The sequence below is a fragment of the Chloroflexota bacterium genome (assembly GCA_014360905.1).
Taxonomy (GTDB): domain Bacteria; phylum Chloroflexota; class Anaerolineae; order UBA2200; family UBA2200; genus JACIWX01.
On sequence record JACIWW010000002.1, the window covers coordinates 1 to 57,671 of the forward strand.

49 protein-coding genes and 2 tRNA genes (1 of these 51 running past the window's edge) are annotated in these 57,671 nt (G+C 53.2%); 25 read left to right on the plus strand and 26 right to left on the minus strand.

Translation table 11 applies throughout. The features are described from left to right. The first annotated feature begins 308 nt into the window (after positions 1–308). The 10 genes from H5T67_00990 to H5T67_01035 all read left to right on the plus strand — a co-directional run bounded on the left by H5T67_00990 (position 309) and on the right by H5T67_01035 (position 10,772). Positions 309–1,709: an efflux RND transporter periplasmic adaptor subunit gene (locus H5T67_00990; GenBank protein ID MBC7243895.1), complete on the plus strand. Its 1,401-nt coding sequence runs from the start codon at positions 309–311 to the stop codon at positions 1,707–1,709. Then, a complete protein-coding gene (locus H5T67_00995; GenBank protein MBC7243896.1) occupies positions 1,706–2,431 on the plus strand; it encodes an ABC transporter ATP-binding protein in 726 nt (241 codons plus the stop codon). Before H5T67_00990 ends, H5T67_00995 begins: the two co-directional genes overlap by 4 nt. Before the next feature lie 11 nt (positions 2,432–2,442). After that, a complete protein-coding gene (locus H5T67_01000; GenBank protein MBC7243897.1) occupies positions 2,443–3,675 on the plus strand; it encodes an ABC transporter permease in 1,233 nt (410 codons plus the stop codon). 174 nt (positions 3,676–3,849) lie between these two features. Next, positions 3,850–3,922, plus strand: a tRNA-Ala gene (locus H5T67_01005). A 262-nt stretch (positions 3,923–4,184) separates the two neighbouring features. Next, positions 4,185–4,257 (plus strand) — tRNA-Ala (locus H5T67_01010). A 154-nt stretch (positions 4,258–4,411) separates the two neighbouring features. Next, positions 4,412–6,862 (plus strand): leucine--tRNA ligase, encoded by a 2,451-nt coding sequence (locus H5T67_01015; GenBank protein MBC7243898.1) that lies wholly within the window; start codon positions 4,412–4,414, stop codon positions 6,860–6,862. A gap of 93 nt (positions 6,863–6,955) precedes the next feature. Continuing rightward, positions 6,956–8,143, plus strand: coding sequence for an exodeoxyribonuclease VII large subunit (gene xseA / locus H5T67_01020; protein ID MBC7243899.1), 1,188 nt, complete (start codon positions 6,956–6,958; stop codon positions 8,141–8,143). Between the two features lie 32 nt (positions 8,144–8,175). After that, positions 8,176–8,418 (plus strand): exodeoxyribonuclease VII small subunit, encoded by a 243-nt coding sequence (gene xseB / locus H5T67_01025; protein ID MBC7243900.1) that lies wholly within the window; start codon positions 8,176–8,178, stop codon positions 8,416–8,418. Positions 8,419–8,515: 97 nt separating this feature from the next. Then, positions 8,516–9,505, plus strand: a complete 990-nt coding sequence (locus H5T67_01030) for an L-threonine 3-dehydrogenase (protein MBC7243901.1) — start codon at positions 8,516–8,518, stop codon at positions 9,503–9,505. Between the two features lie 82 nt (positions 9,506–9,587). Further along, positions 9,588–10,772, plus strand: a complete 1,185-nt coding sequence (locus H5T67_01035) for a glycine C-acetyltransferase (protein ID MBC7243902.1) — start codon at positions 9,588–9,590, stop codon at positions 10,770–10,772. A gap of 120 nt (positions 10,773–10,892) precedes the next feature. Here H5T67_01035 and H5T67_01040 read toward each other — a convergent pair whose 3' ends face one another. Next, entirely contained in the window at positions 10,893–12,095 is a 1,203-nt protein-coding gene (locus H5T67_01040; protein MBC7243903.1) for a 6-phosphofructokinase, read from the minus strand. Between the two features lie 299 nt (positions 12,096–12,394). Here H5T67_01040 and H5T67_01045 point away from each other — a divergent pair, with 299 nt between their 5' ends. The 3 genes from H5T67_01045 to H5T67_01055 all read left to right on the plus strand — a co-directional run bounded on the left by H5T67_01045 (position 12,395) and on the right by H5T67_01055 (position 16,552). Then, positions 12,395–12,781 carry a septum formation initiator family protein gene (locus tag H5T67_01045; GenBank protein ID MBC7243904.1) on the plus strand — a complete coding sequence of 129 codons (387 nt, stop codon included), beginning with the start codon at positions 12,395–12,397 and terminating at the stop codon, positions 12,779–12,781. A gap of 103 nt (positions 12,782–12,884) precedes the next feature. Continuing rightward, entirely contained in the window at positions 12,885–13,562 is a 678-nt protein-coding gene (locus tag H5T67_01050) for a hypothetical protein (protein ID MBC7243905.1), read from the plus strand. A 5-nt stretch (positions 13,563–13,567) separates the two neighbouring features. Then, a complete protein-coding gene (locus tag H5T67_01055) occupies positions 13,568–16,552 on the plus strand; it encodes a DUF2723 domain-containing protein (GenBank protein MBC7243906.1) in 2,985 nt (994 codons plus the stop codon). 49 nt (positions 16,553–16,601) lie between these two features. Here the strand turns inward: H5T67_01055 and H5T67_01060 are convergent, their stop codons facing one another. Together H5T67_01060 and H5T67_01065 are read right to left on the minus strand one after the other, a co-directional pair. Next, a complete protein-coding gene (locus H5T67_01060) occupies positions 16,602–20,120 on the minus strand; it encodes a hypothetical protein (protein ID MBC7243907.1) in 3,519 nt (1,172 codons plus the stop codon). Next, complete coding sequence (locus H5T67_01065) at positions 20,117–21,385, minus strand: hypothetical protein (protein MBC7243908.1); 1,269 nt, start codon at positions 21,383–21,385, stop codon at positions 20,117–20,119. Before H5T67_01065 ends, H5T67_01060 begins: the two co-directional genes overlap by 4 nt. A gap of 75 nt (positions 21,386–21,460) precedes the next feature. On the opposite strand from H5T67_01065, the gene H5T67_01070 reads away from it, so the two are divergent. Beyond that, a complete protein-coding gene (locus H5T67_01070) occupies positions 21,461–23,356 on the plus strand; it encodes a glycosyltransferase family 39 protein (protein MBC7243909.1) in 1,896 nt (631 codons plus the stop codon). Here H5T67_01070 and H5T67_01075 read toward each other — a convergent pair. Further along, positions 23,337–25,340 carry a glycosyltransferase family 39 protein gene (locus H5T67_01075; GenBank protein ID MBC7243910.1) on the minus strand — a complete coding sequence of 668 codons (2,004 nt, stop codon included), beginning with the start codon at positions 25,338–25,340 and terminating at the stop codon, positions 23,337–23,339. The two genes, H5T67_01070 and H5T67_01075, sit on opposite strands and share 20 nt — an antisense overlap. 296 nt (positions 25,341–25,636) lie before the next feature. Here H5T67_01075 and H5T67_01080 point away from each other — a divergent pair, with 296 nt between their 5' ends. Beyond that, positions 25,637–26,266, plus strand: a complete 630-nt coding sequence (locus H5T67_01080; protein MBC7243911.1) for a hypothetical protein — start codon at positions 25,637–25,639, stop codon at positions 26,264–26,266. Here H5T67_01080 and H5T67_01085 read toward each other — a convergent pair. Further along, positions 26,263–26,754 (minus strand): hypothetical protein, encoded by a 492-nt coding sequence (locus tag H5T67_01085; protein MBC7243912.1) that lies wholly within the window; start codon positions 26,752–26,754, stop codon positions 26,263–26,265. The two genes, H5T67_01080 and H5T67_01085, sit on opposite strands and share 4 nt — an antisense overlap. Between H5T67_01085 and H5T67_01090 the strand changes: the two genes are divergently transcribed. Beyond that, the gene (locus H5T67_01090; protein MBC7243913.1) at positions 26,735–27,247 is read left to right on the plus strand and encodes a hypothetical protein; all 513 of its coding nucleotides are present in this window, start codon (positions 26,735–26,737) and stop codon (positions 27,245–27,247) included. The genes H5T67_01085 and H5T67_01090 overlap by 20 nt on opposite strands. A gap of 102 nt (positions 27,248–27,349) precedes the next feature. Here the strand turns inward: H5T67_01090 and H5T67_01095 are convergent, their stop codons facing one another. The 14 genes from H5T67_01095 to H5T67_01160 form a co-directional block, all read right to left on the minus strand. Next, positions 27,350–27,694 carry a DUF192 domain-containing protein gene (locus H5T67_01095; protein ID MBC7243914.1) on the minus strand — a complete coding sequence of 115 codons (345 nt, stop codon included), beginning with the start codon at positions 27,692–27,694 and terminating at the stop codon, positions 27,350–27,352. Further along, positions 27,691–29,031 carry a CpaF family protein gene (locus tag H5T67_01100; GenBank protein ID MBC7243915.1) on the minus strand — a complete coding sequence of 447 codons (1,341 nt, stop codon included), beginning with the start codon at positions 29,029–29,031 and terminating at the stop codon, positions 27,691–27,693. The genes H5T67_01095 and H5T67_01100 overlap by 4 nt, the downstream gene beginning before the upstream one ends. Next, complete coding sequence (locus H5T67_01105; protein ID MBC7243916.1) at positions 29,028–30,584, minus strand: tetratricopeptide repeat protein; 1,557 nt, start codon at positions 30,582–30,584, stop codon at positions 29,028–29,030. The genes H5T67_01100 and H5T67_01105 overlap by 4 nt, the downstream gene beginning before the upstream one ends. Before the next feature lie 15 nt (positions 30,585–30,599). Then, a complete protein-coding gene (locus H5T67_01110; GenBank protein ID MBC7243917.1) occupies positions 30,600–31,535 on the minus strand; it encodes a type II secretion system F family protein in 936 nt (311 codons plus the stop codon). 13 nt (positions 31,536–31,548) lie between these two features. Beyond that, on the minus strand, positions 31,549–32,517 hold the full coding sequence (locus H5T67_01115; GenBank protein ID MBC7243918.1) for a type II secretion system F family protein: 969 nt from the start codon (positions 32,515–32,517) through the stop codon (positions 31,549–31,551). A 7-nt stretch (positions 32,518–32,524) separates the two neighbouring features. Beyond that, entirely contained in the window at positions 32,525–33,178 is a 654-nt protein-coding gene (locus tag H5T67_01120) for a prepilin peptidase (GenBank protein ID MBC7243919.1), read from the minus strand. An 80-nt stretch (positions 33,179–33,258) separates the two neighbouring features. Beyond that, complete coding sequence (locus H5T67_01125; GenBank protein MBC7243920.1) at positions 33,259–34,413, minus strand: response regulator; 1,155 nt, start codon at positions 34,411–34,413, stop codon at positions 33,259–33,261. Between the two features lie 9 nt (positions 34,414–34,422). Continuing rightward, positions 34,423–35,205, minus strand: a complete 783-nt coding sequence (gene cpaB / locus H5T67_01130) for a Flp pilus assembly protein CpaB (GenBank protein MBC7243921.1) — start codon at positions 35,203–35,205, stop codon at positions 34,423–34,425. A gap of 14 nt (positions 35,206–35,219) precedes the next feature. Beyond that, positions 35,220–36,116 carry a hypothetical protein gene (locus H5T67_01135; GenBank protein MBC7243922.1) on the minus strand — a complete coding sequence of 299 codons (897 nt, stop codon included), beginning with the start codon at positions 36,114–36,116 and terminating at the stop codon, positions 35,220–35,222. Between the two features lie 38 nt (positions 36,117–36,154). Continuing rightward, positions 36,155–36,622 carry a pilus assembly protein gene (locus H5T67_01140; protein MBC7243923.1) on the minus strand — a complete coding sequence of 156 codons (468 nt, stop codon included), beginning with the start codon at positions 36,620–36,622 and terminating at the stop codon, positions 36,155–36,157. A 1-nt stretch (position 36,623) separates the two neighbouring features. Then, the gene (locus H5T67_01145) at positions 36,624–37,007 is read right to left on the minus strand and encodes a pilus assembly protein (GenBank protein MBC7243924.1); all 384 of its coding nucleotides are present in this window, start codon (positions 37,005–37,007) and stop codon (positions 36,624–36,626) included. Between the two features lie 219 nt (positions 37,008–37,226). After that, the gene (locus H5T67_01150; protein ID MBC7243925.1) at positions 37,227–37,415 is read right to left on the minus strand and encodes a Flp family type IVb pilin; all 189 of its coding nucleotides are present in this window, start codon (positions 37,413–37,415) and stop codon (positions 37,227–37,229) included. 6 nt (positions 37,416–37,421) lie between these two features. Then, on the minus strand, positions 37,422–37,643 hold the full coding sequence (locus tag H5T67_01155; GenBank protein ID MBC7243926.1) for a helix-turn-helix domain-containing protein: 222 nt from the start codon (positions 37,641–37,643) through the stop codon (positions 37,422–37,424). 248 nt (positions 37,644–37,891) lie between these two features. Further along, positions 37,892–38,668: a response regulator transcription factor gene (locus H5T67_01160; GenBank protein ID MBC7243927.1), complete on the minus strand. Its 777-nt coding sequence runs from the start codon at positions 38,666–38,668 to the stop codon at positions 37,892–37,894. A gap of 523 nt (positions 38,669–39,191) precedes the next feature. Between H5T67_01160 and H5T67_01165 the strand changes: the two genes are divergently transcribed. The 5 genes from H5T67_01165 to lysA all read left to right on the plus strand — a co-directional run bounded on the left by H5T67_01165 (position 39,192) and on the right by lysA (position 45,322). After that, the gene (locus tag H5T67_01165; protein MBC7243928.1) at positions 39,192–39,947 is read left to right on the plus strand and encodes a hypothetical protein; all 756 of its coding nucleotides are present in this window, start codon (positions 39,192–39,194) and stop codon (positions 39,945–39,947) included. Between the two features lie 494 nt (positions 39,948–40,441). Next, on the plus strand, positions 40,442–41,263 hold the full coding sequence (locus tag H5T67_01170; protein ID MBC7243929.1) for a DUF2029 domain-containing protein: 822 nt from the start codon (positions 40,442–40,444) through the stop codon (positions 41,261–41,263). Continuing rightward, positions 41,260–42,885 (plus strand): hypothetical protein, encoded by a 1,626-nt coding sequence (locus H5T67_01175; GenBank protein ID MBC7243930.1) that lies wholly within the window; start codon positions 41,260–41,262, stop codon positions 42,883–42,885. Before H5T67_01170 ends, H5T67_01175 begins: the two co-directional genes overlap by 4 nt. A 55-nt stretch (positions 42,886–42,940) precedes the next feature. After that, complete coding sequence (locus tag H5T67_01180; protein ID MBC7243931.1) at positions 42,941–44,080, plus strand: hypothetical protein; 1,140 nt, start codon at positions 42,941–42,943, stop codon at positions 44,078–44,080. 42 nt (positions 44,081–44,122) lie between these two features. Next, positions 44,123–45,322 (plus strand): diaminopimelate decarboxylase, encoded by a 1,200-nt coding sequence (gene lysA, locus H5T67_01185; protein MBC7243932.1) that lies wholly within the window; start codon positions 44,123–44,125, stop codon positions 45,320–45,322. 62 nt (positions 45,323–45,384) lie between these two features. Here the strand turns inward: lysA and rbsK are convergent, their stop codons facing one another. Further along, positions 45,385–46,314: a ribokinase gene (rbsK, locus tag H5T67_01190; protein MBC7243933.1), complete on the minus strand. Its 930-nt coding sequence runs from the start codon at positions 46,312–46,314 to the stop codon at positions 45,385–45,387. A 105-nt stretch (positions 46,315–46,419) separates the two neighbouring features. On the opposite strand from rbsK, the gene bcp reads away from it, so the two are divergent. Continuing rightward, positions 46,420–46,878, plus strand: a complete 459-nt coding sequence (gene bcp, locus H5T67_01195) for a thioredoxin-dependent thiol peroxidase (protein ID MBC7243934.1) — start codon at positions 46,420–46,422, stop codon at positions 46,876–46,878. A 110-nt stretch (positions 46,879–46,988) separates the two neighbouring features. Here bcp and H5T67_01200 read toward each other — a convergent pair whose 3' ends face one another. Then, the gene (locus H5T67_01200; GenBank protein ID MBC7243935.1) at positions 46,989–48,293 is read right to left on the minus strand and encodes a hypothetical protein; all 1,305 of its coding nucleotides are present in this window, start codon (positions 48,291–48,293) and stop codon (positions 46,989–46,991) included. A 112-nt stretch (positions 48,294–48,405) separates the two neighbouring features. Further along, positions 48,406–49,026, minus strand: a complete 621-nt coding sequence (locus tag H5T67_01205; protein MBC7243936.1) for a SagB/ThcOx family dehydrogenase — start codon at positions 49,024–49,026, stop codon at positions 48,406–48,408. A gap of 610 nt (positions 49,027–49,636) precedes the next feature. Between H5T67_01205 and amrS the strand changes: the two genes are divergently transcribed. After that, entirely contained in the window at positions 49,637–50,815 is a 1,179-nt protein-coding gene (gene amrS / locus H5T67_01210) for an AmmeMemoRadiSam system radical SAM enzyme (GenBank protein MBC7243937.1), read from the plus strand. A gap of 122 nt (positions 50,816–50,937) precedes the next feature. Here the strand turns inward: amrS and H5T67_01215 are convergent, their stop codons facing one another. The 4 genes from H5T67_01215 to H5T67_01230 all read right to left on the minus strand — a co-directional run bounded on the left by H5T67_01215 (position 50,938) and on the right by H5T67_01230 (position 56,227). Next, the gene (locus H5T67_01215) at positions 50,938–53,232 is read right to left on the minus strand and encodes a hypothetical protein (GenBank protein MBC7243938.1); all 2,295 of its coding nucleotides are present in this window, start codon (positions 53,230–53,232) and stop codon (positions 50,938–50,940) included. A 344-nt stretch (positions 53,233–53,576) separates the two neighbouring features. Further along, on the minus strand, positions 53,577–54,605 hold the full coding sequence (locus H5T67_01220; protein ID MBC7243939.1) for a sugar kinase: 1,029 nt from the start codon (positions 54,603–54,605) through the stop codon (positions 53,577–53,579). Beyond that, positions 54,602–55,255: a bifunctional 4-hydroxy-2-oxoglutarate aldolase/2-dehydro-3-deoxy-phosphogluconate aldolase gene (locus H5T67_01225; GenBank protein MBC7243940.1), complete on the minus strand. Its 654-nt coding sequence runs from the start codon at positions 55,253–55,255 to the stop codon at positions 54,602–54,604. The genes H5T67_01220 and H5T67_01225 overlap by 4 nt, the downstream gene beginning before the upstream one ends. Positions 55,256–55,264: 9 nt before the next feature. Beyond that, on the minus strand, positions 55,265–56,227 hold the full coding sequence (locus H5T67_01230; protein MBC7243941.1) for a dihydrodipicolinate synthase family protein: 963 nt from the start codon (positions 56,225–56,227) through the stop codon (positions 55,265–55,267). Positions 56,228–56,290: 63 nt separating this feature from the next. On the opposite strand from H5T67_01230, the gene H5T67_01235 reads away from it, so the two are divergent. Both H5T67_01235 and H5T67_01240 read left to right on the plus strand, forming a co-directional pair. Then, positions 56,291–57,073 (plus strand): sugar phosphate isomerase/epimerase, encoded by a 783-nt coding sequence (locus H5T67_01235; GenBank protein MBC7243942.1) that lies wholly within the window; start codon positions 56,291–56,293, stop codon positions 57,071–57,073. A gap of 129 nt (positions 57,074–57,202) precedes the next feature. Continuing rightward, positions 57,203–57,671: the start of a PTS ascorbate transporter subunit IIC gene (locus tag H5T67_01240; GenBank protein MBC7243943.1), read on the plus strand. 1,130 nt of this gene lie beyond the right edge of the window; only the first 469 of its 1,599 coding nucleotides appear in the window; its start codon is at positions 57,203–57,205; its stop codon lies beyond the right edge, outside the window.

Consider the following 57,671-nt stretch of genomic DNA (forward strand, 5'->3'; position numbering starts at 1 on the left):
CAGTGGCGCTGATGCTCTTGGTTTCTTGATAGGTCTGCAGCAGCAGTTTTCTTGCCTGAAAGCGGTTCATAGCGTATACTTCCCTGTAGGCCAGATCGGCCATAGGCGGTGCTCCTCCTGGTGCAGTTGTTTCCACAATTCTTTTACCACAGGAGCACCCCCTTTTGTCAAAATCGCCTGTACCACCTGGTAACGATCTGTTGGCGCAAGCGCAGGTCTGTTTGACGATTGCTTGAATTGGAGTATAATTAATATTTAGCGTTGCGAAATATTATGATGCATTGTAGTAGCAGGAGAGGAAACCAACGATGAAAAGAAGAAATATCGGATTGTTGATTACAGTTGTTGTGGTGGCTCTTATTGGTCTTATAGGCTTACGTGTGGCAAGACAAAGAGCCTCCCCAACTATTGAGTATGAAACCGTTCCAGTTCGACGAGATACCATTCTGGCTACCGTCAATGCCTCTGGCAGCGTAAAGCCAAAAAAGAAAGTGACCTTAGTGTTCCCATCTGGGGGCTTGCTGGCAGCAATCAACGTACAGGTTGGGCAGAGGGTCGAAGCAGGCCAGGAACTGGCATGGTTGGACACGCGTCAATTAGAATTGAATGTAGCCCAGGCGGAGGCTACGCTGAAGATCAACCAGGCTCGTTTGGCTCAGGTCAAGGCTGGGCCATCTGCAGCAGATTTGGCTGCTGCAGAAGCAGCGCTGGAGAGTGCGCAAGCGCTATACGAGTCTGCCAAGAAGAAACTGAACCTGAAAGATGAGCAGTTATCCATGGCAGAGGCAGATTTGAAGAGAGCCGAATTGGCTTTGCAGGATGCGCAGGCAGCCTATGACCGCGTAGCATGGCGCCCCGATATCGGGATGCTGCCACAGGCAGCAGCCCTCGAAAGGGCAACTCTTGACTACCAGAGGGCATTAGCGAATTACAAACTGCAGGTAGCGGCGATTGATGACACCGCTTTCAAGAGTGCTGCTGCTCAGCTAGCCCAAGCCAAGGCTCAGTTGGAAAAATTGCGCCGAAATCCAACTCCAGAAGAACTAGCGATTGCTGAAGCACAGGTCGAACAGGCAAAAGCTGCCTTGGAACAAGCAAAACTTCGCCTAACTGACGCCATCCTTGTAGCGCCTTTCTCAGGAACGGTGCTTTCCATAGGAGCAGAGGTGGGTGAGTTAGTGAGCGCGGCAACGCCTGTTATCGTGCTGGCGGATTTAGCCCATTATTATATTGACGCTAGCGTGGATGAGGCCGATATCGGCCTGGTGCAATCGGGACAGGATGCAATAATTACACTGGATGCTTTCCCCGACGCTACACTGACGGGCAGGGTAGCGCGCATTCATCCTCTGGGTACGGTATCACAAGGAGTGGTTAGCTATGCTGTAGAGATCGAGGTCACTTCTGCAGAAGTAGCGATCCAGCCCAACATGACCGCCATAGTGGACATTGTTGTAGCCAGGAAAGAAGGGGTCCTGGTGGTACCTAACCGCGCCGTGAAACGAGACAATGCAGCAAGGTACTCGGTTGAGGTTTTCACAGGAAGTAAAGTGGAGCAGCGCTCGGTGGCGATTGGGTTGAGCAATGAGCTCGTTACAGAAATAGTAAGCGGCTTGCGCGAAGGAGAGGAAGTGGTTGTGTATGCTCCGCGGCGCAATGTCCTGGAGCAATTCGCATCCCCATTCGGATTTGGAGGACGTTCCCAATGATCAAGTTGGAAGGTGTCACCAAAATCTACAGAATGGGTACTGTTGAAGTACCTGCCTTGCGTGGCATAGACCTCGAAGTAGCCCCTGGCGAGTTTATGGCTATCATGGGGCCGTCTGGTTCTGGCAAGAGCACGCTGATGAATATTGTGGGTTGTCTGGACCAGCCCACCAGTGGACAGTACTATCTGGATGGCATACCGGTAAGCCAACTGACGGACAACCAACTGGCTGAGATTCGCAACAAGAAGATTGGCTTCGTCTTTCAGAACTATAACCTGTTGCCAAGGACTAGCGCCATTGCCAATGTGGAGATTCCCATGATCTATGCGGGTATGTCCATGTCCGCAAGACGGGCGAGAGCGATCGAGGCTCTGCAGAGCGTAGGTCTTGGTGATCGCTTGCATCACAAGCCGAACGAGCTGTCGGGAGGTGAGCAGCAACGTGTCGCTATCGCGCGTGCGTTGGTCAATGAGCCTGCGATTATCCTGGCGGACGAGCCAACGGGCAATCTGGACACCAAAACCGGTAGGGAAATCATTAGCATTTTTCAACGGCTTAACCAGGAACGCGGCATCACGATCATCTTTGTGACCCATGACCCAGACGTAGCATCGTGTACAAGGCGCATCGTGCGCTTACGGGATGGCCTGGTCGTGGGCGAGGAAAGAATAGACGTGCCGTGTGCTGATGAAATTGCCCGCACGGAACTCGATAGAGAGTGATGGGAACAACGATGGATATTGTCGAGAGCATCCGCTTAGCCATGCATGGGCTGTCTGCCAACAAGTTGCGCTCTGCATTGACGATGCTGGGCATTATCATTGGCGTTGGTGCTGTGATTGCCCTTTTGTCCATCGGCCAGGGCGCGCAGAAAGCGATAACAGCGCAAATACAGGGCATTGGCTCGAATTTGATTTTCATCATCCCTGGGAGTTTCACACAAAGGGGTGCATCCTTTGGCATGGGCACTCTGGCCAGCTTGACCCTAGAAGATGCCAAAGCCATCGCTGATCCGGCCAATTGCCCGGATGTTGCTGCCGTGGCACCACAGCAAACACGCAATGCTCAGATCATCTTCCGAAACCACAATACTAATGCAAGCGTGGTGGGCACAACTCCTGAATTTGCCTTCATCAGAAGGGTGGAGCTGGAACAGGGATACTTTTTCAATGACCAGGACCTGGCCACGGCGGCACGGGTGGCAGTGCTGGGTGGCCGGTTAGCGTTGGACCTTTTTGAGACAGAAAGCCCAGTGGGTCAGACAATACGCATCAATCGCATACCATTTCGCGTTATTGGTGTTTTGGTGGAACAGGGTGGTGGGGGGTCAATTGACACTTCGGTCTTTGTACCTATCACCTCAGCAAAAACGCGCCTTTTCGGAACAGTTACGGCTAGAGGTGGCGGAAGCGCGGTATCTTTGATCAACGCGTCAGTCGTGAGCGAGGATCGGATAGACGCAGCAATCGAACAGATCACTGAACTGCTCCGTCAAAGGCATCGCATTCGGTATCAGCAAGATGATTTTACCGTCACGAGTCAGAAGGATATCCTGGGCGTGTTAAACCAGGTCACCAATATTCTGACCATTTTCTTGGGCGCCATTGCGGCTATTTCTCTGCTGGTCGGTGGCATCGGGATCATGAATATCATGTTGGTCTCTGTGACGGAGCGGACGCGAGAAATCGGCATCCGCAAGGCTGTGGGTGCCAAACGTCGGGACATCATGGTGCAATTCCTGATCGAAGCTATCGTACTGAGCATTATTGGCGGGATCATTGGCATTGGTTTTGGCGCTTTGGCTGCTGCGGCAGTCAACAATACAGGTGTTTTGGTTACCACAGTTTCTCCGCAAGCAGTTGCCTTGGCTGTGGCCTTTTCCGTGGCGGTAGGATTATTCTTCGGACTCTATCCAGCCGCCCGTGCTGCCAGTCTCAATCCGATAGAAGCCTTGCGTTATGAATGATGATGCGGCAGCAAAAGCAACCGCATCCATATTGCACCGGGGCACTGAATCGGCTTAAAAACAATCGCTATTCCCTATGGAGCTGTAGCATGCGCACGGATAATACGTTGCAAGGCAAAGCGCAACGTGAATTTGACAAGCAGGCTCGATTGCACTATACTTATGATTGCAAATGGGGCTGTAGCTCAGTTGGGAGAGCGCGTCAATCGCACTGATGAGGTCAGGGGTTCGAATCCCCTCAGCTCCACAGACGGCATGTAGTAGATAGCCGCCTGTATAAAGCAAAGGCTGCGAACAGGAGTAGTAGGCTATCCCTCACAGAGAGCCAGGCATCAATGAGGTGGAAGCCTGGCAGCGGTGCCCAGAGGGAGCACAAGAGCTGAACTCGCCTGGGAGCTGCTGCGGTGAGCCCCCTTGATGCTGCCATGATGACGGCAGATCAAAGCGAGGGTTAGCCCCAGACGGATGGTGTCCGTTAACGCGCCCAAAGAGGGTAGAATTCGTATTGTGGGGATGTAGCTCAATTGGGAGAGCGCCTCAATGGCATTGAGGAGGTCAGGGGTTCGAATCCCCTCATCTCCATCTTACCGACACATGGGAACCGGCACAAGGTTGTGGCCTGGCATCCCCAATCCGATTTCTACCAATCAGGGTGGTACCGCGGAGAGCGCTTCGCCCCTGTGCGAAGCGCTCTTTTCTTATAGCATTCATAGCAGCGGTTGAGATGGAGGTTAGCATGAAAAAAGAGAAATATAACCCATTGGTCATTGAACCCAAATGGCAGAAGAGATGGAAAGCCGACAAGTTATATCACGCTCGCGAGGATGACCCTCGACCGAAATTCTATTTTCTGACCATGCTCCCTTATACATCGGGTGATTTGCACATCGGTCACTGGTATGCCATGGCGCCATCGGATGCCAAGGCGCGCTACATCCGCATGAAGGGGTACAACGTCATGTTCCCCATAGGGTTCGATGCTTTTGGCCTGCCTGCAGAAGAGGCAGCGATTAAGCACGGGATCCATCCTTACAAGTGGACGATGGCCAATATCGAACGCATGCGGGGACAACTGAAGAGCATGGGAGCGATGTGGGATTGGGAGCGAGAGGCGATCACCTGCGACCCGAGTTACTACAAATGGACACAGTGGTTCTTCCTCAAGTTCTATGAGCATGGGCTGGCTTACCGCGCCATGGCCCCTGTGGATTGGTGCCCGCATTGCAACACATCGCTGGCTCGTGAGCAGGTATGGGGGGAGGACCGGCACTGTGAGCGTTGCGGCACGCCAGTGATCAAAAAGGATCTGGAGCAGTGGTTCTTTCGCATCACCAAGTATGCTGAAGAGCTCTTGGATTTCAGCAAGATCGACTGGCCCGAACGCGTGGTGACCATGCAGAGAAACTGGATTGGCCGCAGCGAGGGCGTGCGCTTTGAATTGGGCATCGAGGGTTCAGCAAAAAAGATCCCGGTCTTCACGACACGGCCTGATACGGTGTTTGGCATGACTTTTGCCGTGTTGTCACCGGAGCATCCACTGGTGAATGAATTGACCACGCCTGAGCATCGCGCAGAAGTCGAGGCGTATCAGTTCAAAGCACGGCGCATGGCAGAGATCGATCGCTTATCCACAGAGAGGGAGCGCGATGGCGTCTTTATTGGCACATATGCCATCAATCCCATGAACGGTGAAAAGGTCCCCTTGTACGTTGCAGATTACGTGTTGATGACCTACGGCACTGGTGCTATCATGGGCGTTCCGGCCCACGATGAGCGGGACTTTGATTTTGCGCGACGCTATCGCCTGCCTATACCGGTGGTGATTGCACCGCCTGATTGGGATGGAGAACCACTGAAGGCCGCTTATGTAGGTGAGGGGACGATGGTCAATTCCGGGCGCTTCAATGGCATGTCAAGCCGTGAAGGCTGGGAAGCGATCGCAGATGAGATGGAAAAACAGGGCATTGGCTACCGTGATGTACAATACAGGTTGCACGATTGGCTGATCTCGCGACAGCGTTACTGGGGCGCCCCGATTCCCATTGTCTACTGCCCAGACTGCGGCATTGTGCCTGTGCCTGAGGAGCAATTGCCTGTGCTGCTGCCAGAGGATGCCGAATTCCTGCCCACTGGTGAATCGCCGCTGAAGTACCACGAGGGATTCCTACATACGACTTGTCCAAGATGCGGCCGCCCTGCAGAACGTGAGACAGATACGATGGACACTTTTATGTGTTCCTCCTGGTATCACATGCGCTATACCAGCCCAGGGTATGACAAAGGCCCCTTTGATCCAGCGCGCTACAAGTATTGGATGCCGGTAGATCAGTATACCGGTGGTATTGAGCATGCCACGATGCATCTGCTCTACACGCGTTTCTTCACCAAGGCCTGCCGAGACATTGGCATTTTGGATCACGATGAACCCATGTTGCGCTTGTTCAACCAAGGCATCATCTTGGGTGAAGATAATGAGAAGATGAGCAAATCGCGGGGGAATGTCGTAAACCCTGATGATTACGTGAAATCCATGGGCGCTGACACCACACGTGCCTACTTGATGTTTATTGGCCCATGGGAGGCTGGTGGCCCCTGGAGCAGTCGCGGCATCGAGGGAGTATACAGGTTCTTGCACCGGGTTTGGGATGCCGTGGTGAGCCCGCCCAAGCACTTTGACCGACAGGCCAGCTCTGAGGAGGTTGCTGCCCTGCGGCGCATGACGCACAAGACCATTCGCAAAGTAACGGACGACATGGAAGCTTTTCGCTTCAATACCGCTATTGCTGCATTAATGGAATTCAACAACTACTTGCTCAAGGCTAAGAACACGCCTGTTGTCCATTCGGACGCCTGGACTGAGGCAGTGCGCTCCCTCATCCTAATGTTAGCTCCGATTGCTCCACATCTGGCAGAGGAGTTATGGGAGCGTATCGGTGGCTCTTACAGCGTGCATACTCAGTTTTGGCCCGCATGGGATGAAGCAGCAGCGGCGGAGGAAATGGTGACTTTGGTTGTGCAGGTCAATGGCAAAGTGCGCGATCGTCTATCCGTGCCAGTGGGGCTGAGCGAAGAAAGAGCACAGGAATTGGCGCTAGGCAGTGAGAAGGTGCAGCGCTACGTGGCCAACAAGAACGTAGTCAAGGTCGTCTACGTGCGTGACGAGCTTATCAATCTTGTGGTGATGTAACGCTTTTACCGCCAGATAACACCAGATGCTTGCATGTTCCTTGCAGGCATCTGGTGTTTTGTCTATCGCTGCCCCATGTAGTATAGTTAGAGCGTGCAGATTTACACCGTTAGCCAGGTTACCCAATACATTAAAAGCCTGTTCGACATAGACCCCCTGCTCCAGGATTTGTGGGTGGAGGGCGAAATCTCCAATTGCACGCAGTCAACGGCGGGGCATATCTACTTTACACTAAAGGATGCCCATGCGCAACTGCGCTGCGTGCTGTGGCGTTCCCAGGTCCCGCGTTTGGAACATCAACCAGTGAATGGCAATGCAGTCATCGTGCACGGCCGCGCCTCGGTCTATGAGGTACAGGGCAGCTACCAACTCTATGTGGATCAGATACAACCTCTAGGCACAGGTGCATTGTTCCTGCAGTTCCTAGCGCTCAAGGAAAAATTGGAACGGGAGGGACTGTTCGCTCCAGAACGCAAGCGCCTTTTGCCCCGTTTTCCGCGGCGTTTGGGCATTGTTACCTCGCCTGTTGGAGCAGCTATTCGCGATATCCTGCACATTCTGCAAAGACGCTACCCCCTTGCTGAGGTCATTCTCGCGCCGACGTTAGTGCAGGGAGAGGAGGCACCGCCCCAGATTGTTGCGGCGATCGAGGCACTGAATGCCTATGCTGATGTGGATTTGATCATTGTCGCTCGTGGCGGAGGCTCTTTGGAGGAACTTTGGGCTTTCAATGACGAACGAGTCGCGCGTGCTATATTTGCTTCTAAAATCCCGATTATCTCCGGAATAGGGCATGAAACGGATTACACGATTGTAGATTTTGTGGCTGATATGCGAGCCCCCACCCCGTCGGCTGCTGCGGAGCTCGCAGTACCTGATCGGCAGGCATTGCACGCCCAGATTGCGCAGTACCGTGATGCCCTCTATCAGCAGATGAAACGACGCTTTGCGGAGAACCTAAGAGAGGTGGAGCACGCGATGGACGTTCTACGTCGGTTCTCTCCAAAGGCTATGGTGGATAGTTGGCGCCAGAGTCTAGACGAAGAACGCCAAAAAATGTGGAGGGCACAAAAACATCATCTGACTCTGCTGCGACAGCAGGTGACCAGCCTCAGGCTTCGTTTGCAGGCCTTGAGCCCACAATCCATCTTAGATCGTGGCTACGCAGTTGTATCCCGTCGTGATACTGGCGTAGTGGTAAAGAGCACGTCCCAAGTGGCTTCTGGGGATGCGCTGGATGTTCGCATCAGCGATGGTCATTTCACGAGCACTGTGGATTGAGGGGATAGTAGAGAAGCTGAAGGAGAATGCCCATGGAAGGAAAGGAAATAGCCAATCTGACCTTTGAGCAAGCATTTCAACAACTTGAGGAAGTCGTGCGACTCTTGGAAAGCGGCGATTTGCCATTGGAGCAATCCCTGGCTTTGTTCGAAAAAGGTGTGCTGCTGGCCAGGCTATGCGAGAGCAAACTCGATGAAGCGGAACAAAAAGTAAGTCAACTAGTTGGTATAAACAGCGGAAGCCCGGTGCTCAAGCCATTTAGCGTAGCAGAATAAGTCCCCTGAATCTGCATCCACGCGATCTTTGCCAGGTACAGTTACCTGTGTTATACTCAAGGGACAGAGCAATACAAGATTTCTCAAAGGAGAGAACATGGCCAAAAAGACATTTGCAGGCAAAAGTCCCCGTATTCTGGTTACTGGTGCTGTTGGTCAGATAGGCTCTGAATTGACACCGGCACTGCGACAACGATACGGCGCAGAAAATGTCGTAGCCGCTGGCCATAGGAAACCTCCTAGCGCTGAACTTCGTGACGCAGGTCCCTTTGAATTCATTGATGTAACCAGACGGGAAACGATCGAAGCGGTGGTGGACAAGTACAGCATTGACACTATTTATCACCTGGCTGCCATCCTTTCCGCTGCAGGGGAAAAGAACCCCCAACTGGCGTGGGATGTAAACATCAATGGACTGTACAACGTCCTGGAAGTGGCACGCGAGCGCAAACTCGTGCGGGTTTTCTGCCCTAGTTCCATTGCTGCTTTTGGTCCGGAAACTCCGCGAGACAACACACCGCAAGAAACGGTTCTTCGCCCTAGAACCATGTACGGAGTGACCAAGGTCGCTGGCGAACTGTTGTGCGACTATTACTTTTATCGTTTTGGTGTAGATGTGCGTGGCGTCCGTTACCCTGGCATCATCAGCAGCGAGACACCGCCAGGCGGTGGTACTACGGACTATGCGGTGGAGATCTTTTATGAGGCCATCAAATACAAACGCTACAATTGCTTTTTGAGAGAAGACACCGTCTTGCCTATGATGTACATGCCGGACTGCATCAAGGCCACCATACAATTGATGGAAGCGGATCTCTCCCAGTTGACCCGGCATTCCGACTACAACCTGGCTGCGTTCAACTTCTCGCCGGCAGAGTTGGTGGCCGAAATCAAGAAGCACATTCCTGACCTGACTTGCACCTACAATCCTGACTTTCGTCAGCAAATTGCAGATTCTTGGCCACGGAGCATTGACGACAGTGCTGCGCGCAGGGATTGGGGCTGGAAACCGGATTATGACTTGGCAACAATGGTAGCGGATATGCTGGAGAAGTTGGGGAAGAAGCACGCGGAAGGGAAGTTATAGAAACAGGTAGCAAGGTAAGGAGTGCAATGGACCGCGAGATGCTCGTGGTGTGGTCCATAACTTGATCTAGGAGGGGAAAGGAATGGAAAAGGATAAGCTGGCTTTCATTGACGAAGATGTTGCCAGCCTGAAGGAGCAAGGGCTGTTTATCCGTATCCCAACAATTGAGAGCGCCCAAGGCCCCTGGCTCATCGTGGACGGCAAACAAGTGCTCAATTTTTGCTCCAATAATTATCTGGGCCTGGCCAATCACCCTCGCATGAAAGAGGCGGCCAAAAAGGCGATTGACCAATTCGGCGTAGGCCCTGCCGCCGTGCGTTCCATTGCGGGTACGATTAGCCTGCACCTGGAATTTGAGCGGCGTATTGCGGCGTTCAAAGGAGTGGAGGATGCGCTTTATGTGCAGTCAGGTTTCTGCGCCAACCAGGCGGCAATTCCGCCCTTGGTGGGCAAGGAAGATGTCGTTTTCTCCGACCGACTGAACCACGCTTCGATCATCGATGGCTGTCGGTTATCCGGTGCAAAGATCATTGTCTACGAGCACTGCGATGCAGCCGATGCAGAGCGCGTTATCAGGGAGAACTTGCCCAATTACCGGCGGGGTATGCTGATCACGGATGGCGTGTTCAGCATGGATGGCGATATTGCCCCATTGGACAAATTGTACGAAATTGCCGAACGTTATGGTGTGTTGACCATGGTGGATGATGCCCATGGCGAAGGGGTGCTGGGCCGGGGCGGTCGAGGCATCGTGGACCACTTTGGACTGCACGGCAAATTTGATGTGGAAATTGGCACGCTTTCCAAGGCTTTCGGCGTGGTTGGCGGCGTTATCGCAGGGAAGCGCAAAATTGTGGACTATTTGCGGCAGAAAGCGCGGCCTTTTCTCTTCTCTAGTGCTGTAACTGCTGCCGATACTGCCGCCTGCCTGGCTGCAGTGGACATCCTGGAATCCTCAACCGAATTGGTGGATCGTCTGTGGGAGAACACCCGTTACTTCAAAGCAGAAGTCCAACGCCTAGGTTTTGACACGGGCAATAGCGTAACGCCTATTACCCCTATCATGCTTGGCGAAGCGCCGTTAGCCAAGGAGTTCTCGAAGAGGCTATTTGACCATGGTGTTTTTGCCATGGCCATTGGTTTTCCCACGGTGCCACGTGGCAAGGCGCGCATCCGCGTCATGATCTCTGCCTCGCACAGCAAGGATGACCTGGATCAGGGTTTGGAAGCCTTTGCCAAAGTAGGCAAGGAGTTGGGAGTTATTTAGCAGGACGCGCGAGGCTATTTTTAAAAGACAAGGTGTTGCGAAGGGCTCCCATACTGCCAAACGTTGGGCACGGGAGCCCCACCTGCTTGCTTTTGGGCCATTTTAGCATCCCACGGAGCATTATACGAAATACTTCACCAAGCGCACATACTTTGGCTGTAGTTCGCCAATCAATGGCCGCGCATAGGCCAGAAAAGCCTCGGTGGGGTAATTCCCTGCTTCGTTCATGAATTCAGGCGGCAGCATCCTCTCCTTATTGGCAATTTCTCCTAGGCTGGCGACGCCCAGAGAGCAGTGATACTCGGGACCTGGGTCACGGATGAGTGTGATCATACCCTCGGCCCGCCCCGCCACAGCTTCTTTGACCGCCTGTCGCCCAACCCGGTAGGCTTCCTCCAAGTCAATTGGTGAAGCGCAGATCATCAGGGAGCGTTGAATGTAGTTCGGCTTGTCTAAGCGCACTTTCAGCCCCAATCGCCCAGTGAGCAACGTAGCGACAAAGTCGCTTACGCCGCCTTTCATGCGGTGACCAAAAGCATCGATCTCTTTTGGTGCATACTCCTCGCCCAATGTCTTGCCTGGCGCTTCCTGCGCTCCCTCGCTCATGGCAATGACCACATGCCCCCGTTCTTCGTAGCAGCGTTTTACGTCTTCCGTAAGTTGTTCCACGCTGACCGGCCGTTCCGGGACATACACCAGGTGTGGAGCGTCGCCTTCTTCTTCCCTGGCCAATGCCGCCGCTGCGGTGAGCCACCCAGCATTGCGCCCCATGATCTCGACGATTTTCACAGGGCTTTCAGGTCCCATTGCTTCCGTGTCCCGCCCGGTATCGCGAACGGCCATGGCCACAAAGCGCGCGGCGCTGGGATAGCCAGGACAGTGATCGGTGGCCCACAAGTCATTGTCCACGGTTTTGGGCACGCCAATGACATGCAGTTCATAGCCTGCATCGGCAGCCAATTTGTGCAATTGCCAGCTTGTATCCGCTGAATCGTTGCCACCGATATAGTGCAGGTAGCGAATGTTCCGTGCCTTCAACACTTCCAGAATGCGTTCATAATCCTTAGGCGTGACTTTGTAGCGCACGGTTCCTAACGCTGCACCGGGCGTATGGCGCAAACCCTCAATTACCTCTGGGGATTGCCGTCGCAAATCGATAAACTGGTCCTGCAGCAAACCGCGGATGCCTCGGTACATGCCGTAAATCTCACCAATCTCATCATGAGCCATTGCCTCGTGGATCACCCCACATAGACTGTTGTTAATGGCTACTGTTGGCCCGCCAGACTGCCCAACGACGAGGTTACCCTTTGCCTTGCTCATGTCTCCTCCTTTAATAACCATAGTACTGACTTGCCCGCAACAAGGCTTGTTCCTGTCAAAACCGTATCGCAGCGGTCTTTCCCTTGCTTCATCCAATATCTATCACGGCGCTTACATTGTAGCACTGGCAGCGTGAGCGAGCAAATGCCTGTTCAAGAGAATCTGCAGCCGTGTACACCGAATTGACTCCATAGCAAAATGGGTATATTATTTTAGCATAAGAGCTTGGTAAAGCAGTCATCTTCTTTGCAAAATTATTGTATGCTGGGGTGTGGACAATGAGGAACGGAAGACAACGTTTGCCAATTCCACAAACCGATATCATAACCGTGCTTGCTGCTATTGCCGCCGTTTTCTTCGTCCTTGCATTTGGTGGTAAGGCAGTGGAAGGATATCGCGTACAGCGATACAATGCCGTGCTGCGTGCAGAAGTTGCCGCGCTGCGAGAAGAGCAGGAAAGCCTCAAGAAGCGCCTGGAACATGTGCAAACTCCAGAATATATAGAAGAGGTAGCACGCGAGCAGTACAAATGGGTCAAACCGGGCGAAAACCCAATCATCTCGATCTTCCGAAGCCGTCCTATCATGCTCACGACCCCAACCTTGGTGTCTCAGCCCGAAGCACTTGCTGCTTCATCGCTTTCCCACTGGCCAGAGTGGTTCGACCTGTTGAAAGGGAACCGGTGAATCCGCTATGGGAGCTCCTGAGCACAGGTCCAGATTGGATTGGACCCAAGCAGGGTTGGGCCTTCTTTTGTTTTTACTGGCTGTACTGACAGGATGCGGCGCCTTGCGTTTTCCCGGGCAGACACCTGGGCTACTCGATTCCACTCTAGTTGAATCCATTCCTACACCAACGCTGGCACCTGTGCTCCTTACACCCGTGCCAACCAATACTCCGATGCCTTCTGCTGCCCCCTTGTCCTCACCCACCCCCACTTTTGGTTTGCCATTGCCTGAACCTACTTGCCTTGCCACTCCCATGTGGGGTTTAGGGGATGTGTGGAGAAACGACCCTGTGCGCACGCGGCTGGGCTGCCCGGTTGGGGAGCAAATCGGGGTGCAAGGTGAGGAAGTATACTTCCAAAATGGGCGCATGCTGTGGCGCCCAGATAGCGGACTGATTTATGTGCTTTTCGAGAGAACGCAGGCTGAGGGCTGGGGAGCCTTCGTGGACACCTTTCAGCCTTCTGATGCAGAGGTTTCCCCGGCTGTAATTGAACCGACACCCATGCCTGGCGGGCCGATCTATGCCCAGCCTACGGGAAGGTTTGGCAAGATTTGGCGCGAGAACGCTTGGCTGCGGGAACGCCTGGGATGGGCAGTGCTTCAGAATCCCAAGGGCCAGAAGGATCCTATTGTCCATTTCAATGGAGCATTGCAAGACTTCGAACGCGGCGTTTTGTTCTGGGATGGGGTCACCTGTTTCGTGCTCCGCACCGATGATATGTCCTGGGACATGTACTAGGGGAGGTGAACACGCTGCTCGCCAAGATTGAGCATCTCTGGAGGAGTGAGAAGGGCGAGCGCCAGTGGGGTCGTGACACAGTTCGCCCCTATCTACCATTGCTATCTGTACTGGCACTGGGCTTCTATGTGAGCCGAATATTCGTGGAGGTGTTTCCATACCCCATTCCCTTCCTGCTTCTATGGCTCGCCAGCGCCGCTATAGCGGTATTGGCAGGGGGTTCGTTGATTCTATGGGGTCGTAAGCGCCCTTTAGATTCCTCTCCATTCTTGATTCTTTACCTCTATATCCTCTGGCCTTGGCAGAGTCCTACTTTGGCCTGCAGCATTGGGTTCATTGCTATCATCGCTTTTGCACACAGCAACATGCGCCAAATGCATCCATCGCTGAAAGACGGGATACTTTTTATCGCATGCTTGGTTTTATATGTACACACACTCGCCCCCACTATCTTGCCGGCCGATAGCGGTGAATTTCAGCTCGTTGCCCACGTCTTAGGCATCGCTCACCCCCCAGGGTATCCCTTTTACACTATGCTAGCCAAGTTGTTTACCTTCATCCCATGGGGAGATATTGCCCATCGTGTGAATCTGCTTTCTGCCGTAACCAGCGCGTTCGCTTTGTTAACACTGAGCTCTACAGTCAGGTGCGTTACGGGATCGGGCATGGCCGGCTGGATTGCAGCCGCAATGCTTGGCGTCGCCCCTACCTTCTGGGCGCAGAGCACGACGGCAAATATCCGCAGTTTAACTGCGCTGTTCACCGCCCTGCAATTGCATGCTCTTGTTGCTTATGCTGAGAAGAAACAGCCCAACTACTTGCTAGTCTTTGCCTTCGTGCTGGGTCTGGGCTTGACTCATCACAGTTCGCTCCTTCTATTGGCACCACCCTATATAGTTTTTCTGCTGCTTTCTGATCCTGCGCTATTGCGCAAGCCTCGTGTATGGCTGCGCCCCTTGCTGGCTTTTCTGCTGTCCTTGTCCATTCTGCTCTATCTCCCTCTGCGCAGCGCAATGGGTGCGCCCTTTGACCCACAGCCCATCCGTAGTCTGTCTGGATTCCTGAACCATGTTTTGGCCCTGGGCTTTCGTGGGGATATGTTCTATTTCGTTCAGCCCTCTGTGTTGCTGGCTAGGCTCAGGGTGTTGGGGAATATCCTAGCCCTTGAATTTACGTCCATTTGGCTGGTTTGGGGCATTGTCGGCACAGGCAGTCTGTTGCTACGCCGGAAAAAGCTGTTGCTGCTCTATGGCGGTGTCTTTTTGGTCAATGCGTTAACTGCAGCTACTTACCGTGCCCCACAAACTGTGGAATATCTGATGCCCGCTTACGTTGCGTTGGCATTCATCTGCGCCTATGGGGCGTGGTCATTCAGCGGCTTGCTGCGCCTTCGCTCCCTTTCATCTCTGGTGTTGGCTATAGCCATGCTGGTACCTGCTGTGATGCTCTGGCGCAACTACCCCAGCTTCAGGCAACTGAGTCGAGATGTATCTGCGCGCCAATATGCAGAAGGTTTGCTTGCTGAAGCCCCCCAAGGGGCTTGTATCCTGGCCAATTGGCACTATGCGACGCCCCTTTGGTATCTTCAGCGCGTCGAGAAAGTGCGTCCTGACGTGGAAGTGCTCTACGTCTATCCAGAGGGAGCAGAACCAATTGCTCAAACCTGGTTACGGCGCTTGAAGAGCATTGTGGCCAAGTGCCCGACGATTGTCACCAACTATTATCCCGAGTTTCAGGATACCCCTTATACATTTCAACCCTTCGCTGGGGCTTTTGCGGTGCAAACTGCACCCATTTACCAAATACCAGGCGAAGCCCTTGCCTCAACGATGTCATTCGATAACCGTATTGAACTAGTGGGCTACCGACTTGAGAAGAGCATTGTCTCTCCGGCAGACACGCTGATCTTGCGCACCTATTGGCGTCCGATAGTCAGGCTGGAGCGTGATTACTCGTTCTTCGTTCATCTGGTGGATGAGACAGGCACAGTTTTAGGCCAAGGGGATACTACTCATCCTGCTGCGCGTTACGAAGTTAGCCAAGTGGTTGTAGATGAATACCGCATTCCCTTATTGCCCACAGCAAGGCCTGGGCACTACCGACTGATCTTTGGAGTCTATATCACCCTGGCTGGAGGCGGCTGGCAAAGGCTAACGACTGCTGATGGCGGTGATATGGTGAGTCTGACTGAAGTAGCAGTTGAACCCTCGGATGCCGCCCCGGTGACATTGCACGAGTTGTATCGCCCATTTGCCTGTGGCTATACCCTATTAGGGGCGGATTATGATCGCAGCCTACCGGATCAGCTCCGTGTATATTTGCACTGGCGCGCTGATCACACAGTGACAGAGCAATGGCGAGCAGTGGTGTTCTCAAAGGGCTCCCCTTTAGCCATGGCTGCCTTGCCTGCTCTACCTAAGGGCACCTATTGTACAACGGCGCACGACTTGCCGGCTGAAGCAGCGAGTCTGGCCTTAGAGGTACAAACTGTCGCTGGTGCTTCCAGCGCCTGGTTGGGGCCTTGGAAGATTCCCCTTGGTTCTCGGGTGAACCTGCCAATGCCATGGGCAGATGCGAGGTACATCCCTTTGGGCGGCGAGATGATCTTGGTAAGGGCAGAATACCCGCTCGGCTTGTGCTATGACGATCCGTTGCATGCACGGGCCACTTTTGTGGGTGCCAAGCCTATTACCAACGACTATACCGTTTCTGTGAGCATTGTGGGGGTAAACGGCACGTGGCGTGCTCAACACGATGGAACACCTGCGCTAGGAGCGATACCGACACTGAAGTGGATCCGTGGCGTTACCGTTTTTGATGACCACGATTTGCACTTGCCGCCGATTGCTACTGGACATGGCGTGCTGCATCTGACAGTTTACGATGCCTTCACGATGAGACTCCTGCCGATACTGGACGAACGTCTGGCACGCCTGGGACAGGGGACTCGGATTGAGCTGGGGGAAGTAGAAGTCTCGTGCCATCGCTAAAGCCCGGGTGCATGCATTCCGCTCTTAGCCAAGTGGGAATGTGACTCTCTTAAGGTTGGATCGCCTCCTTCAGCAGCAGTCTGTCGGCAGAAACAACCAAATCGGGTGAGGCGGCAATGGGCAAACGTCCGGCAGGGTCGTAAAGCCCAACAGCCAGGTAATAGGTTCCTGACACTATCCCTTCCAAGGATAGCGCTACCCGGCTACTCACAACCTCACTGGGCACCCAACGCGTTGTCGGGTAGGCATCGCCTCCAGCAAGGATGTCCTGCTGAGCGACAATCTTCTCTGTCGCTGGATCGAAGAGGTGCACAAATACTTTGTAATCTGTGTTCATGATAGATAGGGCTTGCCAGTGCAACGTCAAGAGCAATTCCCTTCCCGTGCGTTGCAAATCGTAGCCCAATAGACGAACCTGTCCCCCAAAGTCGGCATTGACCGCTGTTTGCATCTGCGGTATGACAAAGTTGCGTGGCGCTGCGCTAACTCGTACAGGTGTCGGCAGAACAAAGGTTCCTTCTTCTTTCCCAGAGCGCGTTTCGAGCACGGTGAGCACTACAGCATACTCTCCCACGGGGAATTCGCGATCCAGTTGCACTGTGCAATGGCTGGCAACAATGGCATCTTTTGGCCACAGGGAGCTGGCATAGCCACTGATTAGAGGCAGTGTCTGTTGATACAGAACAGTTCCCGCTGCGTCCCGCAGCAATATGCGATATTCATAGTCCTGCTCTATGCGATTTGCGGCAGCCCACTTGAGCGAAATCGTCAATTTTGCACCTTGCTCCAGTGCGAGAGCGGACAACTGAGCCGCACTCAACGCAAGAGTCGGGTTGAAGTGGTGCAGCACTGGATAATCGCGGCGTACTGTGGGATAAGTAACGCGGACGTTGGGGATCATTGCCGTGCTAATGGGTCGCAATGAAGCAGATTCGTAGAGCGTTACTTGGAGGCTGTACGATGTACCCGGTGGTGTTCCATCATCGAGCGCGAGGGTGTAATGATCGTGGACCAATTCTCCGGGATGCCACATGCCAGTCGGATAGAAACCATAGCCTGGTTGGGTATCCAGTCTGGCCACATCCCAGCCTGATGGATCTTTCAGGCGCAGGGCGATCTTGTAATTCTGAGGAGGTGTGGCGAGAACTCGCCAGGTTAGCATCACCTCTATCGAGCCCGGCGTGTTTTGGGTGGTCTGCGCTCTGGAGAGAGCAATGCACTCGCCAAACTTTTGCAAAATTGGTTCATCCGTAGAGGACAGTATTTGGTTATTAATGCGCACCGGCAGCAGATAGGTTGTACCTAGCGTTTCACCACGCGCAGTGATGGGTCGGATTTCTCCCTCCGGGGTATATACTTGAACGCTCAGGAGGTAGATTCCCCGCATTGTGCTCAATGGAATGGGCAAAACATGCGTGATGGTGTTAGCGACAAGCGGTTCCTCTATGGCTACCACCGCCTGTGGCGCAGCAAAGAGGTGTTGTGCAGGTGAGACGAGCGCGATCTTAACTACCAAGTCGGCGCGTTGGACGCTGCTCCAGTACGTGGTAATGGTCAGGCTCTCGCCAGCTTGAGCCTCTGAAGCTGAAAGCTCATAGGATATGAATTTCGCCGCATCACCAAAGCGGACGCCATCTGGGTTGTGATGCAGGTAAGGGATGCGGTCAAAGTCCATCGTCAGGTCCAATCGTTCTGCAGAAGCACTCCTTGTGATTGCTAGGTCGCTTTCATCGGCAGAAGACTGTACATGCATAGCCATTGTTAGAAGTGTCGTCAAGATGACTGTGATGATCACGAGCAAACGCCGGCTGAACCGTACTTCTCGGATGAACAAAAACAAAATCAGGATCGAGGCTAGCGTTGAGAGGATTTCGGCGCCAAGTTGTATCCTCGTGCGTCCCAGGCGCAAAAATATCTCATGCTGACCCTGTCCTAGACGTAGCCCGATGTATCCCAGACCTGGGAATGCTTCTATTGCCACGCGCTGCCCATCTATTAAAGCTTCCCAGCCGGGGTAGTAATACGTATGAAAAGCCAGAAGTGCTTCAGGTGAGATCACTTCAATGACCCAACGTTCGGATGTGGGTCCCACCACGAGAGGATTTGCCCATGCGATTTGACCCTCTATGACCAAGGGGGTAGGTTTTGATTCACCCTGCCAAAATACTTCTGAAGTGAAAGGTCGTGGGTCAACCCAACGCGGCAAGTAATCGTTACGGATTGTTGTGCCAACGTTCGCTGTGAAGTACTCGTACAACATCAGCCGCTGTGTAGTAATATCGCTTTCATTAATGAGGAGCCGTTCTGGATGCAATCCGGCAAGGGCAGAGAGCAAGACAAGCGAACTCAACAAGAACGCTACCCACAGGTTTTGTCTTGACCGCCTTGGGATAAGATAGGCTACGAGGAGGCTGATTGCGAGTGCTTGCAATGACAGGAAACGCCAGGGGAATTGCACTATGGGCAACAGCGGAAGATGATCCCACAGTGGCCGGGAGAGCGGTGTGATCATCCAGGTGGCGGACATGAAAAAGAGCGTGACAAAAGCGCTTTGGGCTTCGATACGGCGCCGTCGAATCCACCAGAATACGATGGTCAATACCCCGGATGCCGCCAACACAGCCTGAACCAGACCCATGCAGAAGGGTTGCTTGTCCGCCGTGATAGCGTAATCGAAGATAAAACTACGTTGCACCAGGTCCAGGCTGCGGAAATGTAATGCATAGTTAAAATAGCCGGTGGTCATATCTTTCAGATATACGTATTTCGTCTCAGTCAAGGCTGGCAGCCAGAACCAGGCACTCAGCAGTATGCCGATACCAAGCGCCAATAAACTGGCCATAGCATATCGCGACTTGCTCCGACCAGTCCATATTAGCCATACGACATAGAGCAAAACAAACGGGCTGAAAATCAGAGCAGAGATGTTGTGCGTAAGGATCAGACCTGCATAAGACAAAGCAACCATGGCAACCGCACGTAGTAGCGAGGCGGTCTCCTGCTGGAGTTGTTTCTGCAGGCGTAACAGGGACCAGAGGATAAAAGGGAAGAAGATAAAGGCGTAAAACTCGGAGAGGGAATCCCCGCGTACATAGACATTGACCAGGTGAAAAGGAGCGCACGAATAGACCAGTGCCGCACATAGACTAGCAGCTGGGCAGTGCCCTAGCTCGCAGCTCAAGGCATAGACGGCTACAGACGCAAAGACGAAGCCGAGCGCCTGCGTTAGTTTGATTGCCCAGATGTAGCTCAAGCCCACCAGTTTCCATGCAGCGGCAAGGTAATATGGCAATGAAGCATAGAAGTTGAAAAAGGGATAGCCCAGGCCGTAGGCAGCATTAGGCATCCATCGCGCAGGAAATATGCCTGCCCTGAGGTTGAGCACAAGTTGTTGCACGCGCACCAGCAAAAACGGGCTATCACCACCAGCCCGCGTGTTCACCAGCCCATTGCCAAAGAGCAGAGGGAAAGCAGGAATAAGAGCCAGTGCAATAACTAGCCCCCACTCCCATAAAGACTTGTCCCAAAACCAAGTCTTGCTTCTCTCTTTCGGCCTTAGAGCGGTCACAGTTGCCTTCGCAAGTAATGCAACGCAACAGGTATAGCCAGTGCTAAAGCAGCTAAAATGATGCCACTTACTTGATAAGTAGCCCGCACCATTTCTTTCACAATCGGTCTAGGCGTCGGGGTAGCAGTTGGTGTTGCTGTAGGCGTAGCTGTAGCAGTAGCCGTTGGCGTGGGTTGGAAATATGCCCCCAACTCAACCACGGTCCTCCCGCCAGGTACAATGGCTAACGCCCAATCATCGGGGACAGTGGACACATAGCCTGGCGGATTCTGTCGCTTGAGGAAATAGGTGCCCTCTGCCAATCCCGTGAAGCAGTAAGGCTCGCTCAGACCATCTGTCATGTAACTCTCCAATTCCAGCCAGTTGCTGTCGAACAAGGAGATGACAGACCCAGCAATCAGATCTTCACCCTCGTCGTGCCGGCCGTTGTGGTTGTCATCGCCAAAAGTGCTCACGCATACCTGCCCAGGAGCTGGTGTCGGGGTGGGGGTAGGTGTAGGCGTCATAGTCGGTGTAGCAGTGAGCGTGGGCGTTGGAGTATCTTTTGGGGTGTTCGTGGGACGCGGCGTTGCCGTCGCAGGACGCACCACAGTCAAGCACACATCGTCCCAGTAGGAATCATTGAATTGGACGCGAAACTCAGGTTGGCCGCGCAAGAAGACAGTGATTGTACTGGCTTTGGCGACAGCCCGGACCTCCAATTGCATCCAGGTGTTATACTCCATACGCGGTTCTGACCAGACAACGTTCGGTGAGTTCCAGTCTGTACCACCGGTAGGGTCTATACCCACATAAACGCGGTAATTCCCCGGACTAACTACTGTATCCGGGTTGGGATCCTGGCTACTCCAGGCTTGTACCCAGGCCGAGAAAGTGAGCTTGCTCCCTACCGGGACTTGCACTTGTTGGAGAAGGCCAGCGTTATGCGTAGCGAAGGTAGTGAAAAACTTTTGCGCAAAGTTTCCACTGCGCACCCGACGCCTGCCATAACGGGCAGCATCCTCAGGCTTGTACTCGGGCCGGCAGTAGTATCCTTGCATTTGCCCAGGGCCATCCTGCCACCATGGGTGCCACCCGTTGGCAACAGATACTTCACCCGCACCACGATCACTGAAGCCTTCCTCGAAACCTGGATTGAGCAAAGCATTGCCGGGGCACTCCCCTTGAGCCGCCGATTCAACCCACGTGAGGATCGGCCACAGCAGTGAGCAGGCGAATATGAGCCATGAAACTACTAGGGTACGAACCAGGCATCTCAGCGACATTGATGAATTTCTACCTCCTGACGTTTGGATGCACGATGTAAAATAATTATACTCATGGCTTAGGTGTGGAGCAAAATGCAAAATCTCTCTCGAGAGCGTTTTTTCAGCACAGTGGTATTAGTCGCGGTGGTCCTTGTTGCCTTTGCCCTGCGCATGTATCGCTTGGGTCAGCAGCCTCTAAGTTGGGATGAGGGCTGGAGCATAGGTTTGAGCAGCTTGGATTGGACAGAGATCAACCGCATCACGGCCTTGGATGTGCACCCCCCTTTCTATTACTGGGTTTTCAAGATTTGGTTAAACCTGGGCCGAAGTGAGCTGCTGATGCGCTTTCTCTCCGTTGCAGCTGGTCTTGTGGCTATCCCCTTGTCCTATGTCGTCGCGCTAGCCTGGATTCGTAGCAACACTGGTCAGAGCAAGGGGCACGTTGGCCTCCTAGCTGCTTTCGTCACCGCCTTGTCCCCATTTTTGGTTTATTATGCTCAAGTTGCACGGATGTTCTCGCTTTGCGTAGCCCTCAGCCTGCTGGCAACGTATGCTCTCCTTAGGGCCCTAGAGACAGAGCGACGTGGTTTCTACATCGCATTTGTGCTGAGTGCCACGCTTGCGCTCTATACGTTTTACTATACCGTTTTTGTCCTGGTAGCAAGCTTTATCTACGCTTTGATGGTTATCCGTCCTGCTCGTTTGCGCTTTCTCTGGGCTTCTGCGCTGGCTATTGCTCTGCTCTATACCCCTTGGTTGCTGTGCGCTGTCCCTTCCTTGCTGGAGCGTATCCAGAGTCGCACAGGCTTGGTCCTTACTCTAGCGGACGTTTTTCGTCATCTATCCGATGGGGTGTTTGGCCTGGTGTTTGCTTATGGCAGTGGCTGGATAGCCGTGTACGTAGTCCTCGCTTTGCCGGTGGTGGCAATTCTCCTGGCGAGAGACAAAGTGCAATCCGCATGTCTTCTGGCATTTCCCCTCTTGGTTATTGCGCTGACCCTAGGTGCGGTTTCCCTTGGCGCTAGAGCGCATATGTTCGCCGCACGTTATTTGATCTCCGCTAGTCCTTTTCTGGCTCTTGGTATCGCTTGGGCGCTAAACACATATTGGGAGCGGGCTAAGTGGCTGGGCATGTTAGGGATGTTTCTATTAGCCATAGCCATGTTTCCCACCCTCAACCATTATGTGTATGCGAAGGCCTACGAAGTATCTGTAGCCTTTGATCCCCAAGCCGATTACCGCTACCTGCAGGATAAGACGTCCCCCGATGATGTGGTCTTTTTCAATGTGCTGAGCCTGGCCGGCCTTTACGAGCGCTTTCGTACATCTGATGACCCAGCTTGGTCTTATGTGCTGCGCTGGGATCCGGTAATCGAACCACTCCAGCCAGCGTTGGACAACCGAGTGCTACCAGCAGCCAGCCAGCACCATCGTCTCTGGTTTGTCTTGTACAAAGGTACAGTAGCAGCAAACTTTGCCCTTAAGGAATGGCTTGATTTGAACCTGTTCCCTGCTTTTGGCGAATGGCGCGAGGATACGCTCTACATGCAGTACCTCACACCGACGGCCGAGACCATGCAGCTTGAACCTGGACTCACTTTTGACGGACGGATTCGCCTAGAAAAGGTGCTCTTTACCCCGCGTACTCAGGCAGGGGATCGCGTGAACGTGCGCCTGATCTGGACAGCACTAGAGAGCATACCACAAAACTACAAAGTCTTTGTGCATCTCTACGCCATGGATGGGCATCTGGTCACTCAGCACGATTCAGTTCCGGTCAATGAGCTTCGTCCTACCCCGAGTTGGGCTGTTGGTGAGCAAATCATGGACAATCATGGGCTCTGGATACCGGCAGATATCGCTGGGACTTTGCGCCTCGTGGTAGGTCTGTACGATCCTGAGGACAATGCGAGGCTGCCCTTGCCCAATGGTTTGGACCACGCAATTGTTGGTACCGTTCAAGTCCAGGCTAGGGAAGCGGAATCGTAACTGCATTGGCGCGGGGTTGGCCATTTTCATCGAGCACTTGTAAATTGATCATGGTGTGCAAATCGTATAACCCAACGGCGATGAAGTAACCTTGGCCCTGACTTGGCAGGGTGGTCAATAGATGGTCATCAGCTACGACATCCCCAGGCCGCCACACGTGGGTTGGATAATATCCCTGCACCGGGTAAGAATCGCTTTGCGCCACGATGTGATCGCCCTGTTTCAGATGCACAAAGACGGTGTAGTCGGTGTCCAATGTCGCTTCCGCACGCCAAAACAAACGCAGATTGATGCCCTTGGACTCCTGTCTCATCTCGTAGCCTAGTAGCTCTATCCCTTGTTCGAAGCGCGCCTGCAGGTTCGCCGGCACCTGGCTAGCAGGTTCAGCTCCATAGATGATGCACAAGAGGCGCGCATCGCGTTCGAGATCGCCCCGTTCCCATGGCCCTTCGCGGGCGGAGATCAGACTTCCCGCTGGAAGCAAGGACAGGTAGGAGTTGTATTCTGTATACGGCCAGACAATTAGCCAAATGCTTTCTACTGGCGGCAGTTGCGAGGCATCGCTTTCCAACAAAACAACGCTTGTTGACTCTGGTACCAAGTAACGAAGGCTTGCCCAATCGCGCCACAAACGTGGATCTAGATACACACGTCGCTGGGGCAATGCCGGGGATGCTGACACGCGCAATCCTGCCCCACTGCTCCAGCCACTGCCGGTGAAGCGATTGATCTCTGCAGCCAGCTCTACTGCTCCAGCCTCGAAGTGATAGTAAACTGTTTCGCTTCGGACATGGCGGAGAAAATAATCGTTTACGGTTGCACAAAGGCTTATCCCAATAAGCAAAACGGCCAATAGTGTTGCTGCCAGGCGCGAAGTACGGGCTTGCACGGCCTCCCATACCATGTTCAATCCGATAGCGGGCAAGACAAAGAGCACCGGTAGAACGCCCACAGCACGAAGGAAATGGGGGGCATCCTCAGCCAATATCGTTGGGGTCAGCATGATGAAGCAGTAAATCAACAAGAGTGCAGATTCCAGATGCTTGCGCGCACGGGCCAAACTAATGCCTAAACCCAGCAGAAAAAGCAACCCCATGAGTGGGTCAAAGACAGGGCGATAAGGCATGTTGTGGCGAGGGATGAAATCGCCACGCCAAATAAACATGCCGAGGGTCTTGCCCAGGTGGCGCAATAAAGTGCCGGTCACATCGCCCTGGTTGATCAGTGGGTTGAATATAGAAACCTGTGATGGGCGTACCAGAAACGAGTCCGGATGCCCTAGGGCGTAGAGGAACAAGGGCCAAGCCGTAACGAAAGCGACAGCGCATAAGAGCAGCAGCCTGCTCCACCCAATTGATTGGCGGCGCCAAAACAAGTAAGCGATCAATAGCAGGAAGAAAATCGGCAAAAAGCGTGCAGCCAAATAAGTATAAAAGCTCAGTCCAAGGAAAAATCCACATAGCGCAAAATAGTACCACCGTCTCTTGTGCAATCCGCACGCGAATAGCCACAGGCATAACGCCGCCAGCAAGGGCAAGCTCACTGCGCGAAAGCCCACGCGGCTGAGGTTGAGATGCCAGAATGTAAGGGAGGTTACCAGAGCGGTAAACAGTGCTACCCGCCGTCCCAACAACTCTCGTGCCATTAGATATGCAGCAGGGACGGTGAAAATGCCAAAAAGGGCGGAAACCAGACGAATGGCCAGGGGACTGCGTCCCAGAAACGACACCGACAGTGCTACGAGATAGATGAACAACGGCTCACGACCGTTATTAGCCTCGAAGAAAATCGGTCGCAATCCATGGAGAACGCCAAGAGCATCCAATCCATTGTAGGCCTCATCGTGATATAAGCCCGGAGGCAGGCGATGAAGGGCATACAACCTCAGCAAAGCTGCCAATGCAGTGACTGCAAGCAGCAGAAAACATTGGCCGGAGATCAAACTCTGAATTCGCTGTGAAAAAGGAATCTTGTCCTTGTTCATCCCTCGTATGCGAGGGATTATACTGCAGGTCTGATGAAAGTCAACGCCTGCCTGCGCTTGTGCCACACCTACGGCGTCAGTCCTGGGCTACTCGCTGGACAAGCGCAGCCTGTTGCAATGCTCAAATGCTCAGGAGAGGACGAGATGAATTCGACACAACGGACTTGTAGTACAGGGAGATGGCGAAAGCCTTGTGCATTTTGTGGGTAGCCAATCTTAGATTTATAATGGTATCTGTTGGCCAACTGAGGTTCATCTTATCATGATATCATAACGAACGAGAATGGAGGGGCAAAATGCATTGGCTTAGTCTCCTTATCGGTGTGCTGGTTGGTTGGCTTATCTGCTGGCTCATTGATTACCTAATCTGCCGTCCACGCCGGATGGCAGAAGAGGCGCTTCTCAAGACCAAGTTGGAGCAGTGCAACGAGGAATCCGCCTCACTCAGGACTCAATTGACTGGCTACAAAGACGTGCAAGCTCGCCTGGATAATGCCAATCTGGAGATAGATTCGCTGAAGGCACAGCTCGCCAGAATGCAGAGTGTGCAGGCGGACCTGGATGCCTGTAGAGCCCAACTGAGGCAGAAAGATCTCGAGATCGAGCATCTGAATGCGGAGCTGGCGGCTCGCGTCAGTGCCGTTACAACGGCAGCGGCAGCACCAAGCGAGCCAGACGATCTGACTATTATCGAAGGTATTGGGCCAAAGATCAGCGCGCTATTGAACCAAAACGGCATCTACACCTTTGCACAACTTGCCGCAACGAGCGTGCAGCGCCTGCGTTCTATCCTCGACGCAGGCGGACCGCGCTTCAATCTGGCCGATCCACAGACATGGCCGGAGCAAGCTCTGCTCGCGCGAGATGGCAAATGGGATGAACTCAAGACCCTTCAGGATACTTTGAAGGGCGGGCGTGAGATCTAATCGAGCCAGACACGCTGAAAGAAGAGATGCCCTAGAATGATCCAGTCACAAGGACGCTTCTGCCAGCTATACAGACTGATTGGCGCATTGCTGTTGTTGCTTGCGATTTTGTTTCTCCTCTTGCGCTCCTGCAATGCCCAGAAGCCGGGAACTGGCATCCCCACGGTCGAGGCTACATATACTGTGCTCCCGCCCGAAACGCCGACAATGGCACTGCTAACCACAACACCGAGAGCAACGCTGCCAACTAGAGCGCCGACAATGGCTTTGCCAACCGAAACAGCACCGGTGAGGCTGCCAACTGCAACACCCGGAGCAATGCTGCCAACTGAAACACCGACAATAGCGCTGCCAACTGCAGCACCGACAGTGGCGTTGCCAACCGAAACACCAGCATTCATGCTGCCAACCGAAACACCAGCATTCATGCTGCCAACCGAAACACCGACAATAGCGCTGCCAACCGCATTGCCGATTGCATTGCCCACACTCAATCCCCCTTCAATGGCCGACTTTACGCCGGATGGGGTAAAGCTAAGTGGCACAGGTCAGCCCGGCGCAACGGTGGAGGTATGGGACGGCGCAACCAAGATAGGGACAGCAGTGGTCGGAGTGGATGGAATCTGGAGCCTGGTAGCCAGACTTAGCGAGGGCACGCACAAACTGACCGCTCGTACGGTGGACGCGGCAGGCAATGTCCTCAACGAATCATCCGCGATCGATATTATCGTGCCTAAAGCTGAAAGGCCTGCTACGCCCGAGGACCTGACAGCCTCAGGCGAAGCATACATCGTCCAGTGGGGCGACTGGCTGATGAAGCTGGCCAGAAGGTTCTACGGTGATCCGAGCCTGTACATATTGATCGTGGATGGGACTAATGCCAAGGCGAGGGTAGACCCCACCTTCGCCAGGATTACGAACCCGAATCTTATCTGGTTCGGACAAAAGCTGTGGATACCAGCCAAGCCCACTAAGCGCTGAGCATGAGAATTCAACACCCGACCTCCCGTAGAGGTCGGGTGTTGGGCTTGTCCGAGTTAGCAGTCAGCAGAAATAGAGAGAAGCAACACACGCGGTATGGACTTACGGGCGCAGTTCCAAATGATCGCCAACTTTCAAGCCGAGGCGGCGAATTTCCCCTGCTGCCATCTCGATTACCGCCTGTGCACGCAGCACGGGTCGGTCAATACGGCCTGGCAGTAAGTTTTCCGTAAGGGCTACGATGTGCCATTTCTTGTCCACATAGACAGCGTCAATGGTAAAGGACATGCCAAAGGTATGAATCCAGCGTGATTGGGGGATCATCAACGCCTGCCCAGGCTCTAGCGGCGCATGACCGATCAGACCGCGTGTTCTAGAACGGACATTGGTGGCGATTTCTAGGTTATTGATGATGAAGCGTTGTTGGTCGGCGTGATAGAGCTTCATGGTCTACGGCCAGAAAAATTCCCATTCAGTCCAAATATGGTGGGGGGCAGGTGTACTCCTGCCTGTTCGATTTTCTCGCAGAATTTGGGGCGAATGCCCGTCGGCTCCAAGCGACCTAGGATGCGCCCGTCCTTGAGCCCGGTCTGCTGGAAACGAAAGATATCTTGCATGACGACGACATCGCCCTCCATGCCCTGTACTTCGGCTACTTGCACCACTTTGCGCGAGCCATCTTTAAAGCGCTCCAGATGGATGATGCAGTCAATGGCAGAGGCAATCTGCTCCCGAACTGCGCGCAAGGGTAAGTCCATGCCTGACATCAGCACCATGGTCTCCAGACGGCGCAAGGCGTCGCGAGCACTGTTGGCGTGCAAGGTGCTCAAGCTGCCATCGTGACCAGTATTCATAGCCTGTAGCATGTCCAGTGCTTCGCCGCCACGCGTCTCGCCGACTACAATGCGGTCCGGCCTCATGCGCAGCGCATTGATCACCAGGTCACGGATGGTAATCTCACCACGCCCTTCGATGTTCGGTGGGCGCGATTCGAGCGTGACCACGTGCTCTTGTTTCAATTGCAATTCCGCAGCATCCTCGATAGTGATAATGCGTTCGTTAGCAGGGATGAAACCAGATAGGACGTTGAGCAATGTGGTCTTGCCAGTACCTGTGCCGCCGGAGATGATGATGTTCAGGCGTGCCTGGACACAAGCTCGGGCGAATTGGATGAACTCCGGGGTCACCGTGCCAAATGTCTGCAGATCCTCGGCAGTATAGGGGATTCGAGAGAATTTGCGGATAGTGAGCACAGGTCCTACGAGCGAAATAGGCGGTATGGTAACGTTTACTCGTGAACCATCAGGAAGACGCGCATCTACCATAGGCGATGCCTCATCTACACGCCGCCCTAACGGCGTAACGATTCGTTCGATGATGCGCAGCAGATGCTCGTCGTTTTCAAAAGTCAATGGCGTCTTTTCGATCTTGCCATGTCGTTCTACATAAATTGCATAAGGCCCATTCACCATGATCTCGGTGACCGTGTCATCGCGCAACAGCGGTTCAATTGGTCCATAGCCTAGAATCTCGGCAATGACTCGCTCGAAGAGACGTACTCGTTCAGCGCGGCTAATAGCTGCGTCCTCTTCGGAGAGGACCTGGGGGAACATGGCTTCGATAGTCTGGCGCACAATACGTGGATTGGAGATATCCAGCAGCGGGTCGAGGCGAGACAGGATTTTATCGCGCAACTTTGCGACTAGTTTGAGATCCTCTTTGTTGTTGCCAGCAGTGGTTATGCTGGCGTCTAAAACAGTAGGGCGTTGGTTTAGCAGCGTCATGGTACCACACTCCAGTTTTCTAATCCGCAGTTGCACTTCTTGCCAATAACGCGCAAGGCTTGGTCGTATTGGATCAGTGCATTGTGATAATCCCTTCCCTGAGTGTAACGCTCGGCTTCTTCGATGTAGCTGCTGTACGACTCTGCAGGGATGGCAATGGCACTTTTGGTCATGATCGAGATGGCTGTTTTGATTGCGGTAATCGCTTCCTCGAACTTCCCACTCTTGGCATAGGCTGTCCCAACTTTAACATAAGCAACAAACAGCCAGCGCGCAGAATCATAACCGCCGTGAATGGCCGCCATGGTTGCCTGACGGTAACATTCCTCAGCCAGAGCGTAATCCCCAGCATCCATAGCCGTGTCTCCTCTTTGCATAGCGCTAGCGTATTGCTGATGGAAAGTCTCTCCCGACGTAATCGGCGCACTAATCGTGCCGGTGGGCGCAGGCTGGGCAATTTCTGGCTGTCCACCTGCCAATTTGAGCAGCGCGCTAGCAGTTCCTCCCGCATACTCGGGTTGTTGCTGGCATACCCACTCTAGTGCAGCGCGAGCGGCTTCTCTGTTGCCCTGCGTGAGCTGTTTTTGCCCTTCCAAGTATTTCTCGGCCAAGGACAGTTCCTGCATTGCCTGTGGGTGTTGGGGCTGAAGTGCCAGCGCCTTTTGGAACAATTCTCTAGCCCGTTGCACTGCTGTGCTGTCCCCCTTCGTGCTCTGGATGAGGTAGCGGCCCTGCTGTAAGTAGCTCTCAAAAAGGCGTTCGCTTACAGTCTGTTTCTGGTATTCTGCATCAAGGTCCCTGAGTTTCTCATAGCCAGCAATAGCCTCTTGCCAGTTACCAGCAGTATGGGCGGCGTTGGCTTGGTCAAATCGGGTGCGCAACTCGATTTGCTCCTGCACCAAAGTTTGTTGCATTTGCACATCTTGGTAGTTGGGATCTTGCGCTGCAATCGCTGCCAAGAGGCTCGCAGCTTCATCCCAATCCTGCTTTGCTATGGCCTCCTTCGCCTTGGCATAGGTCTCGGCTAGAGAGGCTTTTTTCTGTGCCTCAGCTAATCCTTTTTGAGCCTCTTCGTTATCGGGGTCCTCTGCCAGCAGTGTGCGAAATGCTTCCTGTGCTGCTGCATAATCTTTTTCAGCCAGGTACTTGTAAGCTTGCTCCAATAGCTGGCTTTTTTGCTTTGCTTCCTGCTGTGCTATTCTCGCTGGTTGTATCCAGCGAACATAAGCCCAGCGCACACCTATGGCCAAGAACAGGAGCAGGCTGATCATGACTAGGGCAAAGAATAGATATCTCAACCTCCCCTGAAACAGGAACTTCCTCGGCTTGGGTTTCTCCTGCTCCAAAGAAGCCTTCACGTACGCTTCCTCCAGAAAAGCCTTTGCCTGCTCATGATCGGGTTGGAGTTGCAATACGGCTTGAAAGCCGTTGATTGCTTGCTGCCATCTGCCGTTCTGGAAATGCAGGAGGCTTTCCTGGTACAGCGCATCTATTTTCTGCTTCTGTAGTTCCTCTTCGTTTGCTTGATTAAAGTTCGCATAATCCAAAGTCATGTTCGTCTCCAAGTGCTATCTGACCATCTCCCTGAAAATGCCCAACAGAATGGGAATAGCTGGACCGATGGTGACCGCAAAAATCGCTGGTAAAATCAGGAAAACGAGCGGAAAGAGCAATTTGATGGGCACTTTGCGTGCCTCTTCCTCCGCTCGCTGCCAACGGCGCTGACGCATTTGTTCCGATTGATTGTGCAACACGTTAGCAATGCTCAACCCAAACTGATCTGCCTGCAACAGCACAGCCACAAAACTGGCAACCTCCGGCACATTGGTGCGCTCGACCATGTCTTGCAGTGCCTCGCGCCGGGTTTTGCCAATACGGATTTCCGCTACGACTTTGCCAAATTCCTGGGCAATCGCATTTTGCCACTTTTCGCTGATCTTGAGCATGGCGGATTCGAGTCCCGCACCGGCATCCACGCAAATGGTAAGCATGTCCAGCGCATCGGGCAAAGCACGGGTTATCTGCGCTTTCCGTTGGCGCACGCGCGAGCGCAACCAAAAATCTGGCAGCATGAGCCCAACCGCACCCATGATAACCGCGAGGAACAGGGCTCCAATAGGCGCGGCTTTGCGCAAAGTCATCGGATAAAGCACGATAATCATACAAATCAAAGCACCCAAAATTTGTATCCCAAGGAAATCTACCACGGTCAGATTATAGGGATAGCCAGCACGGATGAGGTTCTGTTGCAAGCGCTCAACAGAGCGGGCAGGAGCAAGCCGTCCTGCTGCCCGTATCTGTCTGCGCAACCAAGGTTTGAGCACGCGCTCTGTAAAGGGCAGCGTTAGTTCCGATTCTTCCAGTGGATTCTTGCTGGACATTAGGCGCTGCAGGCGTTGCTTTGGCGTTTCACCCGTCTTCCACCTTAGCATGCCGCCATAGGTAAGGCCGACACCCAGGCTCATCAGTAACCCTATGCCCAAAGCGAGTGGAATCAAATCCATCCAGCCCTCCCGCTCAGAACTCAATCTGGCTCAACTTGCCCATCACTATGTAGCCGATGACCACGCCGATCGCTGCACCGATGGGGATAACTAAAGTGGGGCCTGGAGTGAACAACGCAGTGATGTACTGCGGATTCAATATGTAGATAATAAGGCCTAGGAAAAACGGCATCGCAGTTAAGATGTAGCGCTGTAAGGATTGTTGCGCTGTCAGGATGCGCAATTGTCCTTTGAGGCGTACCCGTTCGCGAATAGTGCTGGTGATCGTTTCCAGGACAGTGGCCAGGTTTCCCCCTGTTTCATACTGGATGGCAATGGCCGTGACCACCAAGTCCAAGTCATCGCTAGGGATACGCTGTACCAGGTTGAACAAGGCTTGAGTAATGGGCATACCCAGGCCAATCTCTCGTACGACACGGCTGAACTCTTCCGCAGCGGGGGGAGGCATTTGTTTGGCTACATTGTCCATGGCGATGGTGAGGCCGTAGCCACTGCGCAAGGAGCCAACTAGCAAAGTCAAAATATCTGGCAGTTGCTCTTGAAAGGCATACAAGCGTTGTGTCTGCTTACGGCGCACATAGAGGCGGGGCAACAATACGCCAATGGCCATGCCCGGCAAGGCAAAGAGCATCTGTCGCGACAAAAGCAGCAAGAGCAGAAAACAGACCATCCCACTGCCAAGGTTTAGTAGCACATATTCGGGAACAGTCAATGGGATATTGGCGCGTGCTAGTTCATGCGCTACCGAAGTAGCAAAAGTCTGTCCCGAGATAATCCGGTTCAAGTGTCTGGCCAGAGAAGAGCGTTCTTTCCCTTCTTGCTGCTCCCTTCCGACAGTCGCGACTGTCGGGATTGGCGCTAGCACATCCAGCCGGTTTCTAATGGAAGCACTTTGATGGGCGATGATCTGGCCAGCCCCGACGAAGAGCGAGATCACGGCTAGGCCCATCATAACGCCGATAATCAGACCAAGGATTGCCATGCCTGACCTATCCTCCCAGTCCAGCCGCGCGGACATACCAATACGCGATGTCGTGACCATAAAGCAGGGTAACCATACAACCAACAACGAGATACGGCGCATAGGGCATGTATTGCTTGGGACCCCGCAGACGTGCAAGCAACAGAAAAGCAGCGGCTGCTCCTCCTAGAAGAATCCCGATAGTCAGCGCCTGCAGCACCCAAGGGAACCCAGTCATCATCCCAATCAAAAACGCCAGTTTGACATCGCCCAGCCCAAGGGCATCGCGGCGAAGAAGGGCTAATAGCAGAAAAATTCCTCCCCCTACTACTGCGCCCAAAAATGCAGCTACCAACCCTGGGGTCGCCAGCCAAAAATTGAACCCTAGAGCCAGCGTTATGCCAGAAGCGATCAACACATTGGGCACAATCCTGTGTTCCAGGTCAATCACTGCGATAAGCAACAATAGGTGGCAATAAGCGGCTTGCATGAAGAAGCTGGAGCTCCAACCATGCCGGCGCTGTAAGTAGGCACACAGGCCAACTGACACCAGCAGAAAGATGCCCAACCTCGCCTGATGGCGTATCTTGGACGCCCCGCCTGCTTCCCGCGGCAAGAGGTCTGCAGCCATATTGAGTAACAAGCCACTCATGACACCAAGTGCTATGGCACCCCACATCACGATTGAACCTCTCCAGATCTTGTACTAAGCATTTTAGCTCCCTGTGCGCACTTTAGCGCATACTGCGAACTTGGCATCCCCTACGCACTCCACACAGTGGTAGGCGGCTTGGCTTCTTGTCGCTTCTTCTCCGCTCTGTTGCGTATGATATCAGCAAGCCGAAAAAAGGCTTGTGCCACCGCGCTGCGCGGATGGCTCATAACCAGAGGTATGCCTCGGTTGATGGAATAGGTCACCAAAGATTCGTCATTGGGAATTTGCACATCAATTTTAGCCCCGAGCGCATTTTCGATATCCCTGAGTTTGATCCCTCCCTTGACTGGGTAGCAGTTGAGCACGAGCAGTAATGTTGCCAATTTCTGCGGCCAAGTTGCCGCGATGCTTATTAACAGCCGTGCATTGCGCAACGAGGTCATTTCCGGAGTCAGTACCACCAGGGGTTGTGTGCGTTGCAACAAAGACAGCGTAACATGATCCAGAGACGATGCCGCATCCACGATAAGGTAGTCACTGGACTCTTCCAGCCAATTCAGAATGCGTTCCAAGTGAGTAGGTTGGACTGTGCTGCCGTTCTTGCTCCATGGCTCGGATGCCAGAACGCGCACTCCCGACGAATGGGTGGCAAGGACCGAGGCCAGTAGCTCTGAATCCAGGTCATAGAGTCGAGGCACTAGATCGGCAATCGTGTGCTTGGGCGCCAGGTTCATCATCATGGGCAGTGTTCCCCCCCACATCGCGGCGTCCATGAGCGTTACCCGTTGACCCGTTTTCAGACGCAAGGCTACCGCTAGGTTCAGCGCGATGGTGCTCGTGCCAACCCCACCTTTAGCGCCCCAGAGGGCAACCGTGTAAGCCAGCGGAGCCTCTTCAGAACGCAACAAGGTGTTGATGCGTACGATCAACTCAGCCGCGGCGACCGGCTTCACGATGTAATCATTGGCTCCGGCTTTGAAACCAGCGACCTTATCGGGCACAGTCGCTCTCGCTGAGTAGATAATGATAGGCACCTTCGCCAGAGCAGGGACAGCACGCAGGGCGCGGCAAACCTCGTAGCCATCAACGTCTGGCAGGTCAATCTCCAGCAAGATCAAATTAGGGCGGTTGAGCTCAGCCAAGGCAATCCCTGCCTGACCAGTTACCGTCGTCACGACCTCGTAGCCCTCGGCTTCGAGAGTTTGCCGGACGTTGTGCACGCTATCCATGTCTTGGTCAATGATCAGAATAGTGGCTGGCATTCGCCTCCCCTATGGTACGATTGGAACACGAAGCTGGTAACGGTTGATGAGATACTTCTCGTTAACTGGTTGCGTGCTAAAACGCTCCTTGGCTTCCGGAGCACGCAGCACTATATCCACGACGCCTCCCAAATCATGGAGGTGTTTGAGCACCAATGCATCCTGAGGATCCAGGGCGAAGATAATGGCCAATGGGCGCGCTCGCTGAGCGGTCGCCTCTGACTGAGCTTTTGTTTCCACGTCTCGCGGCTGAACGATGGCGGCAATTTCCAGGTTCTGCAGCGCGTTAAAGGTCACCAATCCGCCAGTATTCACATCGGTCTCTTGCACCTCAATGGAGAAAAGAAGGTCCACATGGTCGCCGGGTTTCAGCAGGTTGTTGCTGCTCATCAGGTCACTGGCAGGAAAGGCCATGGCTACCTTGGTCTTGTCCATAGTAAAGGCAAAATAGTCCCCTCGGACGGTAGACGAAACCACGTCGCTGCTCAAAATCATCTCATTAGTCACCAAGGGGTGCAGGGTTATCCAACCTACTACCTCATCTACTTTGTGAAGGGCATTTTCCGGCACAATATCCACTGGCATAGTACGCAGCGCCACATCGTCGGGCATGATGAATTGGCGCGCGGCTATCGAGCGGGAAGCAACCACGACTTCGACCGTGGGAACACGTGCAGTCGGAACTGCTGCTTGCGAAGAGACACGGACAATAGCCCAAAAGGTCAGCGCACCAGCCAACAAGGCCAATACAATTCCTGCTGCTATCCAAATGCATCCCGCTCGTCTGCCCATCGTTATCTACACCCCTATCGAGTTAGACTAATCATCCGATATCCACCATCTGCGCCATCGCTTAATGGCCCAGATTCAAGCATGTACTGGAACTCGCCTTTGATCCCCTTCGGGTTCCCCGTAGCATAGACGCTTGTCACTTTAAAGGCTGCAAATTTGACCACATGATAATAAGTCTGCCCAGTATACTTGTCTTCGATCTGATCGAAAACAGCGATCTTCAATACTTGCCCCACCCTCGCTTGTTGGATAACCGCTGTTTTGACCCCGCCGTCACCGGCAATCCAGGTATCTACGCTCGCAGTACCTGACCAGCCGTTGGCCATCCAATCTTTCAACTGGTCTGAGCCGGCAGCCCCACAACTTTGAGGGTAAACGCAGGGCAGGTTGAGCCAGCCGCGATAACTACCCGAGATATTGCCTGTTATTGGGTCTTGATCCTTGTCATCATCCCAAATGTAGTAAGGAACATAAAATTGATAATCGAATTCGCGAATCGAGAGAGGCGCAAGTCCATCTAAAGCGCCAATGGGTACCCACTTGGCGGTCGCCTGAGCGTTAACCGTGACCTGCTGGATGCCCACGACACGGGCAAAAGTCATCGCCACGTCCTTGTACGCCACGACCGTCACTTGCGCGCCATTGATGATGACGTCACAGCGATCCGCCTGGTTACGCTGCACGGCATATTCCTGGGCTGCCGCCTGCGCGCTGGCTGCAGTGCCACTGTATGCTAAAACGCGTGCGCCTGCTATCGCTCCCGCATCGGCGGCATTCTGCATCTGGCGCCTTTGCCGATAGATGTTGCCACCATCCACAACCAGGGCGAGCATCGCCAGCAGTGCCACGAGAAACAAAGCCACGATGACCAGGACCTGCCCAGATTCTCGTCTCCACGAAGCACTTTTCATACCGCTCTACTCCTTCCACCACGGAACAATCGCTTGCTTCAGTACCCCTTGTACATCGTCGCCGCACTACTGAGCGTCAAAGTTTGGCGTCCTATCGCCAGGGCAACGAGTGGGGTAATCAACCGAAAATTGTAACTCACCTCAACCCTGACGGCATTGGTGGGGTAGGTTACCGTTACCGACAGTTGGCTAGTATCCAGCCCTACCGCAGTGTTCCGCACCACGTCAGCCACCGCCGTTGGGTTGATTTCTGCCGTCGCCCCAAAACGTGCGCCCTCCCGGGCGCAGTTTGCCACCACATGATACGCATAAACCGCACGCCCCAGATCGAGGATGGAGATGAGTATGAGCAACAAGACAGGTAGAACCAGCGCCAGCTCGACCAAGCTCTCGCCACGTTCTCGCTGACGCTTTGTCGTACGGTTTGTAGTAACGGCTTCAGCCGTTAACCGCGCCAGGACGGCTGAAGCCGTTGCAGCAAACCAGAACCATCGCTTGCGTACCATCTCAGTATACCACCATCTCTGCGCAACTCTGCAATCGAATCGTCCGCCCACCCAACAAGAAGGAACTGATCAAAGTAAAATCATAGGACACCGTGACGCACATGGGCGTGCCGCTGATGCCGGTGGAAGAGATGCTCACGTTCCCGGCACTCAGCGCTATGCCCGAGCCCTGTGCCTCGCTGATGACATGCGCCACAATGCCACTGCTGTCGGAAGGGTGCATCGCGCCATAGTACGCGCCCTCACGCGCTGCGTTGGTGATGACAATGTAGGCATGGAACGCACGGCCTAGGTCGAAAACCCCCAGAAGGATCAGAATCAAAACCGACAGGCATAAGGCGAATTCGACCAGGCTCTGCCCACGCATGTAGCTTTTTCCTTCCATCTTTTATTCTTGCCCTTTATTATAGCCTGTTTCATGGCGGGCACAATAAAGCAATCTCCCAACCCACTTCCCTGGGAGTGCTTCATCGCACAAAGCGCTCCTCGCAATGACGTGTTCACGGTTCTTAGGACAACAACGGATAAGAAAAGGCGGGGCAAAGCACCGCCTGACCACGTGCTTTGCCCCTCTTGCCTGGTCCCTGTTTTGGGATGGAGTTCGTTACGATCCAGACTGAAGCGTGGCTGCCAACGTACTGGCAACATTGCTTAGTACGTTGCTGATGCTCTCGCCTAGCAACTGGACCGCGACGACAGCGACGATCACGATCAGCGCGATGATCAGGGCGTACTCGGTCAGGTCCTGCCCTTCCTCACGGCGCAGCCAGGACCAAATCGTGGGCCACAGCATCTCTTCTCACCTCCTTTCTGTATGGTTTCTTAAGTGGTTCTTGGGAAAGCGGTTCTCTTCCAGATATTGGTTCAACATCTCCAGGCTGTAGCGGCGATGTCCACCTGGGGTACGAAAGGGTATCAACAAATTCTGCCGCTCGATCTTGTTCAAGGTAAACAGGCTGATGCGCAAGTATTCTGCCGCCTCACGCGCTTTCAGTAGTACCTTTTTCTCGTTGTTGCCCACTCCCATCTCCTCACAGGTCTAGATGCTATGTATTGAAACGATCCAAAATAATGAGGAAGCATGTGAAACTACTTACAATATAGCACCTTTTTGGCTCCACAACGTGAAAGCTGCGTGAATAAGCGTGAAAGTTTTGTGAAACTTAATGGTTACCATTTAGATATTCAATAGATACTTTATCGTTTGTTTCTTCAGCCGTTGGGGCTTGATAAAATATGCATTGTACCCACAATTCTATTATCCCCAAATTATCCTGGGGCCGCTGCGATTTTCCTGCCCGCTTGCTTTTGCTGTGGTATCCACCGGTCTTCATCGCATTCCAGGTTGCCGTCGCTGCACAACATGTAACCCCGATGCCGGACTGTGCGCAGGTACACGGGATGAGCAGGGCACATTTCGATTTTGCTGCGCAGGCTGCGGATATAGGAGCGCACCAAATCGGTGCTGCCCACGCCCGGGGGATAACCCCAAACGTGTTGCAAGAGACGCCTGGTCGAGCAGGTCTCATTGGCATGAAGCATGAGATAGCGCAAGAGCTCGAACTCAGTGGGAGTAAGGCTACAGATACGACCGTTGTTTTCAACGGTCATGTTATGGCAATGCAGGATGAGCGTGCCTGCGATGAGGTGATCGGAAAGGGTCGGGGCTTGCGTGGTAGGGCCTCGACGCAGGAGAGCATTGCCTCGCGTGACAAGTTCGCTGATTGGGGAGGCTCTGTGAGCATAGGCATCTACTGTGTGGGACAGATTGCTCGGCTCTTCCTCCACGCGCAATTGAATGTAGTAGAAAAGCACCTGGGTGTTGTGCAAAGAGGGGATCGCCTTGAGTCGGTGATGTACCTCGACGGCACTGAACTGCGGGAGCATCGCATTCAACACGAGTAAATCCGGACGATAACGCTCTGCGAGCTGCAGCGCATCTTGCCCGCTGCGCGCAATGAGCACTTGATGGCCCTGGCGCTGAAATTCTTGCTGCAAGAGGGCGCCTAAACTAGGATCGGCATCTGTTACGATGATGAAAGCCATTGCTTCTTCTCCTGACGCAACCCAACGGCAACGGAAAATTAGCACTGCTGTAACTTCTCATAGCGGATGACGTAGCGAAGATGAAAATAAGATGAAAAAATACGGGTGAAAAGGCTCGTTATGATGACAATTTTGTCATCTTAGTTCACCACATCTCAGACGTTCGGCCACAGCCTGCCAAGGAAAGGGGACAAGCGATAGCACCTCTAGTGGCTGGCTACATGGGGATACTGTTTTTAGTGCGTGTTGCTGCTCATTTTGCTCGCTCGAGCCTGCTCTGTCAGGCAAAGATGAAAATTTTTCATATCGCCGACCTAGCATGGTACAACACATGGGAGTAAGACCTACATCATTTCGGGCAATGGCCAAAGTCCATTGATTGTCTGGGTCGCGTATTGTCAACGGATTTCCTGGAGGGTTTGGAGCGAAACCGCCGAATTGGCGTTTGTCTGCTTTTGTGCTACACTGGGTGTCAAATTATACTGGCGAAGCAGTGTAGTTAGCGCCATGCTGGGAGGAGAAGATGGGATTAACCAAACATGACCTGGGCATCTTGATCGCGATCATCGCGATGACATTCTTAATGGGCAATATCACCGCTTGCGATGGATTCTGGAAAACTCCTACACCAACGCCGACTCAGCCTCCTACTGCGGTTCCAACTGCAACGGCGACACTTCCATCCGACATCCCCGCGGAGGTTATGGCAGCGCGCGATGCTGCACTGGCTTTTCTCCAAACCACTTACCCTGGCCAAGCACCACCGCAGGGACTTTCCTGGGTAGGACGGAATACCACGCCACCTGGAGTGGTGGGCTCCTCCTCTTACGAATTTGTCAGCGGCGATTGGCTGATGTGGATTGGCACTCCGCAGATCGCACCAGGATACCTCATCTACGAGATGGAACTCACCAACCAGCAGACGGCTTTTCATTGGACAGGCACCCTGGATGCAAACTATACAATTTTGGAATCGAATCTGAACGTAGCCATTGAAGTGCTGATCGTGCGTGAGATCGTGTTTGCTCACGTTAGGGAACATTACCCTGCCCAGGCACCAGCCGAAGACTTGGCCTGGATAGGAGAGCGCACGACCCCGGAGGGGGCAGCCGGACGGGAGTCGTACCGTTTCACCGCTAGGGCTTGGACGATGACGGTAGAGTATGACCTAGCAAGCCCTGAGCAAGTCATTTATGAAGTTGAGTTGAGCAACGCCAGCACAGCATTCCTGTGGCGTGGTCAGGTTGATGCCGAAGGGACCGTCCTAGAGCACCGTTAATGGCTTGGTGCATCGGAGTGGGGCGCTTTGCAAAGAGTGTTCATAGTAAGCTGGTCTGTAGTAAGGACTTGGCTTAAAACGACCCGTTCTAAAAATTCACAAACGCTGTTTGCGGACGAACATGATTGCTAACAAGACAAGGCGTTTGTTGCTTATTATAATCCTGCTCATAGCCCTAAACGGGGTAATCTCTCGAGTTGATGAAGGTGAGAAAGATTTCCTCGTTTACTGGTCTGCTACGCACTTATTTGCCACTGGAGGGAATCCCTTTGATCTAGACTCGCTGCGCATGCTGGAACTTGAGACTCGTCCTGACCGATTGCAAGATGAAGGGCAAACCCTCGCCGCCTGGAATCCTCCCTGGCTGTTTATATTGTTGTTGCCATTAGGGCTATTACCCTTCGATATCGCGGCACGTATTTGGATGATCTGCAATATCGGCCTGATTGTAGTATCAGCAGTGCTAACCTGGCAATTGCTGGCTGGAATGGTGAATGGTGGATGGACGCCGCATCTTAATCCCGTTGGGATTAGGTTTGTACTTTGGCCCATCATTAGTCACTATTTCCCTGGGACAAATCTCGGGTTTGCTTCTGATTGGGCTAGTGGTGAGTGCCTGCTGGCTGCACAATGGTCGAGACAAACTGGCAGGTGCTGCGCTATTTTTGACCACAATCAAGCCACAAGTGACATATTTTGTGCTATTGCTAGTTGTGCTGTGGGTTATTCATCACCGTCGTTGGCGGGTCTTTTGGGGTATGGCTGCTGCGCTGGGGGTTTCATTGATCATTTTGTGGGTGATTTTCCCACGCTGGGTGTCGGCTTATTTTCATCTAGTGAATGGTCACGCCTTTTTTCAGTACTCAACATCAACTATTGGCGGTTTAGTTTACATGTTATTGGGCACTAACCTGCTGCGCTTTGCAGGAATCCTGCTATTGTTCTCTATACCATGTATGTTACGAATGGCTGATTCATATGGCTGGCTGACGGCAATGAATGTTGCACTGCTTGTCTCTGTGCCCCTGGCGCCTTATGGGTTTACTTTTGACCAGGTTGTATTAGTCCCAGCCGTGGTTCAGCTCGCCACCTGGTTATGGCGTGGGGAGTTGCCAATCCGCTGGACATGGAGAATAGGTGGAGCGCTGGTACTTATATATACGGTGCTGTTTGCCATGCTCACCATACGAAGCCTTTATTATCATTGGTTCACTTGGGTGCCATTGGCAGTGGCTGGGTTATATGCACTGGCCTGGAAACAAAGAAGGCTAGTGTCTTGCCAAGGTGCTACTCATTATCCGGAGGAATTAGCGTGAGCCGCTGCACGAAGCAACTGACCGAAGGGGTAGCTATACCCCGGCTGCGCATCGAGACGCTATGGATATGCGTGCCGGCAATGGCTGTTGTCTGGATGGGATTGATGCATCCTCTGCGCATGCTTGATTTCTGGTGGCATCTCAAGGCCGGAGAAGTGATTTTCACCTCTCGCCAGATTCCACGTGTTGACTTGTTTTCTTTCACCCATGCGGGGCAACCGTTCATCTACCAAAATTGGCTGGGCGAGGTGCTATACTACCTTGCATACAGAGTTGGCGACTTCCCTCTGCTCATAACGCTCAATGCTATCCTCCTCTTAGTGGCTTTCTTGCCCATCCTTCGCCTGTCTCTCGAGGCGAGTACCAAGCCGCGTATCGCATCTCTGGGTAGCCTGGTTGCCGCCTCCGTCCTTGGTTGGTACAGCAATATCCGACCACAGGTCTATTCCTTTGTCCTCTTCGCTCTGTTCTACTGGATTCTGTGGGGATACCGTGAGCGTCGCCGCGACTTCTTGTGGGCATTGCCCCTGCTGATGCTTCTCTGGGTCAACTTGCACGGTGCTTTTGTCTTGGGGATTGGTCTGATGGGCATGATATTGGCAGTTGAAGCACTGCGTCGTGCGTTATGCGCATCTAGCGCAGATACCCTAGCGCTCTCTGCGCTGGCTAGACTCGCTCTAATCCTCGCTCTCACAGTGCTAGCGTGTCTGGTCAACCCCGAAGGCTATCGAGTCTTTGCCTATGTGCGCCAGTTGCAAGTGGATCCGGCGTCCCAACAGTTGGTTACGGAATGGCAGGTACCCAGCATCAAAGAACTGAGTGGCATCCTCTGCTTCTTCGGTCCCTTCTTCCTGACTTTGTTAGTCTTTTTCTACAGCCGGTCGCGACTGAACCTAACAGAACTCGTCCTGTTTCTGGCCTTTGCCCTTTTCGGCCTGACAGCCATCCGCAATGGTATTTGGTTCGCGCTCATTGTTGCACCCATGCTGGCGCGGCACCTGGCTGCCATCGAAATCCCTGTTCCGCAAGGAAGAACACACCTGCCTTCGCGCTTAGAGGCTCTACTTCAACGTCTGAAAAAGCGTCGAGTGGGCAAAAGAGAAGCCAAGTGGCTCAACTGGGCTATACTCGCCTGCCTCATCTCGTTCACCGTTCTGCTGTTGCCTTGGGTTCGTATGCAGCTCAGGGTAGAGCGATTGAGATCTGAACTGGTTGAGCAGGGCACGCCCATTGGCGCAATGAACTATATTGCCAAGCACCATCTAGCAGGCAACATCTTCCATCCACAAAAGTACGGCGATTACCTCATCTGGCGCTTGTGGCCACAGCAGCGCTCCTTCATAGATGGCCGGGTGCATTTGTATCCCTTTTCCTTTGTGCGGGATTACATATTGACTTTTCACGATGACCATTGGGAAGAGCGATTGGCTAAATACGGTATCCAGTATTTGCTCCTGCCGAAGGAGGAGGAAACGCAATCCATGATCGAGGGTGCGCGTGACTCGGAGAGGTGGACGCTGCTCTATGAGGATGACATCTCGGTCTTGTTTGCCAGGAAGGACGTTGGCAAAGCGCAACTAAATCATCTGAAAAACCTTTGCACTGGTAAAGTGTTCTCATGATAAAGGTAGCTGCTAGACAGCTAAGTCTTGATCAAAGCAGGAGAGAAATGAAATCATGGGCAGTGTAGAAATAGTCGAAGTGAAGACCAGACGTGACCGCCAGGAGATGGTCATGTTCCCGTGGGTTGTTTACCGGGGGGATAAGAATTGGGTACCGCCCATTATCAAGGAACGAGATGCATTACTGGATTCAGAGAGAAACCCCTTTTTCAAACGGGCAGATGTGACACTGCTGACAGCGCGAAGGGGTCCGCGTTTGGTAGGCACGATTGCCGCCTTCATTGACCACCGTTTCAACGAATACCTCAAGCAGAAAGTAGGGTTCTTTGGCTTCTTTGACGTACTGAACGACTATGAAGCAGCCGAGGCGTTGCTGAGCGCCGCGCGCGATTGGGTGCGCCAACGCGGCATGAGCGAACTGCGCGGGCCGATCAACTTCCACCGCGACCGCGAACGAGGCATCCTGATTGAAGGTGCAGAGTGCCTTGCTCCTATGCTCTGCGCCCATAGTCCCCCCTACTACAAGGAATTTGTCGAGCGCTTTGGCATGGTCAAACACGCTGATGACTTTTGTCGCCGGATACGGGTGGCGGACATGATCGGGCCAGATGGCAACTTGCCTCCGAGACTGGCTCGCTTGGAGAAAGTGGCGCAGCGTCGCACGGATATTCGAATTCGCCATGCGCAACTGGATGACTGGGACAACGAATTACAGCACGTGCGCGAGCTGTACGATGCAACCATAGGCCAGATGCCAGACCATGTCCCGTGGACAGATGAGGACCTCAGAAAGTTCGCCGAGGAACTGCGCCCCATTGTGGACCCCGACTTTGTCCTGTTTGGCGAGGTAAATGGCAAGACAGTGGGCTGCTTGATTGCTTTCCCCGATTTCAACCAAGTGCTCGTCCATCTCAATGGGCGCCTGGATGGGCTGCACAAACTGATGGCGTGGTGGTACATGAAGCGCATTGATCGGATTACCCTGAAAATCGGAGGAGTGCTGGAGCAGTACCAGGGACGAGGTATCGAAGCGCTCATGCTGCTGGAGCTGGCCAGGTGTGGTGTGCCGCGAGGGTTTCGCTGGGTGGACTTGTCTCTGCAGGCCGAAGAGAACGACAAGATGACGACATTGGCCTCACATTTTGGGGCTGAAAACTACAAACGTTACCGCGTTTATAAACTGCCATTGATATAACATGCCTGTAGCCTTGGGGCAGTCGTGATCTGGAGTTTTGCCATGCAGGTGCGAGGCAATCAATTGTATTTGGGTGGGATACCTGCCGTTGATTTAGCCCAAGAATACGGTACCCCCTTGTACGTGTACGAAGAGGACACGATCCGGACACGGTACGCTGAACTAGTGGAAAGCATCCCGTATAGGAAGCTGAGGATTCACTACGCATGTAAAGCGAATGTCAACGTCGAGATCCTAAAACTCCTGCGCGAGATGGGCGCCAACGTAGAGACGGTCAGCAAAGGAGAGATACTCTTGGCGCGCAAGGCTGGGTTTGCGCCGGAACAGATCCTCTATACCTGCAGCAATGCCACAGTAGAGGAATTGCACTTTGCGGTTGCCAGTGGAGTAACTATCAATCTCGATTCCTTCGCACAGATCAGACGATATGGCGAGTTGCGCCCGGGCTCATCCATTTCCATCCGCATCAACCAGGGCATTGGAGCTGGACACCATGCTCATGTCATCACCGGAGGGCCGGAAAGCAAGTTTGGCATTGATTTTACCCAGCTCGAAGAAGCCAAGGCTCTAGCGAAGCGATATAACCTGACTATCGTTGGTATCCATCAACACATCGGTTCTAATGTATTGGACGAAGCACTCCTCATCGAGGGGATGAAAGCCCTCCTGGCGACGGCGGCAAGACTAGCTCATTTGGAATTCGTTGACTTTGGCGGAGGATTGGGCATCCCTTACCGGCCAGATGAGAGGCGCCTGAACATCCGCGAGTTTGGCCGCATGGCCTCTGCTTTGTTTGCCGACTTTTGCCGGGCCTATGGCAAAGAGCTCACCATGGTGTTGGAACCAGGTAGGTACTTGGTTGCAGAAGCCGGAACTCTGCTGGCTACAGTTACCGACGTGAAAAGGACCCCTCACAGGACATTCGTAGGCATTGACACCGGGTTCAATCACCTTATCCGACCAGCAATGTACGGCTCTTACCATCCCATATTGAATGCCAGTTGTGTTCGAGGAAGAGAAGAAATCGTCACCGTGGCGGGTAACCTATGCGAGGCTGGGGATCTGTTTGCCAAGGATAGAAAGCTCCCTGAGTGCAAGGAAGGAGACATACTGGCCATCTTGAACGCTGGCGCGTATGGCTTTTCCATGAGTTCGAACTACAATGCTCGGCCAAGGCCAGCAGAGGTTTTGGTCAGCCAAGGCCAAGCGAGAGTGATCCGCGCAAGGGAACGTATGGAATAAGGGCGTCCGAAGTATTGGAGTGAACAACTAGGGACACTGGCTAAACCGGCAGGTTGGATTATCTAACGTCTCTCCATCAGAAAACGAGCTACTTCCTCAGCGGTGGGCAACGAAGGTTGCGCGCCCAGTTTGGTGGCTGCTAGTGCACCACAGGCATTGGCAAAGCGCACTGCTTCGGCGAGTGTTTTTCCCTCTGCCAGAGCTACTGCCAATCCGCCATTGAAGGCATCACCAGCAGCAGTCGTATCCACCACATCTACCGCAAAGCCGGGCACTAGCTGTTGGAAGTCAGGCGTGACAATTAAGGCTCCCCGCGCACCCAACGTGATGATGACTGTTTTCACGCCCTGCTCGATCAAACAACGCGCTGCAGCTTCGGCATCAGCGAGGGTGGTGGCTTGGGTAATTTGTCTTGCAGCCAGCAAACTGGCTTCCCCCTCGTTGGGAGTGAGTACATCAACCAAAGCCAGTATATCAGCCGGTAGTGGACATGCTGGCGCCGGATTTAATACCACACGCACACCAGCACGCTGGGCAATCTCTGCCGCTTGCCACACTGTTTCCAGGGGTGTTTCCAATTGGAGTAGCAGGACGTCTGCTGCCTCGATAGCCTCCTTTGCCTGCTGGACATCTTGTGGCGTGAGGTGTGCATTAGCGCCGGATGCTACAGCGATACTGTTCTCACCATTTGCATCCACGAAAATAAGCGCCACGCCGGAAGCCGCCTCGGGATCAATGGTGATATATTGAGTAGCAATCCCTTCCTGGCGAAAGCCGGCCAATGCCCGCTCACCGAAGACGTCCTGCCCTACCCGCGCTACCAGGGTGACCTGCGCACCCAGGCGTGCCGCAGCTACCGCCTGGTTGGCGCCCTTGCCCCCTGCCGCCATGACGAACTCGCCTCCAAGCACCGTTTCACCAGGCGCTGGGATATGCGGCACCCGCACTACCATGTCTGTATTCGAGCTGCCTACGACGACTACCTTTGCCATGTGGCCCCTTTCTGTAGAATTCCTGATTTTGTTCTTATAGTTTACTACAGAAAGCGAGAAAGCGATATAATCCGCTATGAACAAAACTCGTAAGGAGGCTCCACCATGCTAAGTATTGGCGAACTCGCACCGGATTTCGAGCTCCTCTCCGATGAAGGGAAGAAAGTCAGGCTTTCTGATTTCCGTGGCAAGAAAGTCATCCTGTACTTCTACCCCAAAGCAGGTAGCTCAGGCTGAACGGCGCATGCCCAGGGATTCAGGGATGAATCCGCCAAGATAGCTGCCGCCAACGCCGTGGTCATCGGGGTAAGCCCCGATTCAACGAAAGTATTACAAGAATTCCGCCGCAAGAATGACCTGCCCTTTGTCCTGCTGTCCGACCCTGACCATCGGGTCGCTGAAACATACGGCGTATGGGGTGAGAAGAAGATGTACGGCAAAAGCTACATGGGCATTGTCCGCAGCCACTTTGTCATTGCCGAAGATGGCCGCGTGATGGATGTACAAATCAAGGTAAGCCCCGAGGACAGTGTCACATTAGCTGTAGCAGCAGTAACTAAATAGCCCAGCGCCCTCTCCGCACAGGCACAAGCGGCGAAAGCGGCTGTGACTCAGTCATATTCATGCTGCGAAGCGGCGCAGTATCCCCTGCGCATTTCCTTTGCTCTGCATTGTTACCGGAAGAGCACGGGCAATGCCAAAATCAAGAAGATAGTCCAACCGATATAGGCTATTGCCCCTGTTCCAATGGCGAATTGCATGGCATGAATCCAGTGTTCGTTGCCTTTTTTGAGTTGCCGGTAGATGAGCTGGACCAGGATGCCAATGTTGATACTGTTCCAACCAATCACGGTAAGGCGGTTAGGGGTGATTGCTCCCTGAAGTGTCCGATAGATAGTAGCAGACAAAGCATAGACACTGATCAGCACGGCCAAGATAGCCAGAGCTAGAATGCCAGTCCGCAGCGCTCTCTCGTGTTCAGGGGTCAGGGCGCTTTCATGCACAGGTGTCGCCCCAATCAATAGACCCAGGATAGCAAAAAGCATAGCATTGTACACGATCAAGATATCCCGGCTGCGAAACGGGGCCATGAAGTTGAAGGGAATGACGCACAGATAAATGACCAGCACGAGCAAGGTCAAGGGCAAGAGCAAGCGCATCAGTGTGGAAATCAACTTGCTCAGCCCTTGCTCGAATCGCTGCGCTGTGGGGCCTAGCTGAGGGTTATATACGCTGGCCACGGCCATCACCGGTATCGCTCCTCCGCCACCTACTGCCAACAGACGCATGACCGCATCGGACAAGCGCAGGCCCAATGCCTCAAATAAACCGTAGGTGATGATAACGAAGACACCCCCTGCCGCAGCAAAAACCCCCATGGTGATGAACGCTTCCATTGCTTTGGCCAGGAACGCAAAACGATCCGCATGCTTAGATCGTAGCCCTAGAATGTGCAAGCCTACTCCGATCCAGGCCAGCAGTGGCAAGTGCAACATCGCGATGATTTTGTATTGTTCGCGATGGGGCAACCAGGCAAAAACGCTTGCATAAAGCAAAAAGCCCAACACCCCCAGCAAAATGGGCCATACTCGTGCGAGCGATTTCCCCGCCGCCAGGGTCAAGAACAAAATGACAAAGCAAGCCTCAATGGGTGCCCAAGCGATGGCGAGGAAGGGAGTGCGATCGGGAAAAACCAAACGAGGGTCACTGAGCAGCCAGAGGATCAACCCAGCCACAATGCCTAGAGGGACAGCCAGTTTCCAATGGGTGTCTGCATGGACTGCTGGCAAGGCAAAGGATTCTGCCTGCAAGCGGTGATACCAGGCAGCATACAGGATATTGTCAGGAGATTCCTGGTAGCACGCGAATATATCGCCTGCAAATTCTGTGGACTCATTTTGACGCCGCGCCTTTTGGTAGAGCATTTCCAATGTATGCGGATCATGTTGAGCGGCGCGAATCTCTGCAATATATTTCATGCTCTGGTCTCCTTAGATACCGAATTTGACTCACGCTGTCTGGTCAATCTAGAGACGTGGGCATGGAGGAAAAGGTTCCAGCCACTGACTCCGTCATGCCTTTTGTGGGCGCTCACTCCGCCGGGACGCCAACAGGAATCAGGTAGAGTGGCTTTTCTGCAGCAGGCAGGTGCAGCGCGGAAGCCACTGCTTCATCGTAAAATGCTCCGATGACCACCGCGCCCAAATCCAGGGCGACTGCCTGCAAGAGCAAGTTCTGTGCGGCATGCCCAGCTTCTAACTCGACGTATCGTTCCGCGCGGTCTCCGTACTTGATCTGCGTCCGCCTGTAAACAGCGGTGATAATGAAGATGACCGATGCTTGAGCCAGCGCTTCCTGGTACAGGCCGGCAGCCCATAATGCGCGGCGGATATCCTCTTGAATCGTCACCTCCACGCTGTGACCATGAGGTAGGTAGTGATATACGCCATCGGCTTTGGCTGCATAGAGCTCCAGGGGATATAGTGCGCCAGCAGAGGGAGCCGTACGCCCACCCCACGAACGGGTCACCCCCTGCGCTGCCCAGAAGAGTTGGGCAATATCTTGCCAGTTCAACGGGCTGTGCCTGTACATGCGCACGGACCGCCGCCTGAGCAGAGCCTCTTCCAAAGACAGCGGCCCTTTGGTGCGCGGCGGTGGTAGAGAAATCTCCTTAGCCTGTGTGGACGGGGTAACCGCAGCAGTGGCATGCATCGGGGTTTCAGTTGGTCGTGGCGGTTCCACAGGTGCTGGCGTCTCCTTCCGCTTGCAGGCGCTCGGCAGCTCGCTGCCCAGTAGGGTGATCATCCCAGTCAGTGCCAGCCGATGCAAGAACCAACGCCGTGACAGATTCATCTTTACCTGTTCCATACGAGTGAAATAAGGCATCATGCTCTCCAATCATCTCAACAGAAAAGCAGGCCATCGTAGTAGGGAGGACGGTTTCCTAACAATTGTAGCAGAGAAAATCTAGTCGACAAAGCTACATCACTTGCTCACATCGTCCGTGGTTAGAAATTGCTCTAAACGAACGGAGTGTGTGCTTGCTTCTCCAAAAGCGCCCCAGGGATGATGGAGCTCATGGATGCCATAAACAAGTTTTCGCAGGTGGCTAGCAGCAGGTGTGCAGCGCGGCCTCTATCGAAGTTTGGCGAATGTAGGGCTCGCGTTTCTTTTATTTTGCCATAGGGCTATCTGCTTATCATCTTCTCAAACTCGAGCGACAATACCTGCAACCACCTGGGACATTTTTGTGATTGTCCTAAATGCGATATACTTTTAGAGGGGGAGGGCGGTTGGCTTGCCGTGAGTGGGTTGAGTGCTGATGGACAGGGATAGTGGATTTTCCAAATTGACACGGCGTGAGTTTCTGGCAAAGGGGTGTGCGGCGGCATTGGCGACGGTGCTAGGCTTGCCGGCAGCGAGCGCATGCGCCCTTGCGTTGCCAGCCCCAACTCAGGAGCCCATCGCGCGCACTCCCACTTCCATAGGATTGCGCGAGGCGATGCATTATCAGCGTCGGGAAGATGGTCGGGTGCATTGCCAGATCTGTTTCCGTGAGTGCATTGTCTCCGAAGGGCAGCTTGGCTTTTGTCGCAACAAGAAGAATGTCAACGGAACGTACTATTCCCTGGTCTATGGCCTGCCATGCGCATTGCAATTGGACCCGATTGAGAAAGAACCCGTCTTTCACATGTTGCCGGGAAGCAGCATCTTGGGTGTGGGCACTGCCGCGTGCAATAGCCGTTGCAAGTTTTGCCAGAATTGGGAGATGTCGCAGCACACTCTTTGGGAGACACTCAATTACCGCACTACTCCTGCTGAAGCAGTGGAGCGAGCTCTGTCTCTGGGTTGTGCTGCCATTTCTTTCACCTACAATGAGCCAACGGTCTTTTACGAGTATGCCTATGACATCGCTACCATTGCTAGGGACCAAGGCCTGCGCGTCATCTGCCATACCAATGGCACCATGCTGGCAGCACCGCTGCAGCAGTTGCTCGAACGGCTGGATGCCATTACCGTTGACCTCAAGGCGTTCACTTCCGAGTTCTATCAGCAGGTTTGTACCCTTGACCTTGAACCCGTGCTATTCACTTTGAAGCAGATTGCCCGCTCGGGAGTCCATCTGGAGATCGTGAATCTGGTTATCCCAACCCTGAACGATAACCCCGATGATATCCGCAGGATGTGTCAGTGGATTGCGGAGAATTTGGGGAGGGAGGTGCCGCTGCATTTTACGCGCTTCTTCCCCGCCTACAAGATGCAGCATTTGCCTGCCACGCCTATTGAGACGCTGGAAAAAGCGGTGGCGATTGCGGACCAGGTTGGTCTGCAGTACGTTTACCTGGGCAATGCCCCTGGCCACAAGCGCAACAGCACCTTCTGCCCCAAGTGTGGTGAACTGCTCCTCCTCCGCCTGCACTTTTCGGTGCTGGAGAACAACCTCGTGGATGGCAAGTGTCGCTCCTGCGGCTACCCTATAGCGGGCGTGTGGGAGGCCTAGCTGCTATTGTCACTTCACTGCAAGGCTGATCCTTTGCTGGTATCCTTTGAGCATCGGAATGGCCTAGCAGGTATAGCTCATTCTCTCGGTGAGGGCGTGATAGAGACAGGGATTGAGCAGTTCTAAGTATTCATTGACAGCAAAGCCAGGCTACATGCCTTCAGCATGACGACGAAAAGGCAGGTCTCGGTCGCCCCCAGGACCGGGAGCAGTGCAATGCCTACCGCCACCGCGCCCAAGAAGGCACCAATCAGGTCTGCCGCATAGAGGACGCCGGCAGTGTAACCAGGTTCGCCTCGTATGGACAGGTGCAGTTGGCTGGACAGCGGGAATTGCAGCCCTACCAGGCATCCCCCCAGTCCGTTCAGCAGCAAAAGCGCAGGGGGCACAGCCCCAGTAGTGATAGAAGAGGAAAGCCATTTCAGCAGCAAGGGAAGGGTGCACCAGTAAGCGATTAGAGCGAATTCGGAACGGATAAGCGCCTGTCGCCTTTTGCCATCCGCAAAAGCGCCTTTTGCGGTTGTCATCCATCCCCCAAGGGCTAATCCCGCCATGAAGGCAGCCACGATCAGTCCAACGTACTGGTACACGTACCCGTACAGCGCCTGGAAGACGAAAACGATCATCAAATCGCAGACCATGCCGGTGAACCCAGTGGTGGCTACGACCACAGAGATTGTGAATCCTTTCCACCTAGAATGGAGCCTCTGTGCCAGCGTGATAAGAGCGAAAAGCAGCGCAAGTAACAAGCACCAATGCCCGAGGCGAATCTGGCGGATAGTGCTCAGCAGGCGGTACGTAGTGGGGGCAAATATCTCGCTCCAATAGGCTAGGCCGTAGAGCACGCCTGTCGGGTGGAGGTCGTGGTTGGGGCTGATCGCCCCGTCCACTTGCAATGCCTGCTGGAACCAGGCCAGGCGCTGAGGGTCGAAACGCACTCGCAAATGCTCCTCCGTGATAAAGCGAGTGGGCAGTGCTCGTGTGTGCCAGGTAGCCATCAGTGCCTTTGGCGTCTGCGATGCCAAAGGCAAAGAAGGGGATGCTAACCACAGAACAGTATCGCCCGGAATGGGACGTACGTCCGGGAACACTTTTTGCAGCCCATTGCGTACCATGAGGTTCAGATCGCGCATCGCCGATCCTACATAAGTGAGGGAGCCCGGAAGGGTGAAGATCGCTAGACCGCTTTTATCCAGCACCCACTGCACCAATTGGAAGAATTCTTCGGTATAGAAGCGATTCAACTCCAAGGTCGAGGGATAGGGCAGGTTCACCAGCACGATGTCATATCCATGCACGAAAGCCTTGCTTTGGCGTCCCAATTGGTTCAGGAGCAACCGTCCATCCATTTTATGGACGCGCAGCCTTGCGTCCTGCAACTCTTGCCTGGTCAAGTCGGTGGGAAAGGCACGCACTGCTTCGATCACTAAGGGGTCTAGCTCCGCATAGTCCACGTACTCTATATTATACTTGAAGATTTCGAACAACACCCCGCCTAGTCCCCCGCCAATGACCAGTACACGGCGGGGATAAGGATGAAAAAGCAAGGACAGGTGAACGGTCTCTTCTACTGTGATGATGTCTGGGAAAGGAGTAGTCAAGAGGGGGGTGCCATTGGAGAGAAAGGTGTACTGTCCAAGTAGCTGGGTTACGGCGACGTTGCCATAGGGCGAGTCTCGATCATACACGATGTGATAGGTACCGCCCCAGCGCAGTTGCACCAGGGAATAGTGCAGTGCAGGAGCCAGTGGAGACAGAGAAAGGACGAGGCACAGCATAGTTGCCAAACCTGTGGCTGCTAACCAAAGCCGGCGCTGGGACAAATGAGGAGCATCATACAGGAGCCACAGCACCGTTGCCAAACCAAGCGACGAAAGCAACAATGCAATTTGGGTGGGATTGAAGCGGGGGACAAGGAGGAAGGCCAGAATGACACCGCCACCCATCGCTCCAGCAGCCTCATGAATATAGAGTCGTCCTACCAAGGCATGGTCCTGCGGCTTGCTCCCCGCGCAGGCAGCACAACCCACACTGAACATGGCACCGTGCACAGCACTGAGCGGAGCGAGCAGCAATAAGGAGGTCCAAAATATGGCGGCGAAACCTAAGGCTTCTCCCGGAGCTACTGCTGCTAACCGGCGTACCAGGTAGCCCGCACAGATGACCAGGAAAAGCAGGACGGCAAACAACATCTGCAGGAGGATAAACGACTGAAACGCATCTCTGAGCTTTGGTGACAGGCGGCCAGCGACATGGCTACCAAACGCCTCGGCCAGCATCCAGTTGGCTAGGATCAGCCCAATGGATAGCTCATTGCCCGAAAAGCTCACCAGCAACAGGCGGATGAGCAGTCCTTGGGCAGCCGCGATATTCAAGCCCATCGTGACAAAAGCCCACTCTATCCTTTGTTTGGTCATGTTTCTCTCTTTTCATTGGGTATTATACAGCGTTTGATGCGCGCACAGTTTTTATTTCTTCCATATCTCCACAAAGACATTTGCCAGAAAGCTGCTTCACGCGCTATGCCCATATGCTTTGTGCAGCAATCAATTAGACAAAGGGGGACACTCACTGGGGATTGTGAATTCCACTACTTATCCGCTGATCAAGAAGATGTATGTTGAGATAAGCGAGGGAGCGGCTTGCACAGTGCAAGCCGCTATAATCATTTCGATGAGGATGTGTTTGGATGGGCTCAACCTGGTGCTCAGCATATTGCGCGTATCAGGTAGAGCCACATCTTACCCGTAACTATAATGGCTTAGCGGAGGACCCATCCTGAAGCGTCGCCCGTCATGATGGCTTTGACCTCATCTGGCGTTGAAAGGTTAAAATCGAATTCAATCGAATGCTTTAGACAGGAGGCTGCCGTCGCGAATTCCAGAGCAGTGTGGTCGTCCATACCATGTAGCAGTCCATAGATCAAGCCTGCTGCAAAAGAATCACCGGCTCCAATGCGATCAACGATCTGGATGGTGTACTTTTTTGCAATAGAAATTTCGCCGTTCGAATATAGCAACCCAGACCAATTGTTGACTGAAGCGGATATAGGCTCGCGGAGAGGAATAGCGACTTTTTCGAATCCAAAGGTACCGCTGAGGTTATGTGCGAGCATCGCGTACGCTTCCGTATCGGGTTTGACCCCCACAATGCTGCTTTTATCCATCTTGATGCCGAGTGCTTTTTCGCTGCTCTCCTCATTTGCGAAGAGGATATCAACATACTGCATAAGCGGGCGCATTGTTTCTTGTGCTTCTTCCGGTGTCCAAAGGCTCTTACGGTAGTTCAGGTCGCAACTTACTTTAACTCCTTGTTGTTTGGCTGTGATGCACGCTTTCTCGCAGATCTTGGCACAGTTTTCCGATAGTGCGGGTGTAATGCCAGTGAAATGGAACCAATCAGCGCCATTTAGTATTTCATCCCAATTAAACTCGTCAACAGATGCCTCTGAGAATGCCGAATGCTTGCGGTCATAAATAACGCGTGATGGGCGTTGCGATACACCTCGTTCAAGATAGTACAGACCGATGCGTTCACCACCGAAAGTGATATGCGAGGTGTCCACTCCAAACATGGCTAGTTTACGCAACGCGCATTTTCCGATGTCATTATCAGGTAACTTGGTCACCATGCACGCGTCCATGCCCATATAACTTAGGGTAATGGCTATGTTGGCCTCCGCTCCAGTATAGTTCACTATGAACCTGTCCGCTTGTGCAAATCTCAGATACCCCTCGGTTGATAACCGGACCAATATCTCTCCCAAGCCCACGAAACGTTTTTTAGTCACTGTCCCTCCCCCTTGGCAATCTGACAAAATACCTCCGCACGGCGTGTCAATTCATCAAAATCACCGTTCTCAAGCAATTTCTTATCGGTAAGGCGACCACTGACTCCAGCGCCTACAAACCCTAAATCAAGGTACTGACCAAAGTTCTCCTCGTTTACACCCCCTGTGGCAATTAGTTTGACATGAGTTATGGGGGCCAGAATGTCCTTGATATATTTGAATCCCAGTACTGTCGCCGGAAACAACTTGACGAAATCTGCCCCGCCATTATGTGCTGCGAGGATCTCAGTAGGGGTCATGGCTCCTGGTATGGATACGAGTCCTAACTCTTTTGTGTGTCTCACCACAGCGGGGTTGTAATCAGGCGAGACAATGTACCTCGCACCAGCTTTGAAGGTGGTATCAACCTGCACTTCATTTAGCACGGTGCCAGCGCCCACGAGCAGCGCATCGCCGTACAGTTCGCTCAGCATGTGAATGGCTTCACACGTTTTAGTAATGCAGTCTGGATCTTGTTGATCAATGGTGACCTCAATTAGCCTAATTCCACCTTTGAACAACGCCGCGACAAGTTTCTTAAGGTCGTCACCGTAGATCTTTCTGCAGATAACGATCAGTTTGTGTTTCTCAATGGTTTCTCTAGTGTTCATGCCTGTCTCCTACTTGCTTTGGTTATGTAAATTTGACGACGGTGCGTCTGCTCCAAATGGCGTGTCCCCTGTTCTATACATGTATAAATACATTTCTAATTCCTGCTTCAGTGATTCTTTTTCTTGCTCGGTTATCTCCATGAGGGGAGCACGTACATATCCTCCACCAAAACCGCGCAAGCGTTGTGCTTCCTTAAAGGTTCCGAGGCTGGTACCTGCCTTTAGTTTCTTCACGATATCATTGGCACGCCACATGGCAACTTCCGCTCCAATCATATCGCCAGCCATATACTTCTCGTAAGCCTCGACAAAAGGTTCGGGGAATACGCTCGCTGCCCCAGACACAGTGCCATCGCAACCGATCAACAACGCGGGCAGTAGTAGCCTATCGAAGCCGACCAGCACAGAGAAATCATCCCGCAGCATACGTAACTGAAGGTAATCAAGAGTACGGTGCATGTCGCAATAACTGTACTTGATGCCAATAACGTTTTTGCATTTTGCCACGACACGCGCACAAACTTCGGGCTTGAGATCATTGGCTGAGCATTGCGGAATATTGTACATATAGATTGGGAAATCCTGCGGCAGACTACGCGACACAGTTAAATAAAAATTTTCTAACTCTCGGTCATTCAATTGGAAGAACAGAGGTGTGACAACCCCCACACCATCGGCACCGATCCTATGGGCGTGTGTGGCGAGCCGTATAGTGTCTTCAATCCTAGCAGCACCGACATGTATGTAAACTGGTACCCGTCCTGCCACTTTATCTACTACGGCCTTGGCTACTGCCTCACGTTGCTCGCTAGTCATAAAGAGCATTTCCCCGGTTGTGCCACAGGGATACAAAGCGTGCACTCTGGCCTTGAGCAGGAACTCTATTTCACTATACAATGCCTCAAAATCTACCTCTCCATCGGTGGTAAAAGGGGTCGTCATAGCGACGACGACCCCGCGCATTTTTCGCATGGTTGACCTCCTGAGGGATATATGATATCATTATAAATTAAAAACGAAAGGAACACAAAGGATATGAAACTAGGCTGCTTTGGTTTTGCGCGGCATATCCCCTTGATTGAAAGGGCAGGATTCGATAGCGCTGAACTTGATATCATGGAAATAGTCAGCATGACGCCCTCACAATTTGCTGAACTAAAGAGCATGGCCCTCGATTCTAGACTTGGCTTTGAGGCATTCTCAGGTTTTATGCCACTTACAGAACGGATCCACCGGGAAGATTTTGATATGCAGAGATGGTGGGATCACGCTGAGGCTGCCGCGGACAGAACTGCTCAACTGGGAGCATGCCTTTGGCCTTTCGGAGCAGGCAAGTGTCGTAGTATTCCTGAAGATTGTGCCGATGTTAAAGGCGTGAAAGCTAAGATCGCGGAATTTGTTGCTGGTATCTGCGATAGGATCGCACCTTATGGGATAATGCTCGCCGTGGAACCTCTTGGACCGGCTAATTCGAATTACCTACAGACCATAGGCGAAGCCGTCGAATTTGCTAAGTGCCTCCAAAAGCCGAATTGCTGGGTTATGTGCGATCTGCGCCACATGCAGAAGGTAGGCGAAAGCCTCGATGATATCATCGCCTACAAAGATTGGATTATCCACGCACATATTGATCATCCGCTAGGCACCGAGCGCCTCTTCCCTAAGAAAGACGACGGCTATGATTACACACCCTATATCCAGGCACTCAAGAATGCAGGTTACAATGGAATATTGAGCGTTGAAGCAACCTCGTATAACGACTTTTGGGAGGACGCAACATCCTGTGTTGCCCTTCTAGTCGCACTTGGTGCTCGGTGAAATACTTTCCTCGCTCGTGCTACTCAGGGCTGCAGGCTTAGCTGCGCAAGCGCAATAGTGGCATCAAGCCGTTGCTTGCGCTTCTCATCTCAATGAGATGTAAATTTAAAAAGGAGGTGTTTGAAATAATTGATCAAAATTGTCACTGTTTGTGGTATGGGCTTGGGTAGTGGGCATTTAATGCGTATGAATGTCGAGCGTGTACTCAAACGCCATGGCGTTAAAGATACCGCTGTTGAGGTTGAAGTAGCGGATATCGGAACTGCTCAGCGGCCAGGGGTTGACATCTTCGTTACCAGTGCTGAATTCGCGCCAAAGTGTAGGAAATGGGCACAGCGGCTTGTAGTCGTAAAGAACGTGTTTGACGAAAAAGAGATGGAACAAGCACTGATGCCTATATTCAAGGAGTTACTTGCTAGTAAAGGTAAGAAACAGCAGTCCAGCATTGAGCGGGTGTTCGCGGGTGTGCTCAAGGCTATTCTAGGATTTACTGTCATGTATTGTGGAGCATTTGTGATCGCTGGAGTGCTCAGCCCTATGGGCGAGGGTGTAGCCCGTGCCTTTGGTTTGCAGATTGTCGTGCCGGTCAATGAGGCTA

What these genes read in the sequence shown, in the direction of transcription:
- xseB (MBC7243900.1), top strand. Translation starts at nt 8,176, where the DNA reads ATGGAAGGAAAGGAAATAGCCAATCTGACCTTTGAGCAAGCATTTCAA.
- H5T67_01160 (MBC7243927.1), bottom strand. Translation starts at nt 38,668, where the DNA reads ATGGCTTTCATCATCGTAACAGATGCCGATCCTAGTTTAGGCGCCCTC.
- H5T67_01140 (MBC7243923.1), bottom strand. Translation starts at nt 36,622, where the DNA reads ATGGTACGCAAGCGATGGTTCTGGTTTGCTGCAACGGCTTCAGCCGTC.
- H5T67_01145 (MBC7243924.1), bottom strand. Translation starts at nt 37,007, where the DNA reads ATGGAAGGAAAAAGCTACATGCGTGGGCAGAGCCTGGTCGAATTCGCC.
- H5T67_01075 (MBC7243910.1), bottom strand. Translation starts at nt 25,340, where the DNA reads ATGAACAAGGACAAGATTCCTTTTTCACAGCGAATTCAGAGTTTGATC.
- H5T67_01000 (MBC7243897.1), top strand. Translation starts at nt 2,443, where the DNA reads ATGGATATTGTCGAGAGCATCCGCTTAGCCATGCATGGGCTGTCTGCC.
- H5T67_01115 (MBC7243918.1), bottom strand. Translation starts at nt 32,517, where the DNA reads ATGGCAATCCTTGGTCTGATTATCGGCGTTATGATGGGCCTAGCCGTG.
- H5T67_01205 (MBC7243936.1), bottom strand. Translation starts at nt 49,026, where the DNA reads ATGCATGCCACTGCTGCGGTTACCCCGTCCACACAGGCTAAGGAGATT.
- cpaB (MBC7243921.1), bottom strand. Translation starts at nt 35,205, where the DNA reads ATGGGCAGACGAGCGGGATGCATTTGGATAGCAGCAGGAATTGTATTG.
- H5T67_01035 (MBC7243902.1), top strand. Translation starts at nt 9,588, where the DNA reads ATGGAAAAGGATAAGCTGGCTTTCATTGACGAAGATGTTGCCAGCCTG.
- H5T67_01030 (MBC7243901.1), top strand. Translation starts at nt 8,516, where the DNA reads ATGGCCAAAAAGACATTTGCAGGCAAAAGTCCCCGTATTCTGGTTACT.
- H5T67_01230 (MBC7243941.1), bottom strand. Translation starts at nt 56,227, where the DNA reads ATGCGAAAAATGCGCGGGGTCGTCGTCGCTATGACGACCCCTTTTACC.
- H5T67_01180 (MBC7243931.1), top strand. Translation starts at nt 42,941, where the DNA reads ATGGGCAGTGTAGAAATAGTCGAAGTGAAGACCAGACGTGACCGCCAG.
- H5T67_01095 (MBC7243914.1), bottom strand. Translation starts at nt 27,694, where the DNA reads ATGAAGCTCTATCACGCCGACCAACAACGCTTCATCATCAATAACCTA.
- H5T67_01110 (MBC7243917.1), bottom strand. Translation starts at nt 31,535, where the DNA reads ATGGATTTGATTCCACTCGCTTTGGGCATAGGGTTACTGATGAGCCTG.
- H5T67_01125 (MBC7243920.1), bottom strand. Translation starts at nt 34,413, where the DNA reads ATGCCAGCCACTATTCTGATCATTGACCAAGACATGGATAGCGTGCAC.
- H5T67_01170 (MBC7243929.1), top strand. Translation starts at nt 40,442, where the DNA reads ATGGTGGATGGACGCCGCATCTTAATCCCGTTGGGATTAGGTTTGTAC.
- lysA (MBC7243932.1), top strand. Translation starts at nt 44,123, where the DNA reads ATGCAGGTGCGAGGCAATCAATTGTATTTGGGTGGGATACCTGCCGTT.
- H5T67_01235 (MBC7243942.1), top strand. Translation starts at nt 56,291, where the DNA reads ATGAAACTAGGCTGCTTTGGTTTTGCGCGGCATATCCCCTTGATTGAA.
- H5T67_01200 (MBC7243935.1), bottom strand. Translation starts at nt 48,293, where the DNA reads ATGAAATATATTGCAGAGATTCGCGCCGCTCAACATGATCCGCATACA.
- H5T67_01070 (MBC7243909.1), top strand. Translation starts at nt 21,461, where the DNA reads ATGCAAAATCTCTCTCGAGAGCGTTTTTTCAGCACAGTGGTATTAGTC.
- H5T67_01065 (MBC7243908.1), bottom strand. Translation starts at nt 21,385, where the DNA reads ATGTCGCTGAGATGCCTGGTTCGTACCCTAGTAGTTTCATGGCTCATA.
- H5T67_01100 (MBC7243915.1), bottom strand. Translation starts at nt 29,031, where the DNA reads ATGACGCTGCTAAACCAACGCCCTACTGTTTTAGACGCCAGCATAACC.
- H5T67_01040 (MBC7243903.1), bottom strand. Translation starts at nt 12,095, where the DNA reads ATGAGCAAGGCAAAGGGTAACCTCGTCGTTGGGCAGTCTGGCGGGCCA.
- H5T67_01105 (MBC7243916.1), bottom strand. Translation starts at nt 30,584, where the DNA reads ATGACTTTGGATTATGCGAACTTTAATCAAGCAAACGAAGAGGAACTA.
- H5T67_00990 (MBC7243895.1), top strand. Translation starts at nt 309, where the DNA reads ATGAAAAGAAGAAATATCGGATTGTTGATTACAGTTGTTGTGGTGGCT.
- amrS (MBC7243937.1), top strand. Translation starts at nt 49,637, where the DNA reads ATGGACAGGGATAGTGGATTTTCCAAATTGACACGGCGTGAGTTTCTG.
- H5T67_00995 (MBC7243896.1), top strand. Translation starts at nt 1,706, where the DNA reads ATGATCAAGTTGGAAGGTGTCACCAAAATCTACAGAATGGGTACTGTT.
- H5T67_01215 (MBC7243938.1), bottom strand. Translation starts at nt 53,232, where the DNA reads ATGACCAAACAAAGGATAGAGTGGGCTTTTGTCACGATGGGCTTGAAT.
- H5T67_01080 (MBC7243911.1), top strand. Translation starts at nt 25,637, where the DNA reads ATGCATTGGCTTAGTCTCCTTATCGGTGTGCTGGTTGGTTGGCTTATC.
- H5T67_01150 (MBC7243925.1), bottom strand. Translation starts at nt 37,415, where the DNA reads ATGCTGTGGCCCACGATTTGGTCCTGGCTGCGCCGTGAGGAAGGGCAG.
- H5T67_01135 (MBC7243922.1), bottom strand. Translation starts at nt 36,116, where the DNA reads ATGAAAAGTGCTTCGTGGAGACGAGAATCTGGGCAGGTCCTGGTCATC.
- H5T67_01225 (MBC7243940.1), bottom strand. Translation starts at nt 55,255, where the DNA reads ATGAACACTAGAGAAACCATTGAGAAACACAAACTGATCGTTATCTGC.
- rbsK (MBC7243933.1), bottom strand. Translation starts at nt 46,314, where the DNA reads ATGGCAAAGGTAGTCGTCGTAGGCAGCTCGAATACAGACATGGTAGTG.
- H5T67_01165 (MBC7243928.1), top strand. Translation starts at nt 39,192, where the DNA reads ATGGGATTAACCAAACATGACCTGGGCATCTTGATCGCGATCATCGCG.
- H5T67_01015 (MBC7243898.1), top strand. Translation starts at nt 4,412, where the DNA reads ATGAAAAAAGAGAAATATAACCCATTGGTCATTGAACCCAAATGGCAG.